Annotated in this window: 50 protein-coding genes (2 of these 50 running past the window's edge); 33 read left to right on the top strand and 17 right to left on the bottom strand. The window is 46.6% G+C overall.

From position 1 onward, the window contains the following. From BKB51_RS18485 to BKB51_RS18470, 4 genes are all read right to left on the bottom strand, one after another. Window positions 1–330, bottom strand: partial view of a DJ-1/PfpI family protein gene (locus BKB51_RS18485; protein ID WP_085902589.1) — the 5' portion only. It extends 279 nt beyond the left edge of the window; only the first 330 of its 609 coding nucleotides appear in the window; the start codon lies at window positions 328–330; its stop codon lies off the left edge, out of view. A gap of 22 nt (window positions 331–352) precedes the next feature. Continuing rightward, window positions 353–3301, bottom strand: a complete 2949-nt coding sequence (locus BKB51_RS18480) for a DUF2339 domain-containing protein (protein ID WP_085902588.1) — start codon at window positions 3299–3301, stop codon at window positions 353–355. A gap of 123 nt (window positions 3302–3424) precedes the next feature. Further along, on the bottom strand, window positions 3425–3970 hold the full coding sequence (locus BKB51_RS18475) for a DUF4269 domain-containing protein (RefSeq protein WP_158090280.1): 546 nt from the start codon (window positions 3968–3970) through the stop codon (window positions 3425–3427). Beyond that, window positions 3960–4862: a phytanoyl-CoA dioxygenase family protein gene (locus tag BKB51_RS18470; protein WP_198946798.1), complete on the bottom strand. Its 903-nt coding sequence runs from the start codon at window positions 4860–4862 to the stop codon at window positions 3960–3962. Before BKB51_RS18470 ends, BKB51_RS18475 begins: the two co-directional genes overlap by 11 nt. A 237-nt stretch (window positions 4863–5099) precedes the next feature. On the opposite strand from BKB51_RS18470, the gene BKB51_RS18465 reads away from it, so the two are divergent. Genes BKB51_RS18465 through BKB51_RS18455 form a run of 3 tightly spaced genes read left to right on the top strand, consistent with a single transcriptional unit; the run spans window position 5100 to window position 7619 of the window. Then, the gene (locus tag BKB51_RS18465; RefSeq protein WP_198946797.1) at window positions 5100–6488 is read left to right on the top strand and encodes an AmpG family muropeptide MFS transporter; all 1389 of its coding nucleotides are present in this window, start codon (window positions 5100–5102) and stop codon (window positions 6486–6488) included. Next, window positions 6489–6593 (top strand): FAD-dependent oxidoreductase, encoded by a 105-nt coding sequence (locus BKB51_RS21330; RefSeq protein WP_085902586.1) that lies wholly within the window; start codon window positions 6489–6491, stop codon window positions 6591–6593. It begins immediately after the preceding gene. A gap of 42 nt (window positions 6594–6635) precedes the next feature. Beyond that, window positions 6636–7619: an FAD-dependent monooxygenase gene (locus BKB51_RS18455; RefSeq protein WP_125911876.1), complete on the top strand. Its 984-nt coding sequence runs from the start codon at window positions 6636–6638 to the stop codon at window positions 7617–7619. 22 nt (window positions 7620–7641) lie between these two features. Here BKB51_RS18455 and BKB51_RS18450 read toward each other — a convergent pair whose 3' ends face one another. From BKB51_RS18450 to BKB51_RS18400, 11 genes are all read right to left on the bottom strand, one after another. After that, on the bottom strand, window positions 7642–8622 hold the full coding sequence (locus tag BKB51_RS18450; protein ID WP_085902584.1) for a tRNA dihydrouridine synthase: 981 nt from the start codon (window positions 8620–8622) through the stop codon (window positions 7642–7644). Between the two features lie 163 nt (window positions 8623–8785). Then, window positions 8786–9751 (bottom strand): peptidoglycan-binding domain-containing protein, encoded by a 966-nt coding sequence (locus tag BKB51_RS18445; RefSeq protein WP_085902583.1) that lies wholly within the window; start codon window positions 9749–9751, stop codon window positions 8786–8788. 82 nt (window positions 9752–9833) lie between these two features. Further along, the gene (locus tag BKB51_RS18440) at window positions 9834–10802 is read right to left on the bottom strand and encodes a trypsin-like serine peptidase (protein WP_085902582.1); all 969 of its coding nucleotides are present in this window, start codon (window positions 10800–10802) and stop codon (window positions 9834–9836) included. Between the two features lie 175 nt (window positions 10803–10977). Then, window positions 10978–11673 (bottom strand): phosphate regulon transcriptional regulator PhoB, encoded by a 696-nt coding sequence (gene phoB / locus BKB51_RS18435; protein WP_047764285.1) that lies wholly within the window; start codon window positions 11671–11673, stop codon window positions 10978–10980. A gap of 25 nt (window positions 11674–11698) precedes the next feature. Next, window positions 11699–12439, bottom strand: coding sequence for a phosphate signaling complex protein PhoU (gene phoU / locus BKB51_RS18430; protein ID WP_085902581.1), 741 nt, complete (start codon window positions 12437–12439; stop codon window positions 11699–11701). 11 nt (window positions 12440–12450) lie between these two features. Further along, entirely contained in the window at window positions 12451–13251 is an 801-nt protein-coding gene (gene pstB / locus BKB51_RS18425; RefSeq protein ID WP_085902612.1) for a phosphate ABC transporter ATP-binding protein PstB, read from the bottom strand. Window positions 13252–13279: 28 nt separating this feature from the next. Continuing rightward, on the bottom strand, window positions 13280–14566 hold the full coding sequence (pstA, locus tag BKB51_RS18420; RefSeq protein WP_085902580.1) for a phosphate ABC transporter permease PstA: 1287 nt from the start codon (window positions 14564–14566) through the stop codon (window positions 13280–13282). Beyond that, the gene (gene pstC, locus BKB51_RS18415; protein ID WP_085902579.1) at window positions 14559–15941 is read right to left on the bottom strand and encodes a phosphate ABC transporter permease subunit PstC; all 1383 of its coding nucleotides are present in this window, start codon (window positions 15939–15941) and stop codon (window positions 14559–14561) included. The genes pstA and pstC overlap by 8 nt, the downstream gene beginning before the upstream one ends. Window positions 15942–16047: 106 nt before the next feature. Further along, on the bottom strand, window positions 16048–17085 hold the full coding sequence (locus tag BKB51_RS18410; RefSeq protein WP_085902578.1) for a PstS family phosphate ABC transporter substrate-binding protein: 1038 nt from the start codon (window positions 17083–17085) through the stop codon (window positions 16048–16050). 345 nt (window positions 17086–17430) lie between these two features. Then, complete coding sequence (locus tag BKB51_RS18405; protein WP_085902577.1) at window positions 17431–18885, bottom strand: ATP-binding protein; 1455 nt, start codon at window positions 18883–18885, stop codon at window positions 17431–17433. A gap of 187 nt (window positions 18886–19072) precedes the next feature. Beyond that, window positions 19073–21364 (bottom strand): NADP-dependent malic enzyme, encoded by a 2292-nt coding sequence (locus BKB51_RS18400; protein ID WP_085902576.1) that lies wholly within the window; start codon window positions 21362–21364, stop codon window positions 19073–19075. A 511-nt stretch (window positions 21365–21875) separates the two neighbouring features. Between BKB51_RS18400 and BKB51_RS18395 the strand changes: the two genes are divergently transcribed. From BKB51_RS18395 to murJ, 5 genes are all read left to right on the top strand, one after another. Further along, window positions 21876–23306, top strand: a complete 1431-nt coding sequence (locus tag BKB51_RS18395; protein ID WP_085902575.1) for a sensor histidine kinase — start codon at window positions 21876–21878, stop codon at window positions 23304–23306. Window positions 23307–23604: 298 nt separating this feature from the next. Further along, complete coding sequence (mutS, locus tag BKB51_RS18390) at window positions 23605–26250, top strand: DNA mismatch repair protein MutS (RefSeq protein WP_085902611.1); 2646 nt, start codon at window positions 23605–23607, stop codon at window positions 26248–26250. A gap of 61 nt (window positions 26251–26311) precedes the next feature. After that, window positions 26312–29080: a [protein-PII] uridylyltransferase gene (locus tag BKB51_RS18385; protein WP_085902574.1), complete on the top strand. Its 2769-nt coding sequence runs from the start codon at window positions 26312–26314 to the stop codon at window positions 29078–29080. 57 nt (window positions 29081–29137) lie between these two features. Further along, on the top strand, window positions 29138–29689 hold the full coding sequence (locus BKB51_RS18380) for a PAS domain-containing protein (RefSeq protein ID WP_085902573.1): 552 nt from the start codon (window positions 29138–29140) through the stop codon (window positions 29687–29689). Between the two features lie 197 nt (window positions 29690–29886). Beyond that, entirely contained in the window at window positions 29887–31515 is a 1629-nt protein-coding gene (murJ, locus tag BKB51_RS18375; RefSeq protein ID WP_085902572.1) for a murein biosynthesis integral membrane protein MurJ, read from the top strand. A 94-nt stretch (window positions 31516–31609) separates the two neighbouring features. On the opposite strand, the gene BKB51_RS18370 is transcribed toward murJ, so the two are convergent. After that, complete coding sequence (locus BKB51_RS18370; protein WP_085902571.1) at window positions 31610–32206, bottom strand: 2-hydroxychromene-2-carboxylate isomerase; 597 nt, start codon at window positions 32204–32206, stop codon at window positions 31610–31612. Between the two features lie 238 nt (window positions 32207–32444). Between BKB51_RS18370 and BKB51_RS18365 the strand changes: the two genes are divergently transcribed. The 14 genes from BKB51_RS18365 (at window position 32445) to BKB51_RS18300 (ending at window position 47105) form a co-directional block, all read left to right on the top strand. Then, window positions 32445–33215 carry a DeoR/GlpR family DNA-binding transcription regulator gene (locus tag BKB51_RS18365; RefSeq protein WP_085902570.1) on the top strand — a complete coding sequence of 257 codons (771 nt, stop codon included), beginning with the start codon at window positions 32445–32447 and terminating at the stop codon, window positions 33213–33215. Window positions 33216–33352: 137 nt separating this feature from the next. Further along, on the top strand, window positions 33353–34870 hold the full coding sequence (gene glpD, locus BKB51_RS18360; RefSeq protein WP_085902569.1) for a glycerol-3-phosphate dehydrogenase: 1518 nt from the start codon (window positions 33353–33355) through the stop codon (window positions 34868–34870). A gap of 51 nt (window positions 34871–34921) precedes the next feature. Next, window positions 34922–36013: an ABC transporter ATP-binding protein gene (locus tag BKB51_RS18355; protein WP_085902568.1), complete on the top strand. Its 1092-nt coding sequence runs from the start codon at window positions 34922–34924 to the stop codon at window positions 36011–36013. After that, window positions 36013–37092, top strand: coding sequence for an ABC transporter ATP-binding protein (locus BKB51_RS18350; protein ID WP_085902567.1), 1080 nt, complete (start codon window positions 36013–36015; stop codon window positions 37090–37092). The genes BKB51_RS18355 and BKB51_RS18350 overlap by 1 nt, the downstream gene beginning before the upstream one ends. Window positions 37093–37094: 2 nt before the next feature. Further along, window positions 37095–37964, top strand: coding sequence for a carbohydrate ABC transporter permease (locus tag BKB51_RS18345; protein WP_047764154.1), 870 nt, complete (start codon window positions 37095–37097; stop codon window positions 37962–37964). Window positions 37965–37967: 3 nt separating this feature from the next. Continuing rightward, the gene (locus BKB51_RS18340) at window positions 37968–38765 is read left to right on the top strand and encodes a carbohydrate ABC transporter permease (protein ID WP_047764155.1); all 798 of its coding nucleotides are present in this window, start codon (window positions 37968–37970) and stop codon (window positions 38763–38765) included. Window positions 38766–38780: 15 nt separating this feature from the next. Further along, window positions 38781–39059, top strand: coding sequence for a DUF2160 domain-containing protein (locus BKB51_RS18335; RefSeq protein ID WP_085902566.1), 279 nt, complete (start codon window positions 38781–38783; stop codon window positions 39057–39059). 71 nt (window positions 39060–39130) lie between these two features. After that, the gene (locus BKB51_RS18330; protein WP_085902565.1) at window positions 39131–40840 is read left to right on the top strand and encodes an ABC transporter substrate-binding protein; all 1710 of its coding nucleotides are present in this window, start codon (window positions 39131–39133) and stop codon (window positions 40838–40840) included. 123 nt (window positions 40841–40963) lie between these two features. Beyond that, window positions 40964–42706 (top strand): amidohydrolase, encoded by a 1743-nt coding sequence (locus tag BKB51_RS18325; RefSeq protein WP_085902564.1) that lies wholly within the window; start codon window positions 40964–40966, stop codon window positions 42704–42706. A gap of 108 nt (window positions 42707–42814) precedes the next feature. After that, window positions 42815–43843, top strand: coding sequence for a tryptophan--tRNA ligase (gene trpS, locus BKB51_RS18320; RefSeq protein WP_085902563.1), 1029 nt, complete (start codon window positions 42815–42817; stop codon window positions 43841–43843). A 342-nt stretch (window positions 43844–44185) separates the two neighbouring features. After that, a complete protein-coding gene (locus BKB51_RS18315) occupies window positions 44186–45103 on the top strand; it encodes a sulfite exporter TauE/SafE family protein (protein ID WP_085902562.1) in 918 nt (305 codons plus the stop codon). Continuing rightward, window positions 45100–45897, top strand: a complete 798-nt coding sequence (locus BKB51_RS18310; protein ID WP_085902561.1) for a TIGR02186 family protein — start codon at window positions 45100–45102, stop codon at window positions 45895–45897. The genes BKB51_RS18315 and BKB51_RS18310 overlap by 4 nt, the downstream gene beginning before the upstream one ends. A gap of 3 nt (window positions 45898–45900) precedes the next feature. Then, on the top strand, window positions 45901–46437 hold the full coding sequence (locus BKB51_RS18305) for a universal stress protein (protein WP_085902560.1): 537 nt from the start codon (window positions 45901–45903) through the stop codon (window positions 46435–46437). Between the two features lie 104 nt (window positions 46438–46541). Beyond that, window positions 46542–47105 carry a NifU family protein gene (locus tag BKB51_RS18300; RefSeq protein ID WP_085902610.1) on the top strand — a complete coding sequence of 188 codons (564 nt, stop codon included), beginning with the start codon at window positions 46542–46544 and terminating at the stop codon, window positions 47103–47105. Between the two features lie 83 nt (window positions 47106–47188). Here the strand turns inward: BKB51_RS18300 and BKB51_RS18295 are convergent, their stop codons facing one another. After that, on the bottom strand, window positions 47189–48265 hold the full coding sequence (locus BKB51_RS18295) for a polysaccharide deacetylase family protein (RefSeq protein WP_085902559.1): 1077 nt from the start codon (window positions 48263–48265) through the stop codon (window positions 47189–47191). A 195-nt stretch (window positions 48266–48460) separates the two neighbouring features. Here BKB51_RS18295 and tsaB point away from each other — a divergent pair, with 195 nt between their 5' ends. The 11 genes from tsaB to lnt all read left to right on the top strand — a co-directional run. Further along, on the top strand, window positions 48461–49162 hold the full coding sequence (gene tsaB / locus BKB51_RS18290) for a tRNA (adenosine(37)-N6)-threonylcarbamoyltransferase complex dimerization subunit type 1 TsaB (RefSeq protein WP_085902558.1): 702 nt from the start codon (window positions 48461–48463) through the stop codon (window positions 49160–49162). Window positions 49163–49170: 8 nt separating this feature from the next. Continuing rightward, entirely contained in the window at window positions 49171–49629 is a 459-nt protein-coding gene (gene rimI / locus BKB51_RS18285) for a ribosomal protein S18-alanine N-acetyltransferase (RefSeq protein ID WP_085902557.1), read from the top strand. 166 nt (window positions 49630–49795) lie between these two features. Next, window positions 49796–50209: a Ros/MucR family transcriptional regulator gene (locus BKB51_RS18280; protein ID WP_085902556.1), complete on the top strand. Its 414-nt coding sequence runs from the start codon at window positions 49796–49798 to the stop codon at window positions 50207–50209. A 127-nt stretch (window positions 50210–50336) separates the two neighbouring features. Beyond that, the gene (locus BKB51_RS18275; protein WP_085902555.1) at window positions 50337–50759 is read left to right on the top strand and encodes a Fur family transcriptional regulator; all 423 of its coding nucleotides are present in this window, start codon (window positions 50337–50339) and stop codon (window positions 50757–50759) included. A 70-nt stretch (window positions 50760–50829) separates the two neighbouring features. Then, on the top strand, window positions 50830–51648 hold the full coding sequence (locus BKB51_RS18270; RefSeq protein ID WP_085902554.1) for a GNAT family N-acetyltransferase: 819 nt from the start codon (window positions 50830–50832) through the stop codon (window positions 51646–51648). Window position 51649: 1 nt separating this feature from the next. Further along, complete coding sequence (locus BKB51_RS18265; RefSeq protein ID WP_085902553.1) at window positions 51650–52486, top strand: lysophospholipid acyltransferase family protein; 837 nt, start codon at window positions 51650–51652, stop codon at window positions 52484–52486. Between the two features lie 71 nt (window positions 52487–52557). Then, window positions 52558–53964 carry a tRNA (N6-isopentenyl adenosine(37)-C2)-methylthiotransferase MiaB gene (gene miaB / locus BKB51_RS18260; RefSeq protein ID WP_179188626.1) on the top strand — a complete coding sequence of 469 codons (1407 nt, stop codon included), beginning with the start codon at window positions 52558–52560 and terminating at the stop codon, window positions 53962–53964. Then, window positions 53961–55004: a PhoH family protein gene (locus tag BKB51_RS18255; protein ID WP_198946796.1), complete on the top strand. Its 1044-nt coding sequence runs from the start codon at window positions 53961–53963 to the stop codon at window positions 55002–55004. The genes miaB and BKB51_RS18255 overlap by 4 nt, the downstream gene beginning before the upstream one ends. Window positions 55005–55042: 38 nt before the next feature. Next, complete coding sequence (gene ybeY, locus BKB51_RS18250) at window positions 55043–55669, top strand: rRNA maturation RNase YbeY (RefSeq protein ID WP_198946795.1); 627 nt, start codon at window positions 55043–55045, stop codon at window positions 55667–55669. Further along, complete coding sequence (locus tag BKB51_RS18245; protein WP_085902551.1) at window positions 55662–56603, top strand: hemolysin family protein; 942 nt, start codon at window positions 55662–55664, stop codon at window positions 56601–56603. Before ybeY ends, BKB51_RS18245 begins: the two co-directional genes overlap by 8 nt. A 5-nt stretch (window positions 56604–56608) precedes the next feature. After that, window positions 56609–57671 carry the 5' portion of an apolipoprotein N-acyltransferase gene (gene lnt / locus BKB51_RS18240; RefSeq protein ID WP_085902550.1) on the top strand. 548 nt of this gene lie beyond the right edge of the window, so only the first 1063 of its 1611 coding nucleotides appear in the window; its start codon is at window positions 56609–56611; the stop codon falls past the right edge of the window.

Here is a 57671-nt window from a genome sequence, read left to right as displayed (position 1 = left end):
AGTCTTGGCAAGGAGAGCACTGCCTGTGCAAACACTAAGAACAAATTCAGATTGATGTGCTGTTTTCTCTATCCATTTCAGTAAAGTTGAATTTTCAACTTCTCGTCTTGTTCCCGCACCACCGGGGACAAAGATAATATCAAAATCAGATCTTTCACTTATCGAAAAATCAGCGACTGCGGATAGCTTTTGCCCACTAGGGATTGCTCCTTTGTGTTCAGCTATCAGATTAAGCTCATAGTCTTTTGATAAGAGACCAAACATCTCCATTGGACCAAATACGTCTAACAGTTCAAACCCGGGGAAAATTAAAGCGCCTATCGTTCGCATTTATTGCTCCATGATTTGCTTGTTAGATATTTGTCGTAGGTTCGGCGTCGGTGCTGTTCTTTTTCTCAGGTAATTCTGGGCTATTTGGAGATGAATTATTCTCGTCCGGCTCCGACCCAATTGGATAGACAAAGCGCTGGTAGAGAAAGCCGATGCCGATCAGGCAGAGACCAAGGCCGATAAAGGAGGCCACGCGATAAAGGCCGCTGAGTGCGGACATGTCCCACAGGAAGACTTTGGTGGTTACCAGAAGAACCAATCCGAGCGAGAGATGGCGTATCTTGGAAATATCCCGGATAATCCCGACGGCTAGAAGTATTCCGGCGAAAATAAGCCATGCAGCGGAATAGCTGTAGCCCTCGGCATTAAGAATGTCGCCTGATGCCATGGCAAGGGGATGGAATGCCCGACGGACTTCAAGGGTTAGATCAAGGAAGACAAGCCAGACAGCGATGCCGCCTATCCATGGCATAAACTTGTTATGTCCCTGATTACGGGCTTCACGATAGATAATGATAGAGATTAAGCCGGGAATTAGATAGGCGAGGGAGAGTTGGTTGAACAGAGGCCAGTCCCCGACGAACTCGTTGGTAAAGACAGGGTTGAAGATGAGGGACTGGAACAGCAGGATCTGTAACCCGGCCATTGATAACAGGATCTTGGAACCCCAGTTGCTGACAATGCGCGGCACAAGTCGATTGCGATAGTACAGGAATGCACCGGTAATCAACCAAGACAGTGATTGCAGGCTTTGTTCGAGGGGCATGTAGTATTGGGCATAAAGATTATTGTCATTAACCAGATATCTTATTTCCAGATTGACCAGTGCTACCCCGATGGCGAGAGCGCCAGATTCAAGAATGGTGACGAGCTGGTCATCTTTTTCACGCTTGAAATAGTAAGCCGCCCCCGCGAAAGCCAGTGCAGGGATACCAAAGCTATAGAGAAGCCAGAGGGCATCGACCTCTTCCCTTGGCACAATGGGATCGAAATGATTCAAGGCAACAAGTCGTAAGGCAACGATCACGGCAATGAACAGAATGCTTGGCCTGATAAAGGGGATACGGATTTGGGATGCAATCCATCCGGCAGAAGGAAGTAGCAGTGCGAGGGCAATTGTCAGGCCGCTTTTTTCAAAGGCGATAGCAAAGGCAATACCTAAAGCTGCAAGAACCGCGAGGGCATAAACGCCCAATACGGGCTCCATACCCGCTTCTGATCTTTTGGGAAGGACCTGTTTGGCGGCCATAAAGCTGAGGCCAGCGAGAACCAGTGCGAGCAGGCTCCATGCGAGATCAGCACCAAGAGCTGATACTCTGAGATAAACAAACAAGAAGGCCAACAGAGGAACTGTCACGGACAGAGTTGCCAGATATACGGGCGTTCTGGTTTTACTTAGGCCTTTGAAGCCGACAGCTGCGGCAATAATGGCAATAAAGCCAGAGAGCAACAGGTAGAAATTAAGCTCTGGCGGGATAATGGGGTTAATAAGCGTTCCCGCCTCTTGCCCGGAAACGTAAAATGTCTCTGGAAGCTCGATTGAACCGGGGAAGGGATAACGAGCCACAATATAAAGCGCGACCAATGAAATGCCAGCTAAAAGGGCTTCACAGTGCCTGAGTTTGAAGGCGCTATAGCCAAGCCCACTAGCAATGATAAAGAAGAAGATAAGAGAGGCAGTGGAGAAGTTATCGATGGATAACAAACGGATTTGCAGGAAGAGTACAGCTGCAATTGTAGAAAGCCCAAGAATTTTTTCTGAGGTAAGCTTTCCTGCAAAATCGAACGGATGTTTTAAGCTGATTTTGGCATCTTCGACAGAACTGAAGAAGTCTTCATATCGTGGTGCGATAAAGAAACCGATCATCAGGATTTGGTGAAGAGCAAGTGGATAGATATCGCCATCTTCCCAACCTGCGATGAACCAGATGAGGTGCCAGAAGACTGAACCTGCGAGAGACATCCAACCAAGCCACCACCAACTTTGATAGCGGACAACAGCTAGCGCAGATGCAGTGATAAAGCTCAGATAACTGAAAAGCATCCAAGCAGAAGAGTTTCCTGTACTCACCAGTATTGGAATAACAAAGGCACCCGCCATACCCATGGCGGCAATCAATGGCCCTTGAAGCAAGGATAGCCCCAACCCGACAATTGCGACGATGGTCAGCAGAACGAAGGCAAAGAGCGGTGGAATCAGGTCGTAAAGACCATAAGCGGCATAGATACTGCCATAGGTGATGGCAAGGCCTGCAGCCGTTAACGCTGGTGGTACGTGATTGGGCTTGAACGCTGCGATTGTTTGTTCAATGGGACGTCTGCGTAACCATTCCCCACCAAACATCAGGGCTAAACCAAAAAGAACGCCACAGGTGATTCTAAAGCTGGGGGAGAGCAGGTTGTTCTCAATGGAATATTTTATCAGGAAGACGCCCCCGATAATGACGGTCAAACTGCCAAGCCAGACCAACCACTGACGGGTGAAAGCCTCTTCAAAAGATTTCCAGGGGCTTTTGTCACTGGAATAGCTTTCCATGGCTTCGGCAATGGATCGGGCTGCGACAGGTTGTTTGTCTTCTTGCTCAGCTTGCTGATCGCCCTGTTTTTTGTCCGATGGTTTTTGCGTATCGACTTTTGGTTGAGAAGCTGCTGTTTCTTCTGATGACGAACGTTGTTCGTTTGTTTCCGTAGATTTTTGCAAAGACTCGCTTTGGATGTCTTTAGCTGTATCAAGTGCGCTTTCCTGTGGCGGTGTCACTGGTTTTACTTCTTGTGACGATGTTACAGGCTTTTCTATTGTTGTGTCTGGTGCTGTGGCTGGCTCAGCTTTTTTCTCAAGGTTTTGTAACTTGAGTTTTAAAGCAAAGATCTCACTGCGTAGTCCGCCGATTTTATACAGGGCCACAAATGCCAGTATCGGACCACCAAAAAGAATGAGAATTCCCAGAAGAACCAGCAGTACTTCGTCCACAACAACCCCCTAAACCAGCAAGTTGAGCCAATACAATGGAACACGCAAAACTGGTTGATTATACAAAAATCTCACGGGATCATAGCGTTATCACTACGGAAGAGACAACAAGAAGCTGTGACATTACCGTAAAGAACAGGGAAGGAGGCACTTGAGCTTTTGATCAGAGAGGCCTTCGAGGCTCAAAAGATTAAGGTAGGGGTCGCCTGTGATGCCAAGCAGCTTGGCAAAGGCGGGTTCCGTTTTCATACCTTGTTGTTTGAGGCGAATAACCTGCTGAGTGAAGGTTGGTCCAAAAAGGGCAAGCAAACGCCGCTGTAGATGAAAGTGGCGGACACCAAATTGCGCGGCTAAAGGCTGGTTTTGAATGAAGAACTCAATGGGCCATTTCATAAAGACAAAAGATAAAAGCTCTGTTTTGTAGGGCGGAAAAGAAAGAGTTCTTCGAGATAGATCCTTATGGTCACCTAGTGCTGCTGATAGCTTTCGTACCAGTGTGTCAGGTGCGGAGCTAAAAAAGGCGATATCAATATCGCTGTTTGCAATGTCGATCCCCAGAGGCGGGGTACCAATGACTTCGTAATCAACATCAGCGAGAAGTTCTGATATGTTTAAGCCTTTCAGAACTTCTGTATAGCTGGATCTTTTCTTTGTGGTGTCACCCGTCAATCTCAAACCCTCTAAAGGGCATTTCCGGGCTTCTGCTGAGCCAGTTTGTATCGGGGTAGTCACAAGCCCCGTCTATCAGATGAAGGGTATAGGCTTGTCTGGATTTATCTGATGTGTTTGCCCCGCTTAGATGCGGGAGCTGTCCATGAAGCACGATCAATGATCCCTGTTTAACTTCTAGCGGAACGCGGTCTTCTTCGGGCCACGCTGTATCGTTGAGTTTTTCGGTAACAAGCTTTCCATCTGTATTGCGATAGTGGCGCTTTTTCAAAGGGGATTTATGGTGTCCCGGCAGGCCCCACATGCAGCCATTCTCAAGGGTAGCATCTTCCATGGCAAACCACATGCCGATACAGGAATGGGGGTCTGTATAGAGAAAGGTTGAATCCTGATGGCAAATAACCTCACCGCCGATACGAGGTTGTTTGAAAATATACATGGACTGGCTCAACAAGGGTTGCGCCATGCCCAGATCCTTGGCGACCTGTGCCAGATCAGGATTGCGGGAAAATGCTGAAAATACGGGATCAAGATCGTGTTGGGCATGCCCAATCTTGTTTATGGAAAGGGCCTTGTCCTGTTTCAGGTTGCCATCGGCATCAAAGGCACCTTCTTCGAAGAAACAGCGAATTTTATCTCCTGATTTCTCGAAATAATCATTGCCCTCATGGCTTTTATTGGTTGTGGAAAAGACAGCTCGAAACTCATCGGGATCAAATGCATCCACAATAGAACCTGCCTGTGTCATCAACTTTTTACAGGCGGCCTTGGAAACAAAATTTTCGAGAACCAACACACCATTATCATCAAAAAATTGCTTCATTTCAGTGCTAAGAATACCCCCTGCAGGGGCGGCAAATTTTTGAATAGAAGGAAGGGTGTTATTTATCATGTAAGACGCATCCTGTAGCAGAGGTGTTCGATAGTGACTTATGAGTTCATCATTTGATTGAGTTGACGATTGGATGAAAAGTCTAGAGATAACAAAGTGCTTTGAGTAGAGAAATTTATAAGTGATTTAAAAATAACCCACAGACATTTTTTGTCCCGTGACTTATCATCAGAAAACTGACAGTAAAAAGAAGAGCCAATTAAGGCCTTTAAGCGTTCGCAAAACAGGGAAATATTCATGACAACCCCAACCAGCAGCCAATCGCGCGTCCATAGCTGGGCAGAATCTTTAAAGGTTTATCTAAAACCTCGTGTTATTGGCATGCTGTTCTTAGGTTTTTCGGCAGGGCTTCCATTTTTGCTTGTGTTTAATACTCTTACCGGATGGTTAAGAGATGTTGGTGTTGAACGTACGGAAATAGGTTTTTTTGCCTGGATTAGTATAACTTATTCTATAAAGGTCTTATGGGCGCCTATCGTTGATCATATACAGCTACCAATTTTAAAAAAATTGGGTAAGCGGCGTTCGTGGATGTTACTTGCCCAGATAGGAGTAATTTGCGGTTTAGTGGGCATGTCATCAACGAACCCAACTGAGAGCTTATTCTTATTATCGCTTTTTACTTTTATCGTAGCTTTTTCTTCTGCGACACAAGATATAAGCCTTGATGCCTATCGAATAGAGGCAATGGACCGCGAATATCAAGGGGCTATGGCAGCAACCTATCAACTAGGTTACCGTTTGGCGGTGCTTGTTGCAGGAGCAGGGGCACTTTACCTCGCAGAATATTTTTCTTGGGCTTTAGCTTATCAAATCATGGCTGTTTGTATGTTTGTCGGAATTATAACGATATTTATCATCCGAGAACCCGAAGCAAAGCATAATAATCAGTCGGGAAATCATAATTATGAATGGGAAAGAGAAGTAAATGAACGGTTTGCTCATTTAGAAGGTAAGAACCGACAAGTTGCGGAATGGTTTTTCAAAGCCGTTATTCGACCATTTTCTGAATTTTCAGGTCGCTTGGGTTGGATTGCAATAGTGATTTTGGCTTTGATCGGTCTTTATCGCCTCAGTGATATAGTTATGGGGGTAATGGCTTTTCCGCTATATATTGACTTAGGTTTTGAGCTTACTGAAATTGCTAATGTTACCAAGATATTTGGCGTTGTAATGATCGTCGTAGGTACTTTTGTCGGCGGTGTCATGGTCATGCGATTTGGTATCATGAGAATGCTATTGCTTGGTGCTATTCTCGTTGCATCTACTAACCTTGTGTTCGCATTTTTAGCACTTTCTGGTAACGACATGACGGCGTTCGTTATAACAATTACAATGGATAATTTTACCGTTGGCTTTTCTGGAACGGTTCTTATTGCTTATCTTTCCAGCTTAACAAGCTCTGGTTTCGTAGCGACCCAGTATGCTTTATTTAGTTCATTTATGACCTTACCCGGGAAAATTTTAGCAGGCTTTTCTGGAATAATTGTTGATTCTTATGGTTATGTAACTTTCTTTACTTACTCTTCAGTAATGGGGATTCCTGCAATATTATTGATCCTGTTCTTGATGAATTATCAATATAGGAAGAAAAAGAAATCTCTAGCAGAAGAGACCGCTCAGTAAATGCGCATATTAATTGTGGGCGGTGGGATTGCCGGGCTTTCGATGGCGATTGCGTTGAAGCAGAAGGGGTTCGAGGCGGAGATCGTTGAAAAGGCTGATGATTGACGATCAGAAGGTGCAGGCTTACACCTACCGGGTAATGCGGTTTTGCCGTTGGAAAAGCTGGACATCATGGATGATGTTCAGAAAAAATCCTTTGAATTTGAAGCTATAAGATATTGTGATCAAAATGATAATGAGATTTTTGATCTTGATCTATCAGATGAGATCTGGCCGAAGTTTCAGGCGCTTTCGCGCAAGGATTTTCATGAAATCCTGATCACAAAGCTTGGTGATACGCCTGTTCATTTCGGAAGAGAAATAAAAAACTTGAACCCGCAAGATGAGCGTAAATGCGGCCCTGTGACGGTCAATTTTGATGATGGGCCGGCGGGCGAATACGATCTGGTTATTGCTGCGGATGGCATCCACTCTTCCATGAGAACAATGCTTTTGGGCACTGTGCTACAACCTGTATCAACAGGGATCAAATGCTGGCGCTGGACAACAGAGATTTCGGGTAGGGATAAACCTCATTTTATGTTAGGCAAAGGCAAGGTTCTGCTGGTGATGCCGATCAGTGCAAACAAAGCTTACGTTTTTGCTTCTTTGACGGATACAGGCAACTCTTTTGCAGATGATTCTCTCTCATTGATCAGACGTGAATTTGCTGATTTTGGCGGTGTTGTGCCAACGATACTGGCACGTTTGGATGATGATGGTCCTATTTTGGCAGGGAGCCTGTTGCAAATGATTGTGCTTGATTGGTCAAAAGGGGCATGCGTGTTAACGGGCGATGCTGCACATGGTACCTTGCCAACAATGGCACAGGGGGCAACCATGGCTATGGAAGATGCGCTTGTTCTGGCGGAAGAGTTAGAAAGACAGACAAATATTGCAGAAGCTATTGAAGGCTATAAAACGCGCAGAATTCCGCGGGCGCATTGGGTTCAACAACAATCTTTAAAGCGCATGGGACTTTCCAGAATAAAATCGCAGCCCTTGTTGTCACTTCGCCATTTGGTGATGAAAGCCTTTGGCCCTAAAATTCTTGCTTCTGGTTGGCGTCCACTGATCAATGAGCCCTTTTAATCGTCGGCAGTGATGAGAAAGCTTAACTCGCCTCCCGAAAAGCATCGGGTAGCAGCATGCGGTCGATAACCTCAGGGTCTTTGATGCCGCGCACCTGGGCAAAGAGGGCTTGAGCTTCCGGGTATTGCAGTTTCAAAAAGTTCAGCCATTGTTTGAGGCGCCCGGGGCCGTGTTTGTCTGGAACTTCCAGCCACATTTCCCGGTAGAAACCGCGTAAAACGGGCAAGAATTCCTGCCATGGCAAGATCGGAGCGTTTCGGAGAGTGTCGTGTCCATCAGACTGGTTGTCATATTGGATCAGGCGGGCTAGGTCCGGTTTGGCAATCAGGCCCCGCCCGATCATGACATCGCTGCAGCCACTGATCTCGCGACAGCGGTTGTAGTCATCCACTGTGCAGACATCGCCGTTTGCGACCACATTGATACCAACAGCTTCACGGATACGGGCAATCCATTCCCAATGGGCCGGAGGGCGATAGCCTTCGACCTTTGTTCGGGCATGAACACAGACTTCTGAAGCCCCGCCTTCTTCGATGGCATGAGCGTTTTCCAGAGCTTGTGATTTATCTTCGTAGCCCAACCGCATCTTTGCTGTGACTGGAACCTCTTTCGGAACAGCAGCCCTGACCGCTTTAACAACGTCATGGACTATGTTGGGTTCTTTTAGTAGCACAGAACCCCCTTTGTGAGAGTTAACGCGCTTGGAGGGGCAGCCAAAGTTAAGATCAATTGCCGGGGCACCGAGCTTCACAGCGAGTTGTGCGTTCTCGCCCATAACATCAGGATTTGAGCCAAGTAATTGGATAGAAACAGGTGTGCCAGCAGCAGTCTTGCCTGCGGTTTTAAGTTCTGGGGCAATCTTGTAGAAGGATTTTGGCGGCAGAACGAGGTCATTGACCCGGATAAACTCTGTCACGCCCTGATCAATTCCCCCTACAGCGGTGAGTATCTGGCGCATCTGTGCATCGACCAGGCCTTCCATGGGGGCAAGGATCAGCTTCATGCGCAGATCTTTCTGTATTTACCGGTTCTCAATATCTCTCGCCTGATCAGAGTAACCCAAAATCTTGGGCGCGTGATGTCTATATATTTTGGGCTATGTACAGGGCAGAGGGGCGGGAGTCAAAAATCATCCGTTTACCCGGTAATCTATCTTAGCCGAAATCTCAGGAAACGGGTTTGCCGTTGTAAAGAGCGTTGAGATGCTTGAGCAGGTAATAAAGCGTTGTGCTGTCAGCTTTTCCTGTTTGTGTAATGCCAAGATCCTGTTGTGCCTGCAAAAGAGCATTGCGCACATCAGATGTATTTTTCCCAAGGTATTTAAGATCCACCAACAGACGCTGGACACTATTTTGAGGGAGGGGGGCAATATAGGGTGTTTCTTGCGGGGCAACGGGTTGCGAGCTGAGATTCCAGCTTTGATAGGTTTGATCCGCAATCACATTACTTGGTGCCAGAACAAGTCCTTGGTCTGTGAGAGAAAAACGATTGAGAGGTCCTTCGTGTTGTGCGGGGCACAAGGTCGCTCTGTTGGCATATTGATTACAAAAGGGGAACAAGGCCTGCATGTGTTCCCACCCTCTGCGGTATCCAGCTTCGACAATCAAATCGTCCTGGTGTGTTTGGTTTGTAACGCCAACCCAACCGGTATAGTTGCCAAGCGGATTAGTGAGCTGGATTAAAGCCCAGTTATTTAACAAGGATTTCAGGCTTTTGTTTTCCGGAGTAAAACCCTGTGCGATCTGGTAATTCTTTACCACAGAGGAGACGGTTGAATCGTCACGTTGGTATCCGGCAACAAAGACGATTTCATTGGGCTGGAACCAACGTCCCTGAGCAAGATCGTAAAGACAGGATGCCGGGGCGAGGAGCTTGCGCGCGCCAACCATCATGCCATTACAAAAATGACGCCCGGCAACATTCAGGCGACCAAGTGTACTCCAGGGGTATTCACGGGCTTCAAGCAAGGCAAATTTTTTGCCTGCCAAAAAGCCAGGGTTTTCTTGTTGAGCTGTTTCGCTTGGTGTCGTTGAAGACGTTGGCTGGGTTGGTGCTGGTTTTTGTTGCGCACTGCATCCGGCCAGTAAGACAACAGCCGTGACCAAGAGAGCAAAAAGTTTAGTGGATGTCATTGGTGTCTTCCCTTTGTCTCTCGAAGTTGTATTTCCAGAGTACCGCAAACGGTTGTCTTATGCTTATCAAAATTTTCAGGTATCAGGAGGCTGGTGTCTTGGATGCCTTGATAGCATTCAGGCTTTTGATTAATTCATAAAGTGTTTCAATGCCAAGGCTATTTGCTTGTGAGATAACGTCATCTTGTTCCGCTTTTGACAAAGCCTGTTTCAGGTTTTCTTGTGACAGTGTTGGACTGTCCAGATAGCCATGAGCTTTTAAGAGACGCCCAATCGTATCAACAGGAACTGTCATAATGGTTGTTTCCGAAGGGGCTTGTCCGCCAGAAGATAAAGACCAATTGTCCTGAATGCTGTCAATACCTGATGGTGGGGAAAGGACGAGTTGGTTTTCGCTAAGGGCAAACCAGTTGAGTAAGCCATCTACGGCAACATTGGGACAGTGCTTGTTTGCTGATCCAACAGAACAGTAGGGATAGGTGACCAGAGCGTGCTCCCATCCACGTCTGTAACCTGCGGTAAGGTTCTGGTCATTGTCTTTTGCGTTGCTCAGCCCCAACCAGCCGGTTTTATTGCCAATTGGTGTAGAGAGCGTAATCAGAGCCCAATTTTTTGTAATCGATGCCAGAGTTTTGTTATTGGGATCATAGCCTTTGGCGATGTTAAAGTTGCTGATCTTTGCATTTAAGTCAGCATTATCTCGTTGATAGGCTCCCACATAAGACATCTCGCTGTTGTCGAACCATTTACCCTCTATTTTATTGAAGAGACAGGACGCCGGGGCGAGGATTTTGTCAGTACCCACCGCGACAGCATTACAAAAATGGCGCCCGGCAATGTTTAGTCGCCCCAAAGCACTCCAAGGATATTCACGGGCTTCAACAACCATAACACCGGGGGCGTTGAAGAGACCACGTAAGGGTTTATTCGGAATGGAAAGTTCGCTGAGGGGAGTACTTTGACCTGTATCCTGTCGTGTAAAAAAGTACCCGGCAATCGCAACAATTACTAGAAGGCTTATGGCTAATATAGCTGTTTGTTTTGACTTCATGAGAGTTTCCTTAACCTTTATGAGCAGAGATTAGTGAAACATTTCAAATCGTAAAAAACTATTGGTAATACCCACATGGCAATACCCACAGTCAAAATAGAAGGGTACTCCAACGAAAAAAGACCGTGGAAACCACGGCCTTAAGTCGCAAAATTTTGTGCATAAATTCAGAGGTTTATGCGGCTTTGGCGCGGTCCAAAGCATAACCCGCAGAGCGGACGGTGCGAATCAGATCCTGTTCTGTACCTTCGTTCAGGACTTTGCGGAGGCGTCTGATGTGAACATCGACCGTACGGGGTTCAACGTAAACATCGTGCCCCCAGACTGAATCAAGCAGTTGTTCGCGGCTAAAGACGCGGCCAGGGTTTTGCATCAGGTGACGCAGGAGTTTGAATTCGGTTGGCCCCAAATGAACTTCGCGATCACCGCGATAAACCTTATAGGCAGCCAGATCCATGTTGATGTCTTCAAAGGTAAGCGCCTCGGTCACTGTTTCCGGTTTGCTCCGACGCATGATAGCGCGGATACGGGCAACCAGCTCTGCAGGTGAAAACGGCTTTGTCATGTAGTCATCAGCACCTGAATCCAGGCCTCTGATTTTATCGGTTTCTTCACCACGGGCGGTTAGCATGATGATCGGAACATCTTTGGTTTCCGGCAGACGACGTAGCTGACGACAAACTTCGATACCTGACAGAAGCGGGAGCATCCAATCCAGGAGAATCAGGTCCGGGGCTTCTTCTTTCGCACGGAGAAGGGCTTCTTCGCCATCATGTGCTTCATTGACGCGAAATCCTTCTTTTTCAAGGTTATATCGTAACAACGTTGTTAGTGCGATTTCGTCTTCAATGACTAATGCCAAGGGTTTCATGGAAAGGTCCTTTTTTTCCATTACATTAAATTTCTACTTCGCCTTCCCCGTCATCGGGGGTAAGGATTTGAAAAGCAGTACGATCCCCTTTGGGGCGTTTGCCTTCTATACGTTCGCCGGTCGATAAATAGTAAATGGTTTCGGCTATATTTGTCGCATGATCGCCCATGCGCTCGATATTTTTGGCGATAAAGAGCATGTGCGTACAGGCGCCGATATTCCGCGGATCTTCCATCATGTAAGTCAGAAGCTCGCGAAACAAAGAAGTGTACATTTCATCAACTTCTTCATCCCGGTGCCATACATCTATGGCCCGGTCTTTGTCGTTGTTGGAAAAGGCATCAAGGGTATCTTTGACGATTTCCTGTACCAGTCGGGACATACGCATAATGCTGGTAACGGATTTTTGCGGCGGCATCTGATTAATCGCGATACTGCGCTTGGCGATATTTTTTGCGTAGTCCCCAATGCGTTCAAGGTCTGATGAAATTTTAAACGCGGCAATGACGGCCCGCAGATCGTTTGCGACGGGTTGACGCAAAGCAATCAACTGAATGACAGCAGCTTCCAGTTCTTCTTCTAGTGCGTCGATCTTGGCGTCTTCTTTACGCACAAGCTCCGCTTTTGCACTGTCTCGTTGCACCAGTGCATCGACAGATTCGGAAAGCTGGTTTTCGGCCATACCACCCATACGGATTATAATCTCGTGGATAATACGGAGCTCTTTGTCAAACGAGCTGACTATATGGTCTTTGGTATCTGGCATATTCATCTTCCTTACCCGAATCTTCCCGTAATGTAACCTTGAGTACGGTCATCTTGCGGGCTGGTGAAGAGACGATCTGTTTCTCCGACCTCAACCAGTTCTCCCAAATGGAAGAAGGCTGTTTTTTGTGAGACGCGGGCGGCTTGTTGCATAGAGTGTGTCACGATAACGATCGTAAAGCGTTCTCTTAACTCATCAATTAATTCTTCAATCTTTGCGGTGGCAATCGGGTCCAGAGCAGAACAAGGCTCATCCATCAGGATAACTTCTGGATTGATTGCAATAGCACGGGCAATACAAAGACGCTGTTGTTGGCCACCGGAAAGGCCTGTTCCTGGCTTGTCCAAACGATCCTTTACTTCATCCCACAGCCCCGCACGACGGAGGCTTTTTTCCACACGTTCATCTAGCTCGTCCTTGTTGCTTACAGTTCCGTGCAAGCGAGGGCCATAGGCGATATTATCAAAGATGGACTTGGGAAAGGGATTTGGTTTTTGGAAAACCATCCCGACACGTGCTCGAAGAAGAACAGGATCGAGACCGGAATTGTAAAGATCGACACCGTCCAGACTTATCCGCCCTTCGACGGTACAATTTTCGATCACATCGTTCATGCGATTGAGGCAACGCAAGAAGGTTGATTTACCACAACCGGAGGGACCGATCAGGGATGTGACCTCGTTGGCACCAATATCCAGTTGAATGGATTTCAGCGCCTGGCTGGGGCCATAGAAAACATTTACATCGCGTGCCATGATTTTTGGCTCGGAGGTAGCGGTTTCAGATTGGGTCGTATAATTTTGCATATCCATAGCGTAGGACATTCCTATTATTCCTTGCTTACCAACGGCGCTCAAAGCGTTTCCGCAGAATAACTGCGATTGCGTTCATGACGACGAGAAAGGCCAGCAGTATCATAATTGCTGCTGATGTTTTTTCAACAAATCCACGTTCCGGGCTATCTGCCCAAAGATAAATTTGTACAGGGAGGACAGTTGCCGCATCGCTCATCGATCCTGGGATATCTGCGATAAAGGCAACCATACCGATCATTAAAAGTGGGGCGGTTTCACCAAGTGCCTGAGCCATTCCTAAAATTGTTCCGGTCAATATCCCTGGCATTGCGAGGGGAAGCACATGGTGGAAAACAGTTTGCATTCTTGAGGCACCGATGCCCAAAGCGGCTTCGCGAATGGACGGAGGTACAGCCTTAAGGGCAGCACGGGATGCAATAATAATTGTAGGTAAGGTCATCAAAGCGAGAACCATACCACCAACAATTGGTGCTGATCTGGGTAATCCCATAAAGTTCAGGAAGATCGCGAGGCCCAAAAGTCCAAAGACGATGGAAGGGACAGCGGCAAGATTATTGATATTTACCTCGATCAGGTCTGTCCACTTGTTGGTTGGCGCAAACTCTTCAAGATAAATAGCGGTCAGAACACCGATAGGGAAACAAAGAGCCAGTGTAATAGCCAGGGTATACAATGAGCCGATCACAGCCCCCAAAATACCGGCTTCTTCCGGTTCTCTTGAATCTCCATGGGTGAAGAAATCAACATTGAACTGTTTTACAATACGATCGTCTGCAGATAGCGTATCAAGCCAGACGAGTTCGCGATCTTTGACTTTACGATTACTTTCTGGAACATCCCTTGGGATGTAACCTTTATAGAAGCTATCCACGTCATCAGATGATTTAACGGCGATTGTTGCCGTTGTGCCAACCAGTTTCGGATTGTTCAATACGGCATCGCGGACATCGAATTCAGCTCCGGATGCGACAATTCCGTAAAGAGCTCGTTTGGCTTTGCGCCCTTCAACACCGGGAAACTGTTCTCTCAAGGCACTGCGTAGCAATCCTCTATAACTGGCAGCAGCGAGGTCTTCTACCCGTTTGGTGCCTTTAGGATCTATGGTTTCTGCATCAAGGCGGATATCCACCAGAATGTAGGTCTGCTGAAAAGCTGTGTAGCCTTTGGAAATAATTGATGTCAGAAGTAAGCAAAGCACCAGCACAGCCGTCATGACAGCGGCCAACCCATAAAAACGAAAGCGTTTTTCAGCCGCATTACGTCGCTTGAGCAAGGCAGGATTTACTTTGAGATGTGGCGTGTTATCAGTCATATTTTTCACGATATTTACGGACCACTCTTAGGGCCACAACGTTCATAACAAGGGTGACGACAAAGAGCAGTAATCCTAGAGCAAAGGCAGCAAGCGTCTTCGCCGAATCAAATTCCTGATCACCAACGAGAAGTGTCACAATCTGTACGGTAACGGTGGTAACAGCTTCCAATGGATTTGCCGTCAAATTTGCGGCAAGGCCGGCAGCCATCACAACAATCATGGTTTCACCGATGGCGCGGCTCATTGCCAGTAACACAGCGCCGACAATACCGGGAAGAGCAGCGGGAATGATCACTTTTGTAATGGTTTCGGACTTTGTTGCACCCATTGCGTAAGAAGCATCCCTGAGAGACTGAGGAACGGAGTTCATCACATCATCAGAAAGCGAAGAGATGAAGGGAATAATCATAATCCCCATAACCATACCTGCAGCCAAAGCAGATTCCGAAGAAACGCTTAGTCCCAGAAGAGTGCCGCTTTCCCGAAAGAAAGGAGCAACAGTCAGAGCTGCAAAAAAACCATAAACAACAGTTGGAATACCCGCTAAAACTTCGAGGACAGGTTTTGCAAAGGCTCTGAATTTCTTTCCTGCATATTCAGACATATAGATGGCGGATAAAAGACCAACTGGAATAGCAACAACCATACAGATGAATGTAATCAGCATGGTTCCGGCAAAAAGCGGGATAGCCCCGAACGACCCTGACCCACCAACCTGATCACTACGCAGGGCTGTTTGTGGGCTCCAGTGTGTGCCGAAGAGGAAATCGAAGAATGGCACTTTATCGAAAAAGCGGAGTGTCTCAAAAATCAGAGAGAAGACAATACCAACTGTCGTCAGAATGGCAATCAGAGATGAAATCATCATGATGATCGAGACGACTTTCTCAACCTGATTTCTTGCTCTAAGGGCCGGGTTAATTTTTTTAAGACTTGTAAACAAAGCAAGCAAAGAAAAAGCAATGGCAACCACGGCCATGGCAAAATAGCTGATTTGTCTAAAGAGTGAATAATTGTCTGCTGCAGATAACAGCGCGGCATCGGGTTCGCGACTGAGAATGCCACCAGAGGCCAAATTTACGACATCATTAATGTAAAGTGATAGCTGATCTGGCGTTATTGAGGCATTGCTGTCTCGTAACTGTGAAGCGACAAGCATTTCTGCTATTTGTGGCTCAAAGATCATCCAGCCAGCCATAATGATCAGGCTTGGCAGGCCGCACCATAATGCGGTGTAGAGGCCGTAGTAGGGTAGTCTAGAATGCAGAGGCTGATCTGAATGACCAGATAACGCTACTGCCCGCCCTTTTCCCAGGATGAAACCCAGTACTGTGAGGAAAAGCAAAGCGAAAAAAAGAGCCAACTGTTCCATTTGATTATATACCCGAAAGGGAACCCACTTTTATTTTAAACTGAACTTACCAGAAGCTGGCGGCTTGATAACAAACCGCCAGCTTTCTAGATTAGTCTTTATAAGCTTACATGCTCAAAGATTGAAGACCACGGGCAGAGTTTTTAACCTGCTCACGATCAGCCGCAGGAAGCGGGATCAGACCTTTGTCAGCAAGGTAACCTTCGTCACCCCAAGCATCTTCGTTTGTGAAAGCGTTAACAAACTCTTGGATACCAGGTACAGAACCTACGTGCTCTTTTTTCACGTAGAAGTACAGGGAGCGAGATACGCCGTAATCACCAGCAGCGATGTTTTCGAATGTTGGCTCAGCACCTTCAACGATTGATCCCTGGATTTTATCAGCATTCTGGTCAAGGAAACTGAAACCGAAGATACCAAGAGCCTGTGGGTTTGCTTCAAGCTTCTGAATGATCAGGTTGTCATTCTCACCAGCTTCAACATAGGCACCGTCTTCGCGAACAGTGTGAGCGATTGCTTTAAACGCTTTTTTGTCACTTTTACGAAGGGCTTTCAGGCTTTCAAATTTCTTTGCGCCGCCTTCCATCGCCAACTCAACAAACGCATCACGTGTACCGGATGTTGGTGGTGGACCAAGAACTTCAATTTTGCTGTTTGGCAGGCTTGAGTCGATGTCGCTCCACTTCTGATATGGATTGTCAACCAACTTACCGTCTACAGGAACCTGCTTGGCAAGGGCCATGAAGATCTGTTTTTTAGTAAGAGTCAGACGGTCACTCTGTTTAGAGTTTGCAAGTACGATACCGTCAAAACCGATTTTAACTTCTGTGATGGAAACACCATTTTTGGTGCATTTTTCATATTCAGAAGCTTTGATACGACGAGAAGCGTTTGTGATATCAGGGTGTTCAACGCCAACACCTGCACAGAAAAGCTTCATGCCACCGCCAGAACCGGTGCTTTCAACAACAGGCGTTTTGAAACCGGTTGTTTTACCGAATGTTTCAGCAACTGTTGTTGAGAATGGGAAAACTGTAGAAGAACCGACGATGCGGATCTGGTCGCGTGCTTGAGCAGCGCCAGCTACTGCCATCATCATTCCAGCTAGTGCTGTCGCAGTGAGAACTTTTTTAATCACGTTCATGTCTCCGCTATATAGCGTTAATAAATCTCAAGGTACGCATATCCCGGTTTTCCAGGATCCCCTCTGTGTGAACTGTTTTTACGGTCACTGGGATAATATGCGCTGCCGATCATTCGGCGAGGCAAAACATATCGGGCTAGAGCTATAGTTCTGTGACTCTACTGTGACAGTTTTGTTACCTTGGCAGAAGGAGAAAAGTTCATTAATTTTTGGAATAGTTTTTTCAAGCATCTGATATTTATGAATAAATCGTTGAATGCAAAAAAGAGATCTCGTGGAAATGCTGAGATCCCTTTTTTGAAGCTTTTGTTAAATTGCTCGTAATTTACAAAAAGCTAACAATTTCTAGAAATTGACTTCAGTGACATCAATTGGTTTGGGCTGATCTTCTGTTAGTGCTGCTTGCGGTAAGTAAACCGTAAAGGTTGAGCCACGTCCGACCTCGCTGTCGATTGTCAGAACGCCGCGATGTCGATTAACGATATGCTTAACGATGGCAAGACCAAGGCCAGTGCCCCCGAGTTCGCGGGATCTGGCCGCATCGACGCGATAAAAGCGTTCTGTCAGGCGTGGAATGTGTTCGCGGGGAATCCCGTCGCCCTGATCAATGATTGATATGGCAACGGAGGGACGCCCAAGGCGTCTCATACCCTGACTGCCAGGACCATAAGACTTACAACGAATCGTTACTGTTGTACCTTGGTGTCCATATTTCACAGCGTTTTCAAGAAGGTTCTGGAATACCTGGGTCAGGGCTTCTGTATCCCCAAGAACGGGGATAACGTCGTCCATATCCCGACGGATGGTGATGTTTTTGCTTGCAATCTGAGTGTGCAAACCTTCGATGATTGTGGTCATGGCCTCGCTCAAATCGGTCACACTGGTTGGGGGTGTGTGCTCGAGTAACTCGATTTTTGACAGGGATAACAAATCAGATACGAGGCGTGACATGCGCTCTGATTGATCCTGCATGATCTTGAGAAACTTTTGCTGCGCATCAGGGTCGTCTTTTGCGGGGCCTTTTAAGGTTTCAATAAAGCCCATCAGACTGGCAAGGGGGGTTTTAAGTTCATGGCTGACATTGGCAACAAAATCCCCGCGCATTTGCTCGACACGTTTTGCGGATGTCAAATCGTGAAGACTGATAATGATCTTTGTGCCGTCCCACGTCTGTTCTGGCATCCGTGCTATACGGGCCTGAAGATACCGTTCAACCCGACCATGAATTTTGAAATCCACAAATCTGGAAAGATCCTTTTGGTTCTTTTCCAGCTCATCAATCGTGTTGAGGATGGAAGGATTACGCAGAACAGTTGAGAGCTCTTTGTCGGCAAGCTTGTCTTCAAAGATTGTTTCAGCCGCAGGATTGCCACGAATAATTTTTCTTTTGCTGCCCAGCATAATAAGAGGATCAGGCAAAGAACGTAGGATGGCCTCGTTACCATCGGTTACGTCTTCTAACTGACGTCTGTATTGCTGCCTTTCTTGCGCCATGCGGGACAAAGTCAGGTTCAGCTCTGGATAAAGGAAGCTACCGACCGCAGAGGGCGCTTCAGGTAAAGCATCCCGTCCTTTGAGTTGCCGCAGGGCAGTAATGTATTCCTTTAGCCGTTCGACATGGTTGTAGTGACTGCTCAGGATATAACCAGTTCCGATCAGAATGACCAAACCGGATACCAGCGCGGCCTGCCATACAATCAAATGAAGAATGACGAGTGCAAACAGAACTGCAATAGCCGGTGACGATAAAATGAGAGACGACGTAAATAGTCGATTATATTTGTCCTGACGAACTGGCATGTTGACCCGATTGTGTTAGCAAGTAAGGCGTTAAAATACGCAATGGTTTCCGCTATACTTAGCTTGCCTTCATGACAGTTTGAAGACGGTTGTAAAAATCGTTGTAAAACAGTGACTTCTGTCTGTACAAATCCAGAAGTCACTGCCTATTTCACAAAACCGTAACAAATATGTTCAATTTTTCAAATCAAAGAAAAGGTTCTTCCATCTCATTTGTAATTGATTCATAGGCACCAAGTGCTGCCATGGTCACAAGGTCAGTTACTGTTGCGCCCATGGGGACAATCTGTACCGGCTTTTCCAGACCCACCAACATCGGGCCGATAACTGCTGTACTGCCACCAGCTTTTTGAATCAGCTTGGTTGTAATATTTGCAGAATGAAGCGCTGGCATGATCAGAATATTGGCAGGACCTGTTAGACGAGAGAACGGGAACAGTCTTTGTTGAAGGTCGAAATCCAATGCGAGATTGGCTTGCATTTCGCCTTCGTATTCGAAGCTGACATTCATGGTATCCAAAACAGAAACTGCCCGTCTGATTCGTGTTGTTGTCTCTCTGGTTGGGTTACCGAAGTTTGAGAAGCTCAAAAAGGCGACACGGGGCTCATAGCCCATTGCCTGAACATGAGAGGCTGCCTGAACTGCAATGTCAGCCAGTTGCTCTGATGTTGGCACTTCGTTCACCGATGTGTCGGCAACAAATATCGCCTTGCCATTGATGATCATCATCGACATGCCCATGGCACGTTTGCCCGGTTTGCAGTTAATGGCGCGCATGGCATCATCAAGAGACACTGCAAAACTACGGGTCAGGCCTGTGACCATAGCGTCTGCAATACCATCTGTTACAAGGCAGGACGCAAAAATGTTTCTATTTTGATTAACCATGCGTTGGCAATCACGATAGAGCTTCCCTTTGCGTTGCAAGCGGTTATACACGTAATCGGTATAGCGTTCACGGTGTTCAGAAATACTGGCATTATGGATTTCAATGAAGTCTCCACTGATACCTAATTGCTGCATCGTGTTTTTAATGGTTTCTTCGCGACCAACCAAAAGCGGGGTGCCATATCCGGCATTGTAATAGGTAACCGCCGCGCGAATGGCTGATTCTTCTTCGCCCTCTGCAAATACAACACGCTTTGGATTACTGCGTACTTTTTGCGCAATACGCATAAAGGTCGTTGCTGCCGGGTCAAGACGCGCAGAAAGCTCGCGTTCATAGGCATCAAGATCTTCGATATTTTTACCGGCAACACCGCTTTCCATTGCGGCTTCCGCAACGGCCCGTGGGATTACGGCAACGAGACGCGGATCAAAAGGCGCTGGAATGATATAGTCCCGCCCGTATTTCAGTTGTCTGCCAGAATAAGCCTTGCCGACTTCGTCAGGAACATCTTCCCGTGCCAGTTCAGCCAAGGCTTTTGCGGCAGCAACCTTCATTTCCATGTTGATACTGGATGCACGGACATCAAGTGCTCCGCGGAAGATATAGGGAAAACCAAGAACGTTGTTAACCTGGTTTGGATAGTCGGAACGGCCTGTTGCAACGATGGCATCGTCCCGAACTTTTGCGACATCTTCGGGGGTGATTTCAGGGTCCGGGTTTGCCATGGCAAAGATGATGGGGTTTGACGCCATGCTTTTGATCATTTCAGAGGTAAAAGCCCCTTTAACGGAAAGGCCAAAAACCACATCGGCGTTGTTCATCGCATCTTCGAGGGTACGATCATCTGTCGGCACGGCGTGGGCAGATTTCCACTGGTTCATGCCCGCTTCGCGGCCCTGATAAATCACGCCCTTTGTATCGCATAGCAGGATATTTTCGTGGGGTACACCCAGCGCTTTAACGAGTTCGGTACAGGCAATACCTGCGGACCCGGCGCCGTTTACCACCATCTTGATTTTTTTCAAATCTTTGCCGGTGATATCAATTGCGCTCAGCAGACCAGCGGCAGCAATGATAGCTGTTCCATGTTGATCATCGTGGAAAACAGGAATGTCCAAGAGTTCCTGAAGTCGCTGTTCAATGATAAAACATTCTGGTGCTTTAATATCTTCCAGATTAATTCCGCCAAAAGTTTTCCCTAAAAAGCGAACACAGTTGACAAATTCATCAACGTTTTCTGTATCAACTTCCAGATCAATGCCATCGACATCTGCAAAGCGTTTGAAGAGAACGGCCTTCCCTTCCATCACTGGTTTTGACCCTAGTGCGCCGAGATTACCAAGGCCGAGAACAGCGGTGCCGTTTGATATGACGGCAACGAGATTTCCTTTGGCTGTGTAATCGTAAGCTGCCGCAGGGTTTTTGGCTATTTCCAAACAGGGAACTGCAACACCGGGAGAATAAGCGAGGGAAAGATCTCGTTGTGTTGTCAGGGGTTTCGTTGCTTTGATTTCTAGTTTTCCGGGACGTCCCGAGGCATGAAAGTCCAGCGCATCTGCGTCGGTGGTTCGGGAATTGTGCTTAGGCACGAGTCTGCTCTCCGCTATTAAAATAAATAAGTGTCGTCGTCAGGGTGATTTGGGTCTTCTTTTGATATGAAACAAACCTGTTTGGCGGTTCTTGAGGTTATACTGCATTGCAAAAAAGCCAATGGGAAGAGGAATTGTTCAAAATGTCCAAAAATATCATTGTTGGGCTAATTAAATTAGCGATATGCAGGTTAAATGCGCAACATGCAGGGGGAATTATTTTCTCTGACGCGATTTATAGGGTAAAAGAAGAGATGAAATCGCTTATTCGATAAGAGAGAGTTAAGTAATTCTATCTTATTGTTAAGAAGATCTTCTCTTGAGTGTGTATAGAAGAATGTCTTTAATCTTTGTTGATATATTACTTGGCGTTGGCGCGGAATATCTATGCAAACTCTGACACGGCAGAATAAAGCTCTGGTGATAAAAATAACAGAAGTAACAGAGCATGTTACACTATCTGTATATGGAACTGTTACTGGGGAACAGAATTGTTTGGTGGGCGTGATCTATGTTTAAGTCTGCAAAAACGATTAATGCCAAACTCCTTTATCTTATTGTCCCAGCTGTTCTTATTGCTTCGATGGTTGAATCCTTTGTGGATAGCTATCTGGATTTTGAAGAAGAACAGACCATGGTTTCCGAGCAATGGCAGAATCTGGCGACAACTCAGGCGAATGTTGTGTCAGGATATCTGTGGAACTTTGATCTGGAAGCGATTGAATCCCATCTTGGTAGCCTTGTAGAGTTTTCCGAAGTTTACAGCGCTGAAGTTTACGATGAAAAAGATAACCTGATTGCGAAGAAAGAGGCTGCAGATAATATTCTGCAATCTCGCAGAAGCTATACGCTTGATATTATCTATGAAGATCCTTTCGTTAACCGCAAAATTGGCAAGTTTATTCTTGTTGTGGCCTATACGGATATATCGACAAAATTGTGGAATAATTTTATCGAGGAAATCCCGGAGAGCATTATATTGGTTTTTGGGCTTTCCGGGGTTCTTTTCTTTGCGACCCGACGGTACCTGATCAAGCCAATTCAGGACTTGGGTCAAGGTTTTGCTTCTTTTGATAAAAAGGAATTGCGCCATAAAATCCCGGTGAAATCCGAAGATGAGGTTGGTGACCTCATCGAAGGCTATAACAGAATGATCGACAAGCTGGAACAACACGAAAAGCAGCAGTTGATTTATGTGCAGGGGCTGGAAGCTGCGAACCGGGCCAAGACATATTTCCTGGCGAATATGAGTCACGAGCTACGAACGCCTTTGAACGCGATTATCGGTTTCTCGGAAATGATCAAATATGAAATGCTCGGAAAGATCGGAGAACCACGTTACAAAGCCTATGCGGAAGATATCTACAGTAGTGGCTCGCTTCTATTGGAAATCATCAATGACATTCTCGATATGTCAAAAATTGAAGCGGGCGAATTGAGTCTGGTTGAAGAAGTTGTTGATATTAACGAGGCGGCATCGGCTTGTCTGAAAATTGTGAACAATCGCGCGGAACGCAATCAGATAACGCTTAAATCGAATATCAGTCCTGATTGTCCCTATCTGCTTGGGGATAATACCCGATTACGACAGCTGCTATTGAATTTGCTGAGTAATGCAGTGAAATTTACCCCGGAAGGTGGGGAAGTTCTGCTTTCGGCCTGGCTGAACGAGAAAACACAGATTGTCATTTCCGTTGAAGACAATGGCATTGGTATTCCAGAAGAAAAGGTTCAGGAAGTTCTCAAGCCGTTTATCCAGGTGGACAGCCACTTAACAAGGCAACACGAAGGTACAGGATTGGGACTACCTCTCTCCAAAACCTTGATGGAGTTGCACGAGGGGGAACTTATCCTGGAAAGTAAGTTTGATAAAGGAACAAAGGTTACCTTGGTCTTCCCGTCAAAGCGCACTGATTTGAGCGTTAAGAAGCAGGCAAACTGACTTATTCACAGTCCTGAAATTTTAAAGTTGAAAATAGGGTAAGCATTCTTTGCTCGGCAATGTGAGTGTGTTACTTTCCCCACCCTGTTTCACTTTTTTAGAGTATTGCTTTTCTGTGACTGAAATAACAACGACCACACCCTGCGACCAAGATGACGAAACTTCAAACTCTGTGCCTGTTGGTCGTGCAGAAAGCAAAAAAATGGATCAATCGACATCCGATCTATCACAAGCTGCAAATGAAGTGGTATCAAGCCGAGCAACACCAAAGGCCAAGGCGGCTGAAAAGGTGACGCCGATGATGGCGCAATATCTTGAAATTAAAGAAGATCATCCCGATTCATTGCTGTTTTATCGTATGGGTGATTTTTACGAGCTTTTCTTTGAAGATGCTGTGCAGGCGTCAGAAGCTTTGGATATTACCCTTACCAAGAGAGGCCATCACAAGGGAGATGATATCCCCATGTGTGGTGTTCCTTTTCATGCGGCAGAAGGCTATCTGTCGCGTTTGATTCGCAAGGGTTTTAAGGTTGCGATTTGCGAACAAATGGAAAATCCGGCTGAAGCAAAGAAGCGTGGCGCAAAGTCTGTCGTAAAGCGGGGCGTTGTCCGTTTGGTTACGCCGGGAACAATTACCGAGGATGAGCTTCTTGATGCCCGGAGTCATAACTATCTGGCTGCCTTAACTGATGCAGCGGGTGATTACGGCCTTTCCTGGTTGGATATGTCGACCGGTGATTTTTATACCCAACCGTTGGAAGCTTCAGAAAAGAATATCAATGGCATTTTGCTCGCAGCTTTGGCACGGCTTAATCCCGGGGAACTCTTAATTCCAGAGCGCTTGTTCTTGAGGGAAGAACTGACGGACGTGGTTAATGAATGGCGGTCTATTTTATCACCGCTGCCGTCATCGCGTTTTGATAGTGAAAATGCGCGCCGCCGTCTGGAAGATGTGTTTTCGATAAAGGCGCTTGATGCTTTTGGTGAGTTCTCTCGGGCTGAAGTGGCGGCGTCAGGCTCTTTACTTGATTATGTTGAACTCACCCAAAAGGGCAAACTTCCCCGCCTGTCGTCTCCGAAACGGGTTCGCTGTGATGCGGTTATGGAAATTGATGCGGCGACCCGACGAAATCTGGAACTAACGCAGGCATTAACCGGGGGACGTAAGGGGAGCTTACTCGCAACCATTGACCGGACTGTCACAGGTGCTGGTGCTCGATTGCTAGGATCACGAATTGCCGCCCCTCTAACACAGCCCGAAGCTATTTCCCATCGTCTGAACATGGTGTCCTGGTTTGTCGAAGAAGATGGTATGCGCCAGGATTTACGCGCAAGCCTTCGCCAATGTCCCGATATTGAACGTGGTTTGTCCCGTTTAACAGTTGGGCGTGGTGGTCCGCGCGATGTCGCTGGTATCCGGGACGCATTGTACGAGGCGAGTAAATTAAAATCGATGCTGAGCGGGGTAAAACTGGATAGTCTTCCCGACGGTATCAAAAGTTGCATTGAAAACCTGGGTGACCACCGCGAACTTTGTGATGCGCTTCAACGTGCTTTCCTGGAAGATTTGCCTTTGCTCGCACGGGATGGTGGGTTTATTGCTTCAGGCTTTTCCCCGGATCTGGATGAGTACAAACAACTGCGCGATGACAGTCGCAAACTGATTGCTGGTCTTCAGGCGCGTTATGCAGAGGTAACGGGCGTTAATAGCCTTAAAGTCAAACATAACAACGTTCTTGGCTATTTTATCGAGGTTAGCCCGACAAACGCATCCAAAGTTAATACGGATGCTGAATCAGAATTCATTCACCGTCAGACTCTTGCCTCTGCCATGCGCTTTACTACAGTCGAGCTTTCTGATCTTGAGCAAAAAATTTCAGGCGCTGCGGGTAAAGCTTTGGCGATTGAGTTGGAACTTTACGATGATCTGGTTGCGAAGGTTGTCGAGCAAGCTGATGAAATTGCTTTGGCGGCACGTACACTTGCAGAGTTGGATGTTAACGCGGCTTTGGCGGAACTGGCTGTTATTGAGCGCTGGAATCGTCCAAGGGTTGACGGCAGTCTGAACTTTGATGTTATCGGCGGACGTCACCCGGTTGTGGAAGCTGCATTGTCCAAAACATCGGAAGGCCCCTTTGTTGCCAACAACTGCACCTTAGAAGATCAACAGCGTTTGTGGTTGATCACCGGGCCTAACATGGCGGGTAAATCAACCTTTCTCAGGCAGAATGCTTTAATAGCGGTTTTGGCACAGATGGGATCATTTGTGCCTGCAGAATCTGCACATATCGGATCAGTTGATCGGCTGTTCAGTCGCGTTGGTGCGGCCGATGATCTGGCCCGGGGGCGATCTACCTTTATGGTTGAGATGGTGGAAACCGCCGTTATTCTCAACCAATCGACAGAACGGTCTTTGGTTATCCTGGATGAAATTGGACGTGGCACGGCGACCTATGATGGTTTGTCTATTGCGTGGGCTTGTGTTGAACATCTACATGAGACCAATAAATCACGTGCCTTGTTCGCGACCCACTATCATGAACTCACGAGCTTAACGTCGAAGCTGAAATCGCTTTCCTGCCATTCAATGCGGGTTAAGGAATGGAAGGGCGAAGTGGTCTTTTTGCACGAAGTTACAAATGGAGCTGCGGATCGATCCTATGGGATTCATGTCGCCAAACTGGCAGGCCTTCCTGTTGCTGCGGTAACCCGAGCCGAGCAGGTTCTGGAGACATTGGAAAAGGATGGGCAAGCTGGAAATTTGACGCATCTTGCCGAAGACCTCCCCCTCTTTGCCAGTTTGCCAACTACAACGGCAGAAGCCGAAGTCGAGCAGGGAAATTCTGCGGTTGATCAACGTTTAAGTGAAGTAAATGTGGATGATTTAACACCGCGTCAGGCTTTGGATTTGCTCTATGAACTGAAGGCAACCAGCGAAGAGTAAATCCCTGGAAAGAGTAAGTCTTTGTAGGAATAGTAATACAAGTTGTAAAAAGCAGGACAGCATGCCGATAACATCTCTCGATTATGCGTACCATCAGGACGTGAAGAACAAGACGGCTATTTTTCCTGCCTCTAAGCTTGAGGCTGCGATTGCTGAAATCTGTGCCACAGATGATAAGGGTCAGGTTAAGCGCAATAAAGTGCTGGCGCTTTTGCGGGATGCTTTGCAGGAAGGACATGCTGAAGTTCGCAGGCGATTTGATAAAAAATCCTCTGGGACAATGGTTGTTCGTGCGAACTGTTTTCTGGTCGATCAAATCCTGAAACTGGTTTTTAAATTTGTTGATGAAGAGCTTTATCCTGTTGGATCGCGCTCAAAGGGTGAGACCTTTACTGTTGTTGCTGTGGGGGGCTATGGCCGCGGAGAACTGGCACCTCAGTCCGATGTCGATTTACTGTTTCTGCTTCCATACAAGAGTGTGCCCCGAACAGAGCAAGTGGTTGAAGCCATGCTTTATTTTCTGTGGGACCTTAACTTCAAAGTGGGGCACTCAGTTCGGAATGTTAAAGAATGTATTCGGAGTTCACTTTCGGATCTGACGATTAATACTGCTATTCTAGAGGCCCGTTATCTCTGCGGTGATGATGCTCTCTATACCAAGCTCAGAAAAACCTATGATCGTGTTGTCCGTTCTGGCCACGGGGCGGAATTCATCGAACAGAAGCTCAAGGAACGAAGCGAACGACACAAAAAAGTGGGGGGGTCGCGCTATACGCTAGAGCCAAATATCAAAGAGGGCAAAGGTGGATTAAGGGATCTGCACACCCTGTTCTGGATTGCGAAATTTATTTATCAGGTTGATGATATATCTAGTCTGGTTGAGCGGGGAATTTTCACGCGGCAGGAAGTCCGACAGTTTGCTAAAGCCCAAGCATTTTTGTGGTCTTTGCGGTGCGCCTTACACTATTTGACAAATAGACCTGAAGAGCGTTTGTCATTTGATGTACAGCGTGATCTAGCTGATTGGATGCATTATACAGATCATGCCGGAACCAAAGGCGTCGAGCGGATGATGAAACATTATTTTATCGTCGCTAAAGAGGTTGGTGGTCTAACACGTATTTTCTGTGCAACTCTTGAAGCCGAGCATAATCGGAGGTCCGGTTTCCGTCTTCCGCTTCCTTTTCTAAAGCGTAAACGTTCCATCGAAAAGTTTCGTTTAGAGGGGGATCGTCTGACTTTTCACAAAGAGGATTCTATCGAAACAAATCCTGTGGAAATGTTGCGTATATTCCATGTGGCACAAAAGCACGATTTGGATATTCACCCCGCGGCGCTGCGAAAGATTACCCAATCCCTGCGGTTGATTAAAAGAGGAGTCCGGCAGGACGAAGCTGCGAGCCGTTTGTTCTTGAATATTCTGACCTCGCCTAAAGACCCCGAAAAAGCATTACGCCGATTAAATGAGTCCGGGGTTTTGGGGCGGTTTGTACCTGATTTTGGCCGTGTCGTCGCCTTGATGCAATTCAATATGTACCATCACTATACGGTTGATGAGCATACCCTGTTCGCCGTGGGGATTTTGCATCAGATTGAAAAAGGAACGCTCAAAAAAGAAGCACCGATTGCCAGTGAAGTTGTTCATAAAATCTTGTCACGGAAGGTGCTCTATGTTGCGGTCTTTCTGCACGATATTGCCAAGGGACGACCCGGAGATCATTCCATTGAAGGGGCTAAAATAGCGCAAAGAATCTGTCCTCGTATGGGGCTGACGCCAGAAGAGACAGAGACAGTTTCCTGGCTGGTTCGCTATCATTTGACCATGAGTGAAACAGCTTTTTCTCGTGATATCGATGACCCCAAAACCATTCAGGATTTTTCCGAAATTGTACAATCCCCGGAACGCTTGAGGCTTTTGCTGGTTTTGACTGTTGCGGATATTCGGGCCGTTGGTCCTAATGTCTGGAATGCGTGGAAAGCGGCTTTGTTGCGTGATCTTTATTGGCGTACAGAAGAACTTCTGTCCGGTGGGTTGGCTGCCGAAGGTCAGGAGCGCAGAATCCAGGTTGCCTGGGAGGTTCTGACAAAAGAATTATCCCATTGGCCGGCACAGGATGTCGCAAAACACTTGGAACTTGGAACTGTTTCCTATTGGATTTCAACAGACACGGAAACGCAGAAACGCCGCGCGGAGCTTATCCGCAAAGCCGAGAATGATAAGTCCTATTACACATCGGAAGTGCGGGTTGATACCTATCGTCAGATCACCGAAGTCACAATCTATGCAGCTGACCATCCGGGTTTGTTTAGCCGGGTTGCGGGGGCGCTGGCTGTATCCGGAGCATCTATCGAAGGGGCGACCATTCACACCCTGAAAAACGGGATGGCGTTGGATAGCTTTTATATTGCCGATGCCCAGACCAAGGCGGTGATTAACGATCCCGAACGACTTGCAAAGTTGGAAGCAGCCATCGAACAGTCTTTAACGGGGGAATTAAAGGTCGCAAAGCTGCTTAAAAACCTTCCGACCAGACTTCCAAGCAGAGTCCATAAAGCTCTGAAGGTTAAGCCACGGGTGCTGATCGATAACAAAGCAAGTGAAAGTTACACGGTTTTAGAGGTCAATGGGCAGGATCGTCCCGGACTTCTTTACTTTTTGACACAGGCGCTGACCAAGCTGGGCTTGTTGGTTCATTCGGCCCGGATTGCGACCTATGGCGTGCGTGCGGTTGATGTTTTCTATGTTCAGTCTGCGTTAGGTGATAAGGTTTCTTCAGAGCAAAAGGTTAAAAATATCCAGAAGAAATTACTGGAAGTACTCAATGCTTGATTAACTCTCTTTAGGGTAAGCTATAAAGAATACGTAAGTTTGTTGTGAGCTAAATCTATGAAAACAGTTTCGTCACTGGGTTTCACAAGTCCCCGATGTCAACGTCTGCATGACTATTGGTGGGAGCTGAAATATTCCAGTGGCCAAACGGTTCCAAAGAAAAGCGACTTCAATCCTGCAGCAGTGAAAAATATCTTATCGCACATTTTGATACATGATTTGAGTACACCAGGGCGGTCGATGCTACGTCTTGTTGGTACAGGAATTGTTGACCGTCTCGGGTTTGATCCGACAGGTCGGGATTATGTTGAATTTGTCTCGGAAGAACGTCGGGATGATGCTTATAATGAGCTCTATAAATCGGCCTCTTTTCCCTGTGGTATGCGGGTGATTTTAGAAGGCAGTTATGAATCAGGACTGGCCCATGTCTCCGAATCTGTCGGCTATCCGCTTTCCTCAGATAATGGAGATTATCACTTTTTGGTCTTTGTTGATGACGTCCTTGAAAATATCGAATGGCATCAGGGTACTGACAAGCAGTTGAATTACAGCAAAGTCAACCAACGAGACTATATCGATATCGGCTTTGGTACACCTCTTCCTGACTAAAATTCAACCCGAACCAGAGTTTATAAAAGCAGCAGTTTGTATCTGTTTTAAGGCATTAGCAGGCATTGTCCTGCGACCTTGTTAAATCAATCCTCTTCCAAATCATATCGGCTTCCTCTACAAAGAGTGCAGACATAGGGGGAGCGTTTAAATAGAGACGAGAAACTCCCTTTGTGAGTTTTAGGCGGAGTATCTGAATGTCTTTGGTTCGTAATCTGGCAACAGTAAGTGGTTTTACTGGAATAAGCCGTATTCTTGGTTTTGTGCGTGATATTCTTGTCGCCGCGTTCTTGGGTGCTGGGCCAATTGCCGATGCCTTTTTTGTTGCCTTTAGGTTGCCAAATCTATTCCGTCGGTTGTTTGCTGAAGGGGCGTTTAACGCTGCCTTTGTCCCTCTATATGCTGGAAAGGTAGAGGCCGAAGGGCGAGAAGCTGCCCAGACATTTGCAGAGCAAACCCATGCGGTGATGTTTACATTTATGCTGTTGGTGACTTTTGGGGCTATGGCTTCAATGCCTTGGGTTACCTACGCGCTTGCGCCGGGTTTTGAGGATTGGGCGTTAAAAATCTCAACACAGGAAGCAATTAATCTGAAGCCAGCTGGAATTGAGCAAGCACTTGCCATTCCTGGGGAATTTATCTCTAAACTGGCTTATGCCGAGCAGCTTAATATGATTACCTTTCCCTATCTGTTTTTCATGGTAATTGTTGCACTGTTTTCTGGCATGTTGAACTCCTTGGGTCGCTTCGCTGCCGCTGCGGCGGCTCCTATTTTGCTCAATGTATTTTTTATTATTACTTTACTGCTTATTATTCCGCGGGTACCCGATCCGGGTCAAGCAATGGCGTGGACTGTTGCTGCAGCTGGTTTTGGTCAGATGCTTTTGTTGTATATTGCACTGAAGCGGGCAGGCTTGAACATGAGAATGCGATTGCCGAGGGTGTCTAGCGATGTCAAGACGTTGATGCGGCGCATGGTTCCCGGTGTTCTCTCTGCCGGCGCGATGCAGATTAATGTTGTTATTGGCACTATGATTTCGACATTTCAGGAATCTGGTGTCTCCTTCCTCTACTATGCAGAGCGTGTGTATCAATTGCCCTTGGGAATGATTGGTATCGCCTTTGGTGTTGTTCTTTTGCCTGAGTTGGCGCGTAGGTTAAAAGCGGATGACCAAAAAGGGGCGATGAATAGCATGAATAGAGGCATGGAAATGGCGTTATTGTTAACACTTCCTGCTACTGTTGCTTTAATTGTAATGCCTTGGCCTATTGTTGTAACGCTTTTTGAAAGAGCGGAATTTGTTCGGGAAGCAAGTGATGCAACGGCGATTGCTCTTATGGCTTATGCGGCAGGACTTCCGGCCTATGTGCTTGTCAAAATCCTGCAACCTGCGTTTTACGCACGGGAAGATACAGTAACGCCCTTTCGTTTGGCACTGGTGTCTATTGTTATAAATATAGCGCTTAGCTTAGTACTTTTTCAGTTCATTCAGTATGTGGGGATTGCTTTGGCGACGGCTATTTCATCCTGGGTGAATGTCTTGATGCTTTGGATTGTGTTGGTGCGTAAGGATCATTTGAGCCTTGATGGACGATTTATTTCCAGATTGCCAAAGATATTGGCTTCATCTGTGGTTATGGGCGGTGTTTTATGGTCAGGAATGCGTTGGCTACGTCCATGGTTCGATGGTGAGCTCTATGAAAAAGTCGCCGCACTTGCTGCGCTGATTGCTACTGGTATGATCGTTTATGCACTGTTATCGCTTTTACTCGGTGCGGTTCGTCCTGCCGATTTTTCAGCGATGTTCCGGCGTGGTAAGATCTGAGGTACAAGAAAGTCTTAAATGAAATGGTGAAAGATATTATCCTTATCTTTCACCATTGATTGGTTCGGCTGCGAATAGCGGGTTTGCGATTTGGTTAGTTTTTTAGGGCTTTATCCAGAAAATCTATGCGATCTTGACCCCAGAAATTTTCGCCGTTGTAAACATAGGTCGGAGAACCAAAAACGTCTCGTTCGTGGGCTTCTTGCGTGGTTTTGCTATAGGTCTGAGCCATGGCGTCACTTTTTGCCTGCGCTAAAAGTGCGTTGGAATCAAAACCACATTCACGGGCAATCTTTGCAAGAACATTTTCATCAGCGATATTTCTATCCTGTGCCCACACGGCTGTCAGGATTGCATCACTGAAAGGTCCAGCGTTTCCATTCGTATCCTGAATAGCATAAACCATCTGTGCGGCGAGGGTTTGGTCCGCAGGCCAAAAGGCAGGTTCAAAATTCATAGTGATGCCAAGATGTTTGGACCAACGTTTTAATTCAACCATTCTGTGTTTCATACGTGATGGGTGTCGTTTACTCGGATGTGTGCCACCCATATTATCAAAGGTATCCATGACGGATATGGGTTTGTAATTAACAACAGCACCGTGTTTTGTCACGACACTGTTAAAACGTTGTATGCCGAGATAACTCCAGGGTGAGAGAAGAAAATGATAGTAATCTATAACTTTGGTCATTGTTTTGTCCTGTTATGGAATTGATAGGAGCATGTTGGCGTTAACGATAAGGGGCTTAAAAACTTTCTTCGTCCAATCATCTTTCTGTGAAAGGGTAAATATCAGAACCTATTAAGCAATATTATGGATAGATAGTTTCGTTTTTCGAAAAGCGAAGCCTTTCTGCTTTCGTTTTAAGTAGAGTCATTTTAAACTGTCATCAATATAAAATAAGAAAATGAGTTCAGGGGAATTTAAAATGGACACTCTCAATCCCAGACAGCGTGAAATTGTTGGTCTTGCGCGGGAAGAAGGACGTGTTTTGGTCGAAGAGCTAGCTGCCCGTTTCGAAGTATCTCTTCAAACCATACGTAAAGATCTTAATGAAATATGCGCGCGAGCCATACTCAAAAGAATCCATGGCGGTGCTGTCTTTGCGGCAGGTGTCGAAAATTTGCGCTATGACGCACGGCGGATGATTGCGAAGGATGAAAAGAGAGGTATTGGTGCTGCGGCGGCTGATTTGGTGCCTGATAATTGCTCTCTCTTTATCAATATAGGCACAACAACCGAAGAAGTTGCACAGTGTTTGTTGAGCAAGAAAGATTTGCTTGTTATTACCAATAATATCAATGTTGCCAATATATTACGTCCGGCACCGTCTATTGATGTGATTATTGCGGGGGGTATGGTTCGCCGTTCGGACGGTGGTGTTGTTGGCGAAACCGCGGTTGATTTTATCAAGCAATTCAAGGTGGATTTTGCCATTATCGGGACTTCAGCGGTAGATGAAGACGGGTCTTTGCTGGATTTCGACTTACGTGAGGCGAAAGTTGCCCAAGCCATAATTGACAACGCACACCACGTCATTTTGTGTGCGGATAAAATGAAACTAAAGCGAACGGCCCCTGTTCGTGTCGCGGAATTTGATCAAATTAATACCTTTGTAACAGACAGCCTTGAATCCGAAAACCTGAGGAAAATCTGTAGGGATAGCGGTATCCGCCTTATTGAATCAGAGCTGTCATAAAAATGTAATAAAAATTTTCACTTGCGAACCTTGAAATCTTCGAATAGCGTGCAAAACGAAACCAAAAGGAAACTCGTTTCGAAAGATGCGAATAATACAGTGCAGCTAATTAGCTAACGCTGTGTCGGGGAGGTATTGTGAGCGGTCAGACTTATGATCTGGTCATCGTTGGTGGTGGCGTTAATGGATGCGGTATCGCAAGAGATGCTGCTGGTCGTGGGCTCTCGGTATGCGTTGTAGAGCAAAGCGATCTGGCGCAGGCAACCAGTTCTGCAAGTACCAAGCTTATTCATGGTGGATTGAGGTATCTTGAGCACTATGAGTTTCGTCTTGTCCGTGAAGCTTTGATCGAACGCGAAACTCTTTGGGCGATGGCGCCGCATATCATTTGGCCGCTTCGTTTCGTTTTGCCACATAATAAATCCCAACGTCCTGGATGGCTTATTCGCATTGGTCTTTTCCTGTATGATAATCTTGGTGGACGCAAAAAGCTGCCTGCAAGTCATGGCTTGAACCTGAAAACTGATGAAGCGGGTTCGCCGTTGAAAGAGGGTTTTTCGAAGGGCTTTGAGTATTCTGACTGTTGGGTTGATGATGCCCGTTTAGTAGCATTGAACGCTATTGATGCTCGGGATAAAGGTGCAGACATTCATTGCCGTACCCGCTGTGTTGATGCCAAGGTCAAAGATGGTATCTGGAACCTCACTTGTGAAAATACCAATGATGCTGAGCGACAGGTGATCAAAGGTAAAGTCTTGGTAAATGCATCTGGTCCTTGGGTTTCCAAGTTCCTGAATGAAGAGATGGAAAGCTCTTCTCATCATTCTATCAGAATGGTTAAGGGTAGCCATATTGTAGTTCCGAAGCTGTTTGACCATGACCGTTGTTATATCTTCCAGAATGACGACAAGCGTATTGTATTCGCCATTCCTTATGAAAAAGACTTCACGCTGATCGGGACTACAGACGAAGATTTCCAGGGTGATCCTGCTGACGTTAAAATTTCTCAGGACGAGATTGAATACCTTTGTCGTCTGTCCAACAGCTATTTCAAGACGTCGATTTCTTCGAATCAGGTTGTCCACACCTATTCTGGCGTTCGTCCGCTTTATGATGACGGCGCGAGCCAGGCACAGGAAGCAACACGTGATTATGTTCTGAAGGTTGATGAGCTTGATGGTGCGCCTGCGCTGAATATTTTTGGCGGCAAGATCACGACTTATCGTCGTCTTGCTGAACATGCGATTGAAAAACTTGCTGGATTTTTCCCTGAAATTGGGGGAGCTTGGACACAGGGTGCTACCCTTCCTGGGGGCGATTTCCCTTGTGAGCAGGCAACTGAACAAGTTTCTAAACTACTAAAAGAATACCCGTTTATAACAAAAAGCCATGCGGAGCGTTTAATACGGAGTTATGGAACTCGCTATTCGCTTTTACTTGGCAATGCAACGACGCTAGAGGATTTAGGTCAGAATTTCGGAGCTGATCTTTATGAAGCAGAAGTGCGTTATCTGATGATCCATGAATGGGCGCAGAAAGCGGACGATGTACTGTGGCGTCGAAGCAAACTAGGACTGAGAATCAAGGGAGCAGACAAGGAAGCACTATCTGAATGGATGGCGCTGAATATTAAAAAACTGGCAAAAGCCAGCTAACAAAAATAGGAAAACAAAACCAACTTTATAGTTGAGTTTCGTGGGGTTGAAATGACGTTATCTCTAGAGAATATCTGGAGGACGGTCGGAGACGAAGTACACATAGCTGAGGCAAACCTTAGCTTGGAACGTGGTACACTTAATACTCTTCTTGGACCGACTCTTTCGGGTAAAACAAGTTTGATGCGACTTATGGCCGGCTTGGACAAGCCGACCCAGGGACGTATTTCCTTTGATGGTATCGATGTAACAGGCGTTCGGGTTCAAGATCGCAATGTTGCTATGGTTTACCAACAGTTCATCAACTATCCGGCATTGACTGTGTACGAGAACATTGCGTCTCCGCTACGCATTGCCCGCGCTCCGGCTGACGAGATTGATCGTAAAGTTCGTGAAGCAGCAGCGATGATGAAGCTGGAACCGATGTTGGATCGAACACCGCTTGAGCTTTCAGGTGGTCAACAGCAGCGTACTGCACTGGCGCGTGCCATGGTCAAAGGAGCTGACCTTGTTCTCTTGGATGAGCCGCTGGCGAACCTTGATTACAAGTTGCGTGAAGAGCTTCGCGAAGAATTGCCACGGGTTTTTGCAGAAACCGGTGCAATCTTTGTCTATGCGACCACCGAGCCGACAGAGGCATTGTTGTTAGGTGGTAACACGGCGACGCTGCACGAAGGTCGGATTACACAGTTCGGATCTACTATTGATATCTATCGCAATCCGGGCGACCTGTTAACGGCTGATGTCTTCTCTGACCCTCCGATTAACACCTTGCCTGTCACTGTTAAGGGCGGGGTGGTCAGCCACGGCGAGAAATTCTCTGCACCGACCACTGGTGTTCTGTCCCAGGTCGGGGATGGTAATTACACATTGGGCTTCCGCCCAAATCACCTGCATATTGACAGTGATCCAAGCATGATTCCCTTTAAAACCAAAGTTGCGGTTACAGAGATCACCGGATCTGAAAGCTTTGTGCATGTGGACTTCGCAGATCAGCGTTGGGTGAGCCTTACACACGGTGTACAGGAAGTTGAAATCGATAGTGATATCGACGTCTATCTGGAGCCTTCCAAGTGTTTTGTTTTTGATACCAATGGCAAGCTGGTTGCTGGCCCCTGGGGTACAGCTGGGGAGCAAGCGTAATGGCGAAAATTGAACTCAATGGTCTGGCGCATTCTTATATGCCGCACATCCAGGAGCCGCAGGATTTCGCCCTTAAAGAGCTTAATCATGTGTGGGAAGATGGCGGGGCCTATGCGCTGCTTGGTCCATCTGGCTGTGGTAAAACAACACTTCTGAATATTATTTCTGGTTTGTTGAAGCCGACACACGGTGAAATTCTTTTCGATGGAGAGGCTGTCACCAATAAGGCGACTGAAGACCGCAATATTGCACAGGTTTTCCAGTTTCCTGTGGTCTACGACACAATGACTGTCTATGACAATCTGGCTTTCCCGCTTCGCAATCGCGGTGTTGGAGCCAGTGAAATTGACGGACGCGTTCGTGAAATCGCTGAACTTCTGGAAATGAGCGATACTCTAAAACATAAAGCCAGCGGTCTTACGGCAGATGCCAAGCAAAAGATCTCTTTGGGGCGTGGTCTGGTGCGTGCTGACGTATCAGCTATTCTGTTTGATGAGCCCTTGACCGTTATTGATCCCCATTTGAAATGGCAATTACGCTCTCAGCTTAAACATCTGCATAAACGCTTTAACTACACGATGGTGTACGTAACACATGACCAGACGGAAGCTCTGACTTTCGCTGACAAAGTGGTTGTTATGTACGATGGTGCTGTTGTTCAGATGGGAACGCCGGAAGAACTGTTTGAGCGTCCAAAACATACCTTTGTGGGTTACTTCATTGGTTCGCCAGGCATGAACGTGGTGCCATGCCATATTGATGGCAAGCAGGCAATGGTCGCTGGCCATGCTTTTGCCATGGAACAGGGCCTGAGTAATATTCCTGCGGGTGCTTCATTGGAAGTTGGCATTCGTCCTGAATTCCTGTCGCTAACGCGTGAAGGAACCGGACCAACTGTTTCTATTCAAAAGGTAGAAGATCTTGGTCGCTTTAAGGTCGCGAGCGTTCGTCTTGAAGATCACGAGTTTAAAGTTATGGTCAACGAAGAAGATGAAGTCCCTGCAGATGGGGCGCGTCTGGTTGTCGATCCAACGCATGTGAATCTTTATGCCAACAGTCATTTGGTAGAGGAGGCTTGATCATGAATAAATGGTCCGATAACCGCGCTTGGTGGCTTGTTCTTCCCGTTGTTTTAATCGTGGCGTTTTCTGCAGTTATTCCTTTGATGACGGTGGTGAACTATGCCTTTCAGGATACCTTTGGTAATAATGAATTTTACTGGGCTGGTATCGAATGGTTCCAGGAAGTTCTTCGTTCTGATCGTTTCCACGGGGCGCTAGGGCGTCAGTTCCTGTTCTCCTTTATTATCCTTTCTATCGAAATTCCGCTTGGTATTGCCATTGCGTTGGCGATGCCGAAAAAAGGCCTGTGGGTTCCATTCTGTTTGATCCTTATGGCGCTTCCACTCCTTATTCCCTGGAATGTGGTGGGCACGATCTGGCAGATTTTCGGTCGTATTGATATTGGCCTTCTCGGCGCGACGCTGGATGGATTGGGTATTGAATACAACTATACACAAAACGCACTTGATGCCTGGGTAACCTTGATCGTCATGGATGTCTGGCATTGGACGTCACTTGTGGTGCTGCTTTGTTATGCTGGTTTGCAGTCTATTCCCGATGCTTACTATCAGGCAGCCAGAATCGACGGTGCCAGTAAATGGGCAACATTCCGTTTTATCCAATTGCCAAAAATGAACCGCGTACTTCTGATTGCTGTTCTATTACGTTTTATGGACAGCTTCATGATCTACACTGAGCCATTCGTTGTGACTGGTGGTGGACCGGGTAACGCGACAACCTTCCTTTCAATCGATTTGGTTCAAATGGCGATTGGCCAGTTTGACCTGGGACCTGCCGCGGCAATGTCACTGGTCTATTTCTTAATCATTCTGCTCTTCAGCTGGGTATTTTTCACAGTTATGAGCTATTTAGACAGAGCGGAGTCTTAAGTCATGAAAACGAAAGCTCTCGTCACTATTCTCTACATCGTTTTCCTGTTGCTGCCGATCTATTGGTTGCTGAACATGTCCTTGAAAACGAATGAGGAAATTCTCAGTACCTTTAGTCTTTGGCCACAGGATCTGACCTTTGCCAACTATATGGTGATCTTTACAGATCCTAGCTGGTACAACGGCTATATAAATTCAACAATCTATGTGGTGTTGAACACAATTATCACTCTGTTGGTTGCTTTGCCTGCGGCTTATGCTTTCTCGCGCTATAACTTTATGGGCGACAAGCATCTGTTCTTCTGGCTTTTGACCAACAGAATGGCGCCACCAGCGGTTTTTGCCTTGCCGTTCTTCCAACTTTATTCGGCAGTTGGGCTGTTCGATACGCATATTGCGGTGGCTTTGGCGCATTGTCTGTTTAACATTCCGTTGGCTGTCTGGATCCTCGAAGGATTTATGTCCGGTGTGCCGCGTGAGATTGATGAAACCGCTTATATCGATGGTTATTCTTTCCCGCGGTTCTTTACCCGTATTTTCACACCGATGATTTCTTCGGGTATCGGCGTGGCTGCATTCTTCTGCTTCATGTTCTCATGGGTGGAATTGTTGTTGGCCAGAACGCTGACCTCTGTTGATGCCAAGTCAATCTCCGCGACCATGACACGTACCGTATCTGCGTCAGGTCTTGATTGGGGTGTGCTGGCAGCGGCTGGGATATTGACGATTATACCAGGAATTCTGGTGATCTATTTTGTTCGTAACTACATCGCCAAGGGCTTTGCCCTGGGCCGGGTTTAAGAGGGAGTCCGTATCATGGAATTGAACTGGATGGCCTGGACTTGGCCAACGGCTACTTTCTTTATCATCATTGCAACAACGCTTGTTGTGATGACGATATTGGCAATCAAATTTCCAGAAAGGGAAAAGGTTGGAATCCTCAATATTCCAACCACACGTGGAGATCGATTGTTTATCACACTACTGGGCAGTGCTTTTATTCACCTCGGTTGGCTTCTGATGTCAGATATCCAATTGTGGGGAGCCCTCGTCGTAAGCGCTGTCTATGCATTCATCGTTTTTAGATGGGTGTAAACACCTAGAGGGCAAATGTGGGGTGACGAGGCAAACTCGTTTACTGAATGAAGCAACAGGGAGATATAATAATGAAGTCCCGTTATATTGGCGGCGCTCTTACAGCCGTCGCTTTGGTTCTCTCAGCTGGCGCAGCTCATGCGGATACAGCTGCTGCTAAGAACTGGGTAGAAAATGAATTTCAGCCTTCGACTTTGTCCAAAGCTGATCAAATGAAAGAAATGGAGTGGTTTGCAAAAGCTGCTGAGCCTTTCAAAGGCATGGAAATCAATGTAGTTTCCGAAACCATTACAACGCACGAGTACGAATCAAAAACTCTTGCCAAAGCTTTCTATGAAATCACAGGCATCAAGGTTAATCATGACCTGATCGGTGAAGGTGATGTTGTTGAAAAGCTGCAGACACAGATGCAGTCAGGCAAAAACATCTATGATGCCTACATCAACGATTCAGATCTAATTGGTACGCACTATCGTTACCAACAGGTTGTACCGCTTTCTGATTGGATTGCTGGCGAAGGTGCTGAAGTAAGTAACCCGGATCTTGATCTTGGTGATTTCATTGGTACGTCGTTCACCACTGGCCCAGATGGCAAGCTTTATCAGCTTCCTGACCAACAGTTCGCGAACCTTTACTGGTTCCGTTATGACTGGTTCTCTGATCCGGATCTTAAAGCTAAATTTAAAGCAAAATACGGTTATGATCTTGGTGTGCCGGTTAACTGGTCTGCCTACGAAGATATCGCTGACTTCTTTACAAATGACGTGAAAGAAATCGACGGTAAGCCTGTATATGGTCACATGGATTACGGTAAAAAAGATCCATCACTTGGCTGGCGTTTCACCGATGCATGGTTGTCCATGGCTGGTGCTGGCGACAAAAACATTCCAAACGGTATTCCTGTTGATGAATGGGGCATCCGTATGGAAGGTTGCAGCCCGGTTGGCTCTTCCGTTGCACGTGGTGGCGCGACAAACGGCCCGGCTGCTGTTTATTCCGTATCCAAATATGTTGATTGGCTCAAAGCTTACGCTCCACCATCAGCACCAGGTATGACCTTTGGTGAAGCTGGTCCAGTTCCTGCACAGGGTTCTGTTGCTCAGCAGATCTTCTGGTACACCGCCTTTACAGCTGACATGGTGAAAGAAGGTCTTCCAGTTGTGAACGAAGACGGGTCACCAAAATGGCGTATGGCACCTTCCCCGCATGGTCCTTACTGGGAAGAAGGTCAGAAACTTGGTTATCAGGATGCTGGTTCCTGGACACTTATGAAGTCCACTCCAGTTGATCGTCGTAAAGCTGCATGGCTCTACGCACAGTTCACTGTTGCCAAAACTGTTTCTCTGAAGAAAAGTCACGTTGGTCTAACTTTCGTTCGTGAAAGTGACATCCAGCATGAATCCTTTACAGAGCGTGCACCGAAACTTGGTGGTTTGATTGAATTCTATCGTTCACCTGCACGTCTTCAGTGGACGCCAACAGGCATCAATGTTCCTGATTATCCAAAACTTGCACAGCTATGGTGGCAGAACATTGGTGATGCCAGCTCTGGTGCAAAAACACCTCAGGAAGCGATGGATTCACTTGCTGCAGCTCAGGATAAAGTTCTTGGTCGTCTGGAACGCGCAGGCGTACAGGGTGAGTGCGGACCTAAGCTGAACGAAGAAAAAGAAGCCAGCTACTGGCTGAATCAGCCTGGTTCTCCAAAAGCCAAATTGGCTAATGAGAAACCACAGGGTGAAACCGTTGATTATGACGAGCTTGTTAAAAGCTGGAACTAATTAACGCATTTCCTTGCGAATAGAAGGGCCGGAGGATTATTCCTCCGGCCCTTTCTTTTTTGATGGTATGTTTGGTTTGCAGTAATAGTCTACCAAGCTTTGATCGGAGGCGTTAATAAGCTGATGAAACAAATAAAAACAATGCTATCAAGAATGATCCCAACAGTTAAAACTGTTGGCTTCAGTGTGGGTCTGATCAGCGCTTTTTTAGCGCAAAGCCATGCATCGTCTGATGACTATCTTATTCTAAACGCGCAAATTTATACTGTTGATAAAAAAATGCCGTGGGCCGAAGCCGTTTTGGTCGAAGATGGCGTTATTGCTGCTGTGGGCACGGAAAAGCAGCTTTTTGATATGTTGCAGGCTGGTACTGAAGTTATCGATCTAGGCGGGCGGATGCTTCTGCCAGGGTTTCAGGATCCTCATTTACATGCCCTGGAAGCTGGTATCAATGAAACAGTTTGTTTTCTATCTGCTGAAGGAGCGGAAGAGGTTTATCGTCAGGAAATTGCTTATTGCCTTGATGATCAAAGGGATGTGTCATGGTTTATAGGGGCTGGTGTTTCTATGCCTGCTTTACTGGGAACTGTAGAATCTCCTATGGCGTTTCTGGATCGATTAATTCCTGATCGACCAGCTGTTATCCTTGATAATCTTGGGCATGGTGCATGGGCTAATACCAAGGCGATGCAAGCCGTGGGATATTTGGATTTTCAAGAGACTCCGGGGGAAAATCCACCGGGGGGATTGATTGACCGGGATCCTGTTTCTGGTCGCTTGACGGGTGTTGTTTTTGAAAATGCGCAACAGAAGCTCAGGAATGCAGCCCTTCCACCTACCAAGGGAAATGTTAATTTTGCGTATGAAAGCCTGCTTCAAGCTTTGGATCTGTTAGCGGAGAATGGCATTACAACTGTTAGCGATGCAGGCGGTTACTGGCCAAGGGGGCATCAGGAAGCCTGGATACGAGCTGAAGAGGAAAACCTGCTAACGGTGCGGGCCAGTAATGCGCTTTATCTTTACCCTGATTTACCTTTTGAGGAACAGATAGCCGAATTTCAGAAGCGTTATAGTAATGATCCTGAAAAGCTTTTGCGGTTTAATCAGGCCAAGATCTATGTGGATGGAATTTTATCTCAGGCAACAGGGGCACTTTATCAGCCCTATGAAGCCAGTCTTGATCTCCCGAAAGACTTACAAAGGGGCTTCTTGTATTTTCAGGAAGAGACACTGTTTGATTATGTCAGTGCTCTGAAACAACTAGGGTTTCAGGTTCATTTTCATGCCACGGGGGATCGTGGTGTCGGACTTGCTCTCGATGCTGTGGCGCAAGCAAAAAAAGTAAACTCGCCAACGGATATTCAACATCGAATAACACATCTTTACCTTGTTGATAAAAAAGATGTCTCACGGTTTAGAGAGTTAAATGTTATTACCGATTTTCAGCTCGCACCAAGTTCAACCAATTCGGATACGAAACGATATCTTGCCGGGTTTATTGGCCAAAGAGCAGAAGGCTTAATGCCAGCCCGTAAACTTTACGAAGCGGGGGTTGAGATGGTTCTGAGCAGTGATTGGGATGCGGAAGAGCTGTCACCCCTGATGAAAATCGAAGCTGTACTCACCCAAAGGGATGGTGCCTTTGACCGCGTGGAAACAGTTATCGAAATGATGACGCTCAATGTCGCAAAGCTATTGCAGCACGAGGATAAAACAGGATCAATCGAACCGGGCAAGCTGGCGGACTTTGTTGTACTGGACCGAAATATTCTGGATATACCGATAGATGAGATCGGGGCTGTGAATGTAGAGGCAACGCTTCTTGGCGGAGAGCCGGTTTACGATCCGGAAGGTTTGTTCAAGTAATTGCTTGTCCTACCTCTTGGTTCAAGCTCTTGACCCCAGGGTTTTGAACGGCGATAAAGCTTTTTCTTAAATCTTTATAACAACCGCTATTGGAATGGATCTTTTCCCATGAAGCGTATCTTCTCGGGCGTGCAGCCCACAGGGAACCTACATCTTGGCAATTATCTCGGCGCTATTCGCAACTTTGTGCGCCTGCAGGACGACTATGAGTGCATTTTCTGTGTCGTTGATATGCATGCCATTACTGTCTGGCAAGATCCTAAGCAGTTGACTGATAATACTCGTGAAGTCGTGGCGTCGTATCTGGCGGCGGGCGTTGATCCTGAAAAGCACATTATCTTTAATCAGTCGCAAGTGTCTGCCCACGCCGAGCTTGGCTGGATCTTTAACTGTGTGTCCCGGATTGGTTGGTTGAACCGGATGACGCAGTTTAAGGACAAGGCCGGGAAAAATCGGGAGAAAGCATCCACAGGCCTTTATGTATACCCGAACCTGATGGCTGCGGATATTCTTGCCTACAAAGCAACCCACGTGCCGGTTGGTGAAGATCAAAAACAGCATCTTGAGTTAACACGAGATATCGCCATTAAGTTCAACAACGACTTTAACGTTGATCTTTTCCCTGTGCCGGAACCTCTAATTTTTGGTGCTGCAACACGCATCATGTCTTTGCGAGACGGTAGCAAGAAGATGAGTAAGTCTGACCCGTCTGATTACAGCCGTATCACCATGATGGATGATGCTGATACTGTTGCTAAAAAAATCAAGAAGGCAACCAGCGATCCGCATTTGATTCCCGGTGCGGAGGTTTTGGATGAAAATGGTAAGTTACTTGACGATGCCCGCAAAGAGCGTCCGGAAGCTTTTAATCTGTTGTCCATTTATGCGGCGTTGAACGACAAAGAACTTTCGGATGTCCTTGGCGAATTTGAAGGTAAGGGCTTTGCTGACTTCAAAAAATCCCTGACAGAAGTTGCGGTTACCAAGCTGGGACCGATGGGGTCGGAAATGAAACGATTGATGGATGATAAATCATACGTTGATTCTGTGCTCAAACAAGGGGCTGATCGGGCCGCTAAATTGGCAGAACCTGTGATGAAGGAAGTTTTTGACGCTGTTGGATTTTTGCGTCCTTGAGCAGGTAAAACACTGAATTATATGGCACCAGTATAAAAAATTACTGGCACCAAATTTATAGTCGAAAGGGCATCTGGTGAATATCGGATGCCCTTTTTGATTGGGAAAGGTTTGAAAAGTAAAGAAACGTTGTGTTTTTATAATTGGTCAAATTAAAAAAATATTAAGCAAAAAGTTGAAAAATAAAGAAAATATTCAATGGACCCCTTTTCCTTTTTCGTGAAGCAGGATAGATTTCTTTAGGGGTGCTCCCTTGAAAGCCTATGAATAAAAACTTTCTGCCTGAAACGGTAGAACAGGGTAGAGCTAAATGAAAACCTGTGAAAAGGGCGATTGACGGCAATGCAAATCTATCTGCCGATCGCTGAGATATCTGTCGACATAATCCTCTTATTGGCAATGGGAGGCGGTGTCGGATTGCTTTCGGGGATATTTGGTGTTGGGGGCGGCTTTCTAATGACGCCAATCCTGATATTTGTCGGTGTTCCCCCGGCTGTTGCTGTTGCAACACAAGCAAACAATGTAATCGCGTCTTCGGTTTCCGGTGTTTTTGCCCATTGGAAACGGGGAAATGTTGATTTTCTGATGGGTTGGATACTTCTGATCGGTGGCTTTATCGGGTCCACACTTGGTGTTGGTCTGTTTACTTTCCTTAAAAGCCTTGGGCAAATCGACCTCGTTATTAACCTTTCCTATGTGATTTTTCTGGGCACTATTGGGTTATTGATGATGCTCGAAGGCATCAAGGCCGTGTTCCGACGCAGAAAATCGGGGGGGGCTTCCCGCGGAAAACTTCACGAACACAACTGGTTCCATGGTTTGCCGTTGAAAATGAGGTTCCGTAAGTCACGCCTTTATATTTCGGCTCTTCTGCCCTTTGGAATTGGGTTTTTTGTTGGTGTTCTCTCTGCGATTATGGGCGTTGGCGGCGGGTTTATTCTTGTTCCGGCAATGATCTATATGCTGGGCATGCCGACAGCGATGGTTATTGGGACGTCGCTGTTCCAGATCATTTTCGTAGCCGCGAACGTTACTTTTTTACAGGCAGCCCAGAATCAGACCGTTGATGTTGTTCTTGCGCTCTTGCTTCTGGTCGGCTCTGTACTCGGAGCACAGGTTGGTACACGGATCGGCGCCAAGATGCAGGGTGACTGGCTACGTCTGTTGCTTGGCATTCTCGTTGTTATGGTTTGTGGCAAGCTATTCCTTGATCTTCTGATCGAACCCGCTGATCTCTATGCACTGGAGATGGCAGAATGATATCCTTGGTGATTTCTCTGGTGCATCGACTTTTTTCTGTGAGCGGGATCGACGTTCTAAAAGTGCTTGCGGCAGTCGGATTTTCATCTTTTTTTGTTCTATCCGCAAAAGAATCGAAGGCAATTGAAGCTGATCTTTCCAGTCATCTTGTTGCGATTACAGCGGGGTTCTCCGGGGACCGCATTCTTTTATTTGGAAGTATCAATTCCCCTGGCGAAGTTATTGTCGTTGTCAGAGGGCCAGATACGGACTTTAAGGTACAGCGAAAAGGTCAGGTTGCCGGGATCTGGATGAACACGGCTTCGATGAAGTTTGAAAGTGTTCCAAGTTTTTATTCTATCGCATCGACTGGCCCAATTGAAGAAATATCGTCTTCGGCGACGCGCGCACTTAACGCCATTGGCTTTGATAATATCGGCCTTGAGCTTCCGGTAACAAAAGCTGCTGGTAAGCTCGCTGATTCGTGGAAAGACGCCTTGCTTCGGAACCTGCTCCGCAGTGGAAATTACCAGTTGGAAAATGCGGAAATCGTTTTTTTGGGTGAACATCTTTTCCGCACAGAGTTCGAATTACCTGCAAATGTACCCACGGGAACTTACTCTGTGAGTGTTTATCACCTGCGCGATGGTCAAATCATTGATGCGCGGACGACACCCCTGACGGTATCAAAAATTGGTGTCGAAGCTGAAATTTATGACTATGCACATCTTCATAGTGCAATGTATGGTGTTATTGCTATTGTGATTGCTTTGGTATCCGGCTGGATCGGTCATTTAATTTTCCGCAAGGGATAAGGTATGAGTGAAACAGAATCGACAGAACTGAAAATTGATCAAGAAACTGACGGTAAAAAATGCCGGGATCATGGATCTACAGATCGAATTTTCCTGGTTGTCGTTGATGACAGTGATGAAATGCTACAAGCGATGCGTTTTGCGTGCCGACGGGCGTTGCATACAGGCGGGCGGGTTGCGCTGTTGTATGTCATTGAACCTGCCGAGTTTAATCACTGGGCGGCTGTCGGGGATTTGATGCAGGAAGAAGCACGCACCGAAGCCGAGGCTCTCTTGAATAAACTCGGTGAAGAAGTACTTGAATATTCAGGACAAATCCCCGTGCTCTACATGCGCGAAGGCGATCGTCGTGATGAATTGGTCAAGCTTGTTAACGAAGATGATCAGATTTCTATTCTGGTGTTGGGCGCGAGCTCCGGGTCCGGAGGGCCGGGACCACTTTTGACAGCGCTGATGGGAAAACATATCGGTAAATTGCGTGTGCCGATTACGGTTGTGCCCGATAATCTGGAGCCTGCTGAAATTGACGAGATCAGTTAAAGAAATATTCTATATGAATATTCATTGTGGATAGGGGCTTGAATAGCCCCTATAAGATTACATATAAGAACAACAATCCCAGACCGATTTTAAACGAGCAAGATATGTTTATCCAAACAGAACAGACGCCAAACCCGGCCACGCTAAAGTTTTTACCCGGATGCCCGGTGCTTGATGGCGGTACGGCTTTTTTTGAAGCGAAAGAAGCTGCTTCTAACTCTCCTCTTGCTCTTAGATTGTTTGAAATCGAAGGTGTAACCGGCGTGTTTTTTGGTGGTGACTTCATTACGATCACAAAAGCAGAAGACAAAGAATGGTACATCTTGAAACCATCCATTCTCGGCACAATCATGGAGCACTTCACCGCAGGGCGCCCTGTTATAACTGATGCATCTGAAGCAATGTCTTCTCATGCTGAAGCAAGTGATGAAGACGATGATGAGATCGTGTCCCAGATTAAAGAGCTTTTGGATACGCGTGTGCGCCCAGCTGTTGCACAAGACGGCGGCGATATTGTTTTCCACGGTTTTGAAAACGGCATTGTTTATCTTCATATGCAAGGGGCCTGCGCAGGGTGCCCAAGTTCTACTGCGACCCTGAAAATGGGAATCGAGAACATGCTGCGTCATTACATCCCTGAAGTATCTGAAGTGCGCGCCAGTGCTTAGGTATTGAACTGATTTCCAAAACACAAAAAGCCCGGTGTTGATTATTCAGCTCCGGGCTTTTTGTATGGGGTAATATTTTTCATTCAGGGAATGTAATATTGTTGTCCAAACCAGCGCCAGCGTCCGTTTGGGCCAAGCATTGTGCAGTTAATACGGGCTCTTCCTTGTTTGAAAGGCTCTGTTAATCTGACTTCAATACGCCCGCCACCAAGTTCCTGTAATGATAGCTCTCCTTGCGAGCTGTAGCAATTCAGTCCGCGATAAGATCCGTCTTCACGAGGTTTTATTTCCGGACCAATTGTGAAGCCGAAAAGCGGTGGGTTAGTGGCGTCGCTAAGGGTTAAATCTTCAGGTAAAACTGCGGTGACTGGCAACGGCAGACTGTTAATGGCTAGTTTGAAGCGGTCGATTGGGCCAAACCGGTCATTGAATGGATAGCGTGGTAAAGACATAAGGTTGGCATTGCGAGCAATAGCGCCAGAATGCTGACCAAATGCTGCTTTGAAACCATTTGCTTTCAAGGTGCTTTGCAGGCCATTGCTGATTTCACCGTAGGGGTAAGCAAATAGATTGGGTTGTTTTCCTAAAGCCCGTCTGAAGGTCTGATTGGATTTATCGATTGCCTGTTTTTGCTCTTCGACGGATAAATGCGCAATGTGCCGAAGTTCGTTGGCGTGACTGCCAATTGTTACAAGTGGGTCCGAGGCTAGCTCTCTTATTTGAGACCAGGACATATAACCGGGCCGGTTTTGATCTACTGCAGATGTTGTTACAAAAAGGGTGACCGCAAGGTTCGCTTTTTTAAATTCAGGCCAGGCGCTTTCATAGAAAGAAATATAGGCATCGTCGATAGTGATCGCAATCGCACGCTCTGGCAGCGGCAGATTCTGTGTGATGGCATCTACGATATTTGAGAGAGGTAAGATATTGTAGCGACTGTCTTGAAGTTCCTGGATGTGGCTCGTTAATGTTGATATCGACGTGCTGGTTGTCGGGTATCGGGTTTCTCCAAAGCGTTGGTACATAACAACGACAGCGCCATTTTTGGCTTCACCTGTTGTTTCATTGTCTTGTGAAAAGACTGCCTTTTGAAAGCCGATGATACCTGTGATGACGGTAAGGATAAGATAAAATAATTGAAAGCGTTTCAGGTTAAACATAGGGGGTTATTTCTATTTCTTTGTCTGTCAGTGTTGCTTTGATATTGGCCAATTGGTTAGCGCAATATCATTAAGGTATCATCAATGATTGTCTTTAATTGTAACAAAGCCAGATCACGGATATAAGCCATTATGTTATTTTGCCTATGCTATGGGCTAAGTTAACTTGAGTGTCAAAGGGATGATTTCGCGATAATGCGTGCTGATAGTTCATTGTTACTTGGTTTGGATACTGCGGGATCTTCTTGCTCCGTTGCGATTATCGACAAAGGCCATGTTCTGGCTTCTCGAGTAGAGCCCATGCGACGGGGACAGTCCGAACGCCTTTTGCCGATTGTGCAAGACTTGTTGGCAGAAACGGGCAAAGATCTGATGGATATGGATGGTTTTGCGGTTACAACAGGCCCTGGCGGTTTTACGGGTGTTCGAATTGGTTTGGCAGCGGCTCAAGGGTTTGCTCTTGCCTGTAACAAATCACTTGTCGGGGTTAATAACTTTGAAGTGTTGGCCCGTGATGTCCCTGTTGATGAAAAAGGTGTTGATACACAAATCGTTGTTGTAATAGATGCCAAACGTGCAGATTTATTTGTTCAAAGTTTTGATTCAAAACTCGTGCCTTTGACAGCGCCGTTTGCTTCGCTTCCCGAGAATCTTAATGATCAGCTACCTGATGGTAATCTATTGCTGGTCGGCGATGGCGTTGATCAGGTGGCTGAAGATTTGAAAACGGCAGGGCGTTCGATTAATTTCTCTAAAGCCTCTGCCAATGCGGATGCCGGGAACTTGTTACGGTGCGCTTTGGAGCAGAAACTTTTTGAGCAGGAAAAACAATCTGTTGAACCTTTGTATTTGCGGGCTCCGGATGTGTCGTTACCCAAAGACAAAACGACTTTCTAGATGATGCTATGAGCAGCTCTGAAAAAATAATTCAGTGCGGTGTTGAGCATGCAGACCTGTTGGCTGAAATGCACCTGAGGTCATTTTCTTCTTCTGCGTGGAAAGCCAAGGATATTTCGGCAATACTTGTTCAGAAAGCCAATAGTGGCTTGATCTATTGTCATGATGAAAAACCGGTTGGTTTTATTCTTTGGCAAGAAGTTGTCGGCGAAGCTGAAATATTGACCTTTTGTGTTGATCCGAGCTCAAGGGGACTGGGGTTTGCCAAGAAGATAATACTCGAGATGTTTGAAATATTTCGTCAAGCATCTGTTAATAAGGTGTTTTTAGAAGTTTCCGAAGAAAATATCGTTGCGCTTTCTCTTTATCGGGCGATGGGGTTTTCTGAAATTGCACGGAGATCCAAATACTACCACAAATCTGATGGAACTGCCGTTGATGCAGTTGTTATGTCTGTGGATATTTAAAACCTTCAAGAAATTCTTAGCATAGACACCATAATCATAAATATTTTATGCGAACTAACTTGAAAGTTACATAAAATAACTTTAATTCACTTACTGGTATGTTATGAACTAAATAATATTTTGATCATTATAAGATAACTTTGTATTGGGAAAGAACAGTCATACTATGTCTGAAGATAACTCCTCATTAGAATTAGTAGAGCTTACTACGAGTCTTGTTTCTGCACATGTTTCCAACAATTCTGTTGCAATGTCAGATTTGCCTCAATTAATTCGCGAGGTATATGGCACCCTGTCTACCTTGGGTCAGGAAGAGAAAAAAGAACCTGAGCGGCCAACACCTGCTGTATCCGTTAAAAAATCCATTACACCGGAATTCATTGTCTGTCTGGAAGACGGTAAAAAGCTCAAAATGCTTAAGCGTCACTTGAAAACGGCTTACAACATGACGCCGGAAGAATATCGCGAACGTTGGGGCTTGCCACAAGACTATCCAATGGTTGCCCCTAACTATGCGAAACAGCGTAGTTCTTTGGCAAAACAGATTGGCTTGGGGACAAAAGCAAACAGAACAAAGTAATCAAATTTCTTTGAACTGATATGTCTTAAAAAATGCGCTATCGGGCTTTTCTCGGTAGCGCATTTTGTGTAAATTAGAATTATTCAAAAAAGTAACCGTATTCATTAACGACGACTTCAGGGTAATTATGGCATCAAAACTGGAAGTTCTTTGTGCTGAAAAAGGTCTGAAAATGACCGAACAGCGAAGAGTTATCGCAAGGGTTCTTTCTGATTCTACGGATCACCCTGATGTGGAACAGGTTTATCACCGTGCTTCCAAACTAGACTCGAAGATTTCTATTGCGACAGTCTATCGGACAGTAAAACTGTTTGAAGAAGCTAACATACTGGAACGACATGATTTTGGCGATGGGCGTGCCCGTTACGAAGAAGCAACGGAGCAAGTTCACGATCACCTGATTGATGTGAATTCAGGTGAAGTGTTGGAATTTTCTGATGATGAGATTCATGAGCTCTTGAGTAAAATGGCGCAAAAGCTTGGTTATCGACTGGTCGATCACCGCCTTGAACTTTATGCTGTTCGTGAAGGCTGTAGTGCAATAAAATAGACACAATTTTCTGGCACAGTCCTCGCCATGTTTAAATTCGCCATGTCTATTTCCAGGGAACACGCTGAGCATGAATGAGGGTAATTCACGACCCGTCGATGTAACTGCGGGACAACTCACGATCCGTTTGGCCGAAAGCGAACGGGAAGTTTTGGCCGCGCAGAATCTGCGATATGATATTTTTTATCGCGAGAATTCCGCTCAACCCACACCAGAGATGGAAGCCCAGAGTCGGGACTTTGATAGCTTTGATCCTTTCTGCGATCATTTGCTTGTTTTCGACAATGAGAAAGGGACAGGGCCCGAGGCTGTTGTTGGCACCTATCGTGTAATGCGTCGTGAAGGTGCGGAAAAGCGCGGGCAGTTTTATTCTGTCGATGAATTTAATCTGGAGAAATTGCTGAATTTTGATGGAGAAATTCTTGAATTGGGCCGATCCTGTATCGATCAGGAGTATCGGCGTGGTTCGACAATGCAGCTTTTGTGGCGTGGTATTGCCCAGTATGTTTTCACCTATGATATTCGGTATATGTTTGGTTGCGCAAGTTTGCATGGCATTGATCCAGAGCAAATGAAACTGCCTTTATCGTATCTCTATCATAATCACTTGGCAGAGACTGCCATCCGCCCCAAAGCGCTGCCGGAAAGATTTAGTTCCATGAATCTTATGCCTGCGGATCAGATTGATCCCAAGGCAGCCATTAAAGAGCTACCGCCTTTGATTAAGGGGTATCTAAGGCTTGGTGGTGTTATCGGAGATGGCGCCGTGATTGATGAACAGTTTGGCACCACGGATGTTTGTGTGATTGTTGAAACAAGCCGGGTGACAGACAAGTACTATAAACACTATCGCCGTGAAACGGACAATGCAGCACAACAGGTAGCATGATATGTCGGACATCGCTGTAGCTTCTGGTTTGGGATCTGATTTAAGAGCCTCTTGCCGTTTGGTTGTGTATGTCCTTTTCACTTTGGCTTTGATGCCGCTACAACTTTTGCTTTTGCTGCTGCGGTTGCCGGGACGGTATAAACTGCCTCTGTGGTATCACAACGCGACCTGTTTCTTGAATGGTATCAAGATCGTCACCCGTGGACAGCAAAGTACGCGACAGCCGACACTCTATGTATCCAACCATGTTTCCTATCTGGATATTTCTATTCTGGGTAGTTTGATTGACGGGCACTTCGTTGCGAAGTCCGAGGTTGGTAATTGGCCGTTTTTTGGCTGGCTTGCCAAGCTATCCGGCACAGTTTTTATTCAGCGCCGCCGACATAAATCCAGCGAAAGTCGCGATAACATGGCGAAGCGTCTTGGGAATGGGCGTGATCTGATTTTATTTCCCGAGGGAACGTCAAGCGACGGTACCCGGGTGTTGCCTTTTAAATCGGCTCTCTTTTCAGTTGCCCAGGCATCCGAAAACGATAGCCCCTTGCTGGTTCAGCCAATCTCTATTACATACACCCGGTTGGATGGTATGCCGATGGGCCGCTTATGGCGTCCTTTTTATGCTTGGTATGGTGATATGGAATTGCCCGGGCATTTATGGCATGCGCTGGCGATGGGGGTTTTAACTGTCGAGGTTGAGTTCCTGGAGCCAGTAGAAGCGAGTTTTTTCGCCAATCGGAAAGCGATGGCCAGTCATTGTCATAAGGCAGTGTCGGGTGGTGTTTCTGATGCTCTGAGAGGGCAGCGATTACAGATAGCTTCAAATCCCAACAGATGGTAATTTAACAAGGTGTCAGAACGGTTTATTCATAAATATACCGAATATGATGCTAGGCTGAATTGGTAATTACGTTGGCGAAAAAGCTCTATATTAAGACCTATGGCTGTCAAATGAACGTCTATGATACTGTTCGTATGACAGATGTTCTGGCCCCTTTGGGATACAAGACTGTGGATAGCCCCGATACGGCGGACATGGTTATTCTCAATACTTGCCATATCCGTGAAAAGGCTTCTGAAAAGGTCTTTTCTGAACTTGGCCAGCTCAGACGGCTCAAAGAAAAGCGCGAATCCGATGGTGATCGCATGCTGATTGGTGTCGCCGGTTGTGTGGCGCAGGCTGAAGGTGAAGAGATTTTACGCCGTGCGAAACAGGTCGATATGGTGTTTGGTCCGCAAACCTATCATCGGCTGCCTGAAATGGTCACCAAGGCGCTGGGCAATACTTCTGGTCGAGGAATTTCCGATACGGATTTTCCCGTAGAATCCAAATTTGACTTTTTGCCTGAAGAAAGCCAGACACATGGTCCTTCTGCTTTTCTCTCTGTGCAGGAAGGTTGTGACAAGTTCTGTACTTTCTGTGTTGTTCCCTATACCCGCGGTGCTGAATTTTCACGCCCGGTAACCGCGATTGTTGATGAAGCCAAACGTCTGGTTGCCAATGGAACGCGTGAGATTACGTTGCTTGGGCAAAATGTGAACGGTTTCCACGGCGAAGCAGCCGACGGCAAAACGTGGCGTTTGGGGCGTCTGCTCAGAGAACTAGCAGACGTTGATGGTATTGAGCGCCTTCGCTACGTTACCTCACACCCAAATGATATGGATGATGAGCTTATCGAAACCCATCGTGATCTATCTGAATTGATGCCGTATCTTCATTTGCCGATCCAAAGTGGCTCTGACCGCATATTGGAAATGATGAATCGCAAACACACTGGCGATGAATATCGCCGGGTAATCGATAAGCTTCGGGATGCCTGTCCTGAGCTGGCGCTGTCATCTGACTTTATTGTCGGTTTTCCGGGCGAAAGTGATCAGGATTTTGCTGATACACTGCGTTTGGTTACTGATATTAATTATGCTCAGGCCTATTCTTTCAAATATAGCCCGCGTCCGGGAACACCGGCTGCTGGTATTGATGCGCAGGTCCCGGAAGATGTTAAGTCGAAACGTCTTGCAATGTTACAGGAACTGCTCAATGCGCAGCAAATGGCGTTTAATCAAAGTATGATCGGGAAAACACTTTCGGTTCTAATTGAACGTAAAGGTCGTGAAGCAGGTCAACTGGGTGGACGTAGTCCTTATATGCAGTCTGTCTTTGTACAGGCGCCAGAGCGCCTGATGGGGCAAATTGTTGATGTCAAAATTGAAACAGCAAAACCAAATTCTTTAACAGGTTCAGTAGTAACAGGTGACTTTGGCGTTTTTGACGCGCATAATATGGAACATGCCAAAGCCGGAATGGAGGGACGCATTTGACAGCCAGAGCTCGTAACGGACAAGCCGCCCGTGGTACACGGCAGAATAAATTAATTGAGTTTGATGATAATAGCCTTCTCCCCATGCTTTATGGGGAACATGATCAGCATCTAGTTCGATTGGAACAGCACCTTGATGTGGATCTCGCTTCGCGTGGAAATCAAGTATCAATAAGCGGTAGTAAAGATTCTGTAGCGACAGCAAAGGTTGTTTTAAAAGCATTGTACGAACGATTGCAAAAGGGTCTGGATGTTGGCGATGGCGAGGTTGATGCCGTTGTTCGCATGGCGCAAATAACACCGGATGTTGATGAAACCGAAAAAGCGGTAGAATCAACACATGGGGATGAGCTGGCGATTGTTACCCGTAAAAGACGCCTTAACCCCCGGTCTCCCGGACAAGCAGCTTATATCAAGGCAATGCAACGTCATGAGTTGGTGTTTGGTGTCGGGCCTGCCGGAACGGGGAAAACCTACATGGCGGTTGCCTATGGGGTTTCCCTTTTGCTGAACGGGGATGTTGAGCGCATTATTCTCTCTCGCCCTGCTGTTGAGGCCGGTGAACGTCTGGGCTTTTTGCCTGGAGATATGAAGGATAAGGTCGATCCTTATCTGCGTCCGCTTTATGATGCGCTTCACGATATGCTGCCTTCGGATCAGGTCATGAGCCGATTGGAAAACGGCGAGATCGAGATTGCACCTCTTGCCTTTATGCGTGGGCGAACACTGTCGAATGCCTTCGTTATTCTTGACGAGGCCCAGAACACGACCCCTGTGCAGATGAAAATGTTCCTGACTCGACTTGGCGAGCGTTCTCGCATGGTCGTGACGGGTGATATGTCACAGGTGGATCTGCCAAAAGGGCAATTGTCCGGACTTCGGGATGCGTCACATACTCTTGCCAAGTTGGAAGAGGTGGGCTTTGTTCAGTTTGCTCATGCAGATATTGTTCGGCATGAGTTGGTTACAAAAATTGTACGTGCCTATGATAATCGTCAGAACAAGGGCGATGGAGAAGAAAGAGATTTCTTTGATGGCTGATAAGCCAGAGATTTACCTGATTTCAAAGGTTCCGAGAAGTGTCTGACCTTATCATGACCGAAGCTATGGAGCGGTCTTTGAGTGATGAAGGTGTATCTTTTATGTCTTCGGGACTCGAGGTTGCTGTTGAGCTGAGAGAATCTCAGTGGGCTGATAAGCTCCCTCATTATCAGGCACTTATCCATCGGGCTGTAATTGCCTCTTATGTCTTTGCCGGATTTTCTGCTGAGCCTTCTTCGTCTGAGACAACGTTAATTTCGGAAGCGGAATTATCTGTTGTTCTTGCAAACGATGTTTCTGTTCAGGCATTAAACAAGGAATATCGCGGTAAAGACAAACCTACAAATGTGTTGTCTTTCTCTACTTTGGATGACCCGGATGAGGCAGATTTGGCCTCTCAACGCGGTGTTTTGCCTCTTGGGGATATAGTTTTGTCTCTGGAAACCTTGATTTTAGAAGCAAATGAGCAATCTAAAAGACTGGAAGATCATTTCACGCATCTTTTGGTGCATGGTGTTTTGCACTTACTGGGGTATGATCATATTGACGATGATGATGCGTTTGAGATGGAAGGGCTTGAGGTAGATATTTTGAATAGGCTTGGCGTTGGAAACCCTTATGAGCTTGGTGACAAGCGATTTGTTGAGGGTGCGATAGATGAGTGAAATATCGGGTAATAGTAAATCGCTGCGCGACCAGGATGCAGAGGCATCGTCGCGCGGCGGACTATGGAATTGGTTAACACGCAGCTTTGGATTTAAAAATGGCGATTCCAGTTTTCGCGAGACGATGGAAGAGATCATTGAAGAGATTGAAGGCAGTGAAGACGAGGCGGCGTCATCTACGCCGATTGGTGAAGACGAGCGCGTTATGCTCGGAAATATCCTCAAGCTTCGACATCTGACCTGTTCTGATGTCATGGTGCCTCGGGCTGACATTATTGCTGTGGATCTGGATACATCCATCGGCGATTTGATTGATATGATGAGCCGTGCAGGCCATTCAAGGCTGCCGGTGTTCCGCGAAACCTTGGACGATGTCATTGGTATGGTTCATATCAAGGACGTTTTGGAATATTCCAAAGGTGCTCGTAACCCCAATCTTGCCAGCATCGTACGCCGTGTTTTAATCATTGCCCCTTCCATGCGAGCCATTGATTTGCTTCTGGAGATGCGTATGTCGCGCGTCCACATGGCGCTGATCGTTGACGAATTTGGTGGTATCGATGGCCTTGTAACCATTGAAGATCTTGTTGAAGAGATCGTCGGCGAGATAGAGGATGAGCATGACACTGATGAAGGACCGAGGCTATATCCACGCCCGGACGGCTCATTCATCGCTGACGCACGTTGCCCAATAGGTGAGTTGGAAGAGAAAATTGGCCCCATTCTGACAGATGAAGAGCGTGACGAAGATATCGACACGCTTGGTGGTGTTGTTTTTTGGCTTGCAGATCGGGTGCCTGCACGAGGTGAGTTGATCGAACATGAAGAAACCGCGGTTATGTTCGAGGTATTGGACGCAGATCCGCGCAGAATCAAGCGTTTGAAGGTATGGAAGAACACGCTAACAGATAGCGAAGAACAAGAAGAAGGCTAGCCGATATGGTTATGGGGCGGGGGTTGGCTGGTATCTATAGCCTGAGTGATAAGTTGCAATCAATCACAGGATGGAAGCGTTATGCGATTGCTGCCGGCTTGGGCGGACTATCAGCAACAGCCTTTGCGCCTTTGTTTCTCATCCCTCTTTTGATCCCCGCGTTTGTTGGCTTGCTTTGGCTCTGGAAGGGGGCTGAAACTCCGAAAAAGGCTGCCTTTATCGGATGGGCTTTTGGGACAGGATATTTTGCTGTTGGCCTCTATTGGGTCGGCGCTGCTTTTTTGGTGAACACTGCCCGCCATGCCTGGTTAATGCCTTTTGCAATTCTTGCTTTAGCCGCAGGCATGGGGCTTTTTCATCTTCTCGTTGGCTATGCAATGGGGCGACTGAAGTTCCGGGGGGTAGAGCGGGTTTTGGCCTTTACAGCTATCTGGCTTTTTATTGAGTGGTTGAGGTCCTGGATTTTTACCGGATTTCCTTGGAATCTGATTGGCTCGGTCTGGACCTTCTCTGATCATATGCTTCAGTTCGCAAGCTTAACTGGCGTATGGGGGCTTAGTGTTCTCTCTCTGCTTGTTGCCAGTGCAGCTTCGGTATTGTTCGAAGATAAAAGCCTTCCTTTTGCTGAGATGAAGCGTCGGGTTGCTTTTGTACTTGTTGTGTTGTGCATGCCTTTAGTGATTTGGGGGTATGGTGCTTTTCGATTGAGTGCGGCGTCAACAGGTGCAGAGGCCTTTGTTGACAACATAAAAATGCGCTTGGTTCAGCCCAATATTCCTCAGGAAGATAAATGGAAGCCTGACTTGCGTGGTGAGCATATTGTTACGCAAATGCAATTAAGCGCACGCGAGGGGTTTAAAGATATTACCCATGTAATTTGGGCAGAAACAGCCGTACCATTTTTGTTGTCTGGTGACAAAGAGCTGCGATCAGTTGTCTCAAGAGTTGTCCCGCCTTCAGGGTATTTGATCACAGGGGCTCCAAGAGTCGAAGAGCTATCAGTTGATGGTGGAGTTGAACGGAGTTTTCGCAATTCCATGCATGTTCTCGACCGGCGTGGCGAAATTG

Source organism: Kiloniella majae, assembly GCF_002118315.1.
Lineage (GTDB): Bacteria > Pseudomonadota > Alphaproteobacteria > Kiloniellales > Kiloniellaceae > Kiloniella > Kiloniella majae.
Note: the sequence above shows the minus strand (reverse complement) of the source record. Positions and strands in the feature narration are given on the sequence as shown.

Bases quoted from the DNA above. Each gene is read 5' to 3' on its own strand.
- mutS (WP_085902611.1), top strand. From the start codon at position 23,605: ATGATGGCGCAATATCTTGAAATTAAAGAAGATCATCCCGATTCATTG.
- trpS (WP_085902563.1), top strand. From the start codon at position 42,815: ATGAAGCGTATCTTCTCGGGCGTGCAGCCCACAGGGAACCTACATCTT.
- BKB51_RS18405 (WP_085902577.1), bottom strand. From the start codon at position 18,885: ATGCCAGTTCGTCAGGACAAATATAATCGACTATTTACGTCGTCTCTC.
- pstC (WP_085902579.1), bottom strand. From the start codon at position 15,941: ATGGAACAGTTGGCTCTTTTTTTCGCTTTGCTTTTCCTCACAGTACTG.
- BKB51_RS18265 (WP_085902553.1), top strand. From the start codon at position 51,650: ATGTCGGACATCGCTGTAGCTTCTGGTTTGGGATCTGATTTAAGAGCC.
- BKB51_RS18325 (WP_085902564.1), top strand. From the start codon at position 40,964: ATGAAACAAATAAAAACAATGCTATCAAGAATGATCCCAACAGTTAAA.
- murJ (WP_085902572.1), top strand. From the start codon at position 29,887: ATGTCTTTGGTTCGTAATCTGGCAACAGTAAGTGGTTTTACTGGAATA.
- BKB51_RS18440 (WP_085902582.1), bottom strand. From the start codon at position 10,802: ATGAAGTCAAAACAAACAGCTATATTAGCCATAAGCCTTCTAGTAATT.
- BKB51_RS18470 (WP_198946798.1), bottom strand. From the start codon at position 4,862: ATGATAAATAACACCCTTCCTTCTATTCAAAAATTTGCCGCCCCTGCA.
- BKB51_RS18380 (WP_085902573.1), top strand. From the start codon at position 29,138: ATGAAAACAGTTTCGTCACTGGGTTTCACAAGTCCCCGATGTCAACGT.
- BKB51_RS18295 (WP_085902559.1), bottom strand. From the start codon at position 48,265: ATGTTTAACCTGAAACGCTTTCAATTATTTTATCTTATCCTTACCGTC.
- BKB51_RS18365 (WP_085902570.1), top strand. From the start codon at position 32,445: ATGGACACTCTCAATCCCAGACAGCGTGAAATTGTTGGTCTTGCGCGG.
- BKB51_RS18335 (WP_085902566.1), top strand. From the start codon at position 38,781: ATGGAATTGAACTGGATGGCCTGGACTTGGCCAACGGCTACTTTCTTT.
- BKB51_RS18315 (WP_085902562.1), top strand. From the start codon at position 44,186: ATGCAAATCTATCTGCCGATCGCTGAGATATCTGTCGACATAATCCTC.
- tsaB (WP_085902558.1), top strand. From the start codon at position 48,461: ATGCGTGCTGATAGTTCATTGTTACTTGGTTTGGATACTGCGGGATCT.
- BKB51_RS18385 (WP_085902574.1), top strand. From the start codon at position 26,312: ATGCCGATAACATCTCTCGATTATGCGTACCATCAGGACGTGAAGAAC.
- BKB51_RS18465 (WP_198946797.1), top strand. From the start codon at position 5,100: ATGACAACCCCAACCAGCAGCCAATCGCGCGTCCATAGCTGGGCAGAA.
- BKB51_RS18310 (WP_085902561.1), top strand. From the start codon at position 45,100: ATGATATCCTTGGTGATTTCTCTGGTGCATCGACTTTTTTCTGTGAGC.
- BKB51_RS21330 (WP_085902586.1), top strand. From the start codon at position 6,489: ATGCGCATATTAATTGTGGGCGGTGGGATTGCCGGGCTTTCGATGGCG.
- BKB51_RS18245 (WP_085902551.1), top strand. From the start codon at position 55,662: ATGAGTGAAATATCGGGTAATAGTAAATCGCTGCGCGACCAGGATGCA.
- BKB51_RS18270 (WP_085902554.1), top strand. From the start codon at position 50,830: ATGAATGAGGGTAATTCACGACCCGTCGATGTAACTGCGGGACAACTC.
- BKB51_RS18445 (WP_085902583.1), bottom strand. From the start codon at position 9,751: ATGACATCCACTAAACTTTTTGCTCTCTTGGTCACGGCTGTTGTCTTA.
- phoB (WP_047764285.1), bottom strand. From the start codon at position 11,673: ATGAAACCCTTGGCATTAGTCATTGAAGACGAAATCGCACTAACAACG.
- pstB (WP_085902612.1), bottom strand. From the start codon at position 13,251: ATGGATATGCAAAATTATACGACCCAATCTGAAACCGCTACCTCCGAG.
- BKB51_RS18355 (WP_085902568.1), top strand. From the start codon at position 34,922: ATGACGTTATCTCTAGAGAATATCTGGAGGACGGTCGGAGACGAAGTA.
- BKB51_RS18305 (WP_085902560.1), top strand. From the start codon at position 45,901: ATGAGTGAAACAGAATCGACAGAACTGAAAATTGATCAAGAAACTGAC.
- BKB51_RS18395 (WP_085902575.1), top strand. From the start codon at position 21,876: ATGTTTAAGTCTGCAAAAACGATTAATGCCAAACTCCTTTATCTTATT.
- phoU (WP_085902581.1), bottom strand. From the start codon at position 12,439: ATGCCAGATACCAAAGACCATATAGTCAGCTCGTTTGACAAAGAGCTC.
- BKB51_RS18345 (WP_047764154.1), top strand. From the start codon at position 37,095: ATGAATAAATGGTCCGATAACCGCGCTTGGTGGCTTGTTCTTCCCGTT.
- BKB51_RS18275 (WP_085902555.1), top strand. From the start codon at position 50,337: ATGGCATCAAAACTGGAAGTTCTTTGTGCTGAAAAAGGTCTGAAAATG.
- BKB51_RS18330 (WP_085902565.1), top strand. From the start codon at position 39,131: ATGAAGTCCCGTTATATTGGCGGCGCTCTTACAGCCGTCGCTTTGGTT.
- BKB51_RS18450 (WP_085902584.1), bottom strand. From the start codon at position 8,622: ATGAAGCTGATCCTTGCCCCCATGGAAGGCCTGGTCGATGCACAGATG.
- BKB51_RS18370 (WP_085902571.1), bottom strand. From the start codon at position 32,206: ATGACCAAAGTTATAGATTACTATCATTTTCTTCTCTCACCCTGGAGT.
- BKB51_RS18280 (WP_085902556.1), top strand. From the start codon at position 49,796: ATGTCTGAAGATAACTCCTCATTAGAATTAGTAGAGCTTACTACGAGT.
- BKB51_RS18340 (WP_047764155.1), top strand. From the start codon at position 37,968: ATGAAAACGAAAGCTCTCGTCACTATTCTCTACATCGTTTTCCTGTTG.
- pstA (WP_085902580.1), bottom strand. From the start codon at position 14,566: ATGACTGATAACACGCCACATCTCAAAGTAAATCCTGCCTTGCTCAAG.
- rimI (WP_085902557.1), top strand. From the start codon at position 49,171: ATGAGCAGCTCTGAAAAAATAATTCAGTGCGGTGTTGAGCATGCAGAC.
- BKB51_RS18410 (WP_085902578.1), bottom strand. From the start codon at position 17,085: ATGAACGTGATTAAAAAAGTTCTCACTGCGACAGCACTAGCTGGAATG.
- BKB51_RS18350 (WP_085902567.1), top strand. From the start codon at position 36,013: ATGGCGAAAATTGAACTCAATGGTCTGGCGCATTCTTATATGCCGCAC.
- BKB51_RS18300 (WP_085902610.1), top strand. From the start codon at position 46,542: ATGTTTATCCAAACAGAACAGACGCCAAACCCGGCCACGCTAAAGTTT.